57 protein-coding genes (2 of these 57 only partly in view) are annotated in these 56,621 nt (G+C 60.0%); 40 read left to right on the plus strand and 17 right to left on the minus strand.

Annotated elements, in window-relative coordinates:
- The 7 genes from lepB to WM42_RS11595 all read left to right on the plus strand — a co-directional run.
- Positions 1-750, plus strand: partial view of a signal peptidase I gene (gene lepB / locus WM42_RS11565; protein ID WP_062038452.1) — the 3' portion only. The gene continues 30 nt to the left of window position 1, outside the view; only the last 750 of its 780 coding nucleotides appear in the window; the start codon falls outside the window, past its left edge; its stop codon occupies positions 748-750.
- Positions 737-1,378, plus strand: a complete 642-nt coding sequence (locus WM42_RS11570) for a ribonuclease HII (protein WP_062038456.1) — start codon at positions 737-739, stop codon at positions 1,376-1,378. The genes lepB and WM42_RS11570 overlap by 14 nt, the downstream gene beginning before the upstream one ends.
- A gap of 66 nt (positions 1,379-1,444) precedes the next feature.
- Positions 1,445-1,750, plus strand: a complete 306-nt coding sequence (locus WM42_RS11575; protein WP_061923219.1) for a DUF2469 domain-containing protein — start codon at positions 1,445-1,447, stop codon at positions 1,748-1,750.
- 266 nt (positions 1,751-2,016) lie between these two features.
- Positions 2,017-2,385 carry a YraN family protein gene (locus WM42_RS11580; protein ID WP_062038459.1) on the plus strand — a complete coding sequence of 123 codons (369 nt, stop codon included), beginning with the start codon at positions 2,017-2,019 and terminating at the stop codon, positions 2,383-2,385.
- Positions 2,372-3,892 (plus strand): YifB family Mg chelatase-like AAA ATPase, encoded by a 1,521-nt coding sequence (locus tag WM42_RS11585; RefSeq protein WP_062038462.1) that lies wholly within the window; start codon positions 2,372-2,374, stop codon positions 3,890-3,892. Before WM42_RS11580 ends, WM42_RS11585 begins: the two co-directional genes overlap by 14 nt.
- Positions 3,889-5,067 carry a DNA-processing protein DprA gene (dprA, locus tag WM42_RS11590; RefSeq protein ID WP_062038465.1) on the plus strand — a complete coding sequence of 393 codons (1,179 nt, stop codon included), beginning with the start codon at positions 3,889-3,891 and terminating at the stop codon, positions 5,065-5,067. Before WM42_RS11585 ends, dprA begins: the two co-directional genes overlap by 4 nt.
- A gap of 83 nt (positions 5,068-5,150) precedes the next feature.
- The gene (locus tag WM42_RS11595; protein WP_062038468.1) at positions 5,151-6,050 is read left to right on the plus strand and encodes a tyrosine recombinase XerC; all 900 of its coding nucleotides are present in this window, start codon (positions 5,151-5,153) and stop codon (positions 6,048-6,050) included.
- On the opposite strand, the gene WM42_RS11600 is transcribed toward WM42_RS11595, so the two are convergent.
- On the minus strand, positions 6,028-6,585 hold the full coding sequence (locus tag WM42_RS11600; RefSeq protein ID WP_082787697.1) for a M23 family metallopeptidase: 558 nt from the start codon (positions 6,583-6,585) through the stop codon (positions 6,028-6,030). The two genes, WM42_RS11595 and WM42_RS11600, sit on opposite strands and share 23 nt — an antisense overlap.
- A 393-nt stretch (positions 6,586-6,978) precedes the next feature.
- Between WM42_RS11600 and rpsB the strand changes: the two genes are divergently transcribed.
- The 5 genes from rpsB (at position 6,979) to WM42_RS11625 (ending at position 11,296) form a co-directional block, all read left to right on the plus strand.
- Complete coding sequence (gene rpsB, locus WM42_RS11605; protein ID WP_062038471.1) at positions 6,979-7,785, plus strand: 30S ribosomal protein S2; 807 nt, start codon at positions 6,979-6,981, stop codon at positions 7,783-7,785.
- A 153-nt stretch (positions 7,786-7,938) separates the two neighbouring features.
- Positions 7,939-8,751 (plus strand): translation elongation factor Ts, encoded by an 813-nt coding sequence (tsf, locus tag WM42_RS11610; RefSeq protein ID WP_062038474.1) that lies wholly within the window; start codon positions 7,939-7,941, stop codon positions 8,749-8,751.
- 177 nt (positions 8,752-8,928) lie between these two features.
- Positions 8,929-9,675 (plus strand): UMP kinase, encoded by a 747-nt coding sequence (gene pyrH, locus WM42_RS11615; RefSeq protein WP_061923198.1) that lies wholly within the window; start codon positions 8,929-8,931, stop codon positions 9,673-9,675.
- A 98-nt stretch (positions 9,676-9,773) separates the two neighbouring features.
- On the plus strand, positions 9,774-10,331 hold the full coding sequence (gene frr, locus WM42_RS11620) for a ribosome recycling factor (protein ID WP_062038477.1): 558 nt from the start codon (positions 9,774-9,776) through the stop codon (positions 10,329-10,331).
- A gap of 83 nt (positions 10,332-10,414) precedes the next feature.
- Positions 10,415-11,296, plus strand: coding sequence for a phosphatidate cytidylyltransferase (locus WM42_RS11625; protein ID WP_201057380.1), 882 nt, complete (start codon positions 10,415-10,417; stop codon positions 11,294-11,296).
- Positions 11,297-11,416: 120 nt separating this feature from the next.
- Here WM42_RS11625 and WM42_RS11630 read toward each other — a convergent pair whose 3' ends face one another.
- A complete protein-coding gene (locus WM42_RS11630) occupies positions 11,417-11,797 on the minus strand; it encodes a LapA family protein (RefSeq protein WP_062038480.1) in 381 nt (126 codons plus the stop codon).
- Between the two features lie 94 nt (positions 11,798-11,891).
- On the opposite strand from WM42_RS11630, the gene rlmN reads away from it, so the two are divergent.
- The gene (gene rlmN / locus WM42_RS11635; RefSeq protein ID WP_062039463.1) at positions 11,892-12,998 is read left to right on the plus strand and encodes a dual-specificity RNA methyltransferase RlmN; all 1,107 of its coding nucleotides are present in this window, start codon (positions 11,892-11,894) and stop codon (positions 12,996-12,998) included.
- A gap of 134 nt (positions 12,999-13,132) precedes the next feature.
- On the opposite strand, the gene WM42_RS11640 is transcribed toward rlmN, so the two are convergent.
- Complete coding sequence (locus WM42_RS11640) at positions 13,133-13,582, minus strand: DUF2631 domain-containing protein (protein WP_062038483.1); 450 nt, start codon at positions 13,580-13,582, stop codon at positions 13,133-13,135.
- 158 nt (positions 13,583-13,740) lie between these two features.
- On the opposite strand from WM42_RS11640, the gene dxr reads away from it, so the two are divergent.
- The 5 genes from dxr to map all read left to right on the plus strand — a co-directional run bounded on the left by dxr (position 13,741) and on the right by map (position 20,314).
- On the plus strand, positions 13,741-14,907 hold the full coding sequence (dxr, locus tag WM42_RS11645; protein ID WP_062038486.1) for a 1-deoxy-D-xylulose-5-phosphate reductoisomerase: 1,167 nt from the start codon (positions 13,741-13,743) through the stop codon (positions 14,905-14,907).
- 15 nt (positions 14,908-14,922) lie between these two features.
- Positions 14,923-16,131, plus strand: coding sequence for a M50 family metallopeptidase (locus WM42_RS11650; protein ID WP_062038490.1), 1,209 nt, complete (start codon positions 14,923-14,925; stop codon positions 16,129-16,131).
- Positions 16,132-16,242: 111 nt separating this feature from the next.
- Positions 16,243-17,406 carry a flavodoxin-dependent (E)-4-hydroxy-3-methylbut-2-enyl-diphosphate synthase gene (gene ispG, locus WM42_RS11655; protein ID WP_062038493.1) on the plus strand — a complete coding sequence of 388 codons (1,164 nt, stop codon included), beginning with the start codon at positions 16,243-16,245 and terminating at the stop codon, positions 17,404-17,406.
- A 102-nt stretch (positions 17,407-17,508) separates the two neighbouring features.
- The gene (locus tag WM42_RS11660) at positions 17,509-19,365 is read left to right on the plus strand and encodes a penicillin-binding transpeptidase domain-containing protein (protein ID WP_062038496.1); all 1,857 of its coding nucleotides are present in this window, start codon (positions 17,509-17,511) and stop codon (positions 19,363-19,365) included.
- Positions 19,366-19,444: 79 nt separating this feature from the next.
- Positions 19,445-20,314, plus strand: a complete 870-nt coding sequence (gene map, locus WM42_RS11665) for a type I methionyl aminopeptidase (RefSeq protein WP_062038499.1) — start codon at positions 19,445-19,447, stop codon at positions 20,312-20,314.
- Between the two features lie 172 nt (positions 20,315-20,486).
- Here map and WM42_RS11670 read toward each other — a convergent pair whose 3' ends face one another.
- The 4 genes from WM42_RS11670 to WM42_RS11685 all read right to left on the minus strand — a co-directional run bounded on the left by WM42_RS11670 (position 20,487) and on the right by WM42_RS11685 (position 24,125).
- Entirely contained in the window at positions 20,487-20,915 is a 429-nt protein-coding gene (locus WM42_RS11670; RefSeq protein WP_062038502.1) for a hypothetical protein, read from the minus strand.
- A 33-nt stretch (positions 20,916-20,948) separates the two neighbouring features.
- Positions 20,949-21,302: a hypothetical protein gene (locus tag WM42_RS11675; RefSeq protein ID WP_062038504.1), complete on the minus strand. Its 354-nt coding sequence runs from the start codon at positions 21,300-21,302 to the stop codon at positions 20,949-20,951.
- Positions 21,303-21,621: 319 nt separating this feature from the next.
- On the minus strand, positions 21,622-23,034 hold the full coding sequence (gene mtr, locus WM42_RS11680; RefSeq protein ID WP_062038507.1) for a mycothione reductase: 1,413 nt from the start codon (positions 23,032-23,034) through the stop codon (positions 21,622-21,624).
- Between the two features lie 56 nt (positions 23,035-23,090).
- Positions 23,091-24,125: an alpha/beta hydrolase gene (locus WM42_RS11685; protein ID WP_062038510.1), complete on the minus strand. Its 1,035-nt coding sequence runs from the start codon at positions 24,123-24,125 to the stop codon at positions 23,091-23,093.
- A gap of 315 nt (positions 24,126-24,440) precedes the next feature.
- Between WM42_RS11685 and mqo the strand changes: the two genes are divergently transcribed.
- Positions 24,441-25,943 carry a malate dehydrogenase (quinone) gene (gene mqo / locus WM42_RS11690; RefSeq protein ID WP_062038513.1) on the plus strand — a complete coding sequence of 501 codons (1,503 nt, stop codon included), beginning with the start codon at positions 24,441-24,443 and terminating at the stop codon, positions 25,941-25,943.
- Positions 25,944-25,952: 9 nt separating this feature from the next.
- On the opposite strand, the gene WM42_RS11695 is transcribed toward mqo, so the two are convergent.
- Positions 25,953-27,287 (minus strand): protein adenylyltransferase SelO family protein, encoded by a 1,335-nt coding sequence (locus WM42_RS11695; protein ID WP_062038516.1) that lies wholly within the window; start codon positions 27,285-27,287, stop codon positions 25,953-25,955.
- A gap of 2 nt (positions 27,288-27,289) precedes the next feature.
- Positions 27,290-28,105 (minus strand): PhzF family phenazine biosynthesis protein, encoded by an 816-nt coding sequence (locus WM42_RS11700; protein ID WP_062039466.1) that lies wholly within the window; start codon positions 28,103-28,105, stop codon positions 27,290-27,292.
- 56 nt (positions 28,106-28,161) lie between these two features.
- Between WM42_RS11700 and WM42_RS11705 the strand changes: the two genes are divergently transcribed.
- Positions 28,162-29,469: a DUF4921 family protein gene (locus WM42_RS11705; RefSeq protein WP_201057388.1), complete on the plus strand. Its 1,308-nt coding sequence runs from the start codon at positions 28,162-28,164 to the stop codon at positions 29,467-29,469.
- Between the two features lie 17 nt (positions 29,470-29,486).
- On the opposite strand, the gene yaaA is transcribed toward WM42_RS11705, so the two are convergent.
- Entirely contained in the window at positions 29,487-30,227 is a 741-nt protein-coding gene (gene yaaA, locus WM42_RS11710) for a peroxide stress protein YaaA (protein ID WP_062038519.1), read from the minus strand.
- A 31-nt stretch (positions 30,228-30,258) separates the two neighbouring features.
- Between yaaA and WM42_RS11715 the strand changes: the two genes are divergently transcribed.
- Positions 30,259-32,028, plus strand: a complete 1,770-nt coding sequence (locus WM42_RS11715; protein ID WP_062038523.1) for a proline--tRNA ligase — start codon at positions 30,259-30,261, stop codon at positions 32,026-32,028.
- 495 nt (positions 32,029-32,523) lie between these two features.
- Here the strand turns inward: WM42_RS11715 and WM42_RS11720 are convergent, their stop codons facing one another.
- Complete coding sequence (locus tag WM42_RS11720) at positions 32,524-32,859, minus strand: transglycosylase family protein (RefSeq protein ID WP_061923146.1); 336 nt, start codon at positions 32,857-32,859, stop codon at positions 32,524-32,526.
- A gap of 208 nt (positions 32,860-33,067) precedes the next feature.
- Between WM42_RS11720 and WM42_RS11725 the strand changes: the two genes are divergently transcribed.
- On the plus strand, positions 33,068-33,445 hold the full coding sequence (locus WM42_RS11725) for a DoxX family protein (RefSeq protein ID WP_061923143.1): 378 nt from the start codon (positions 33,068-33,070) through the stop codon (positions 33,443-33,445).
- Here the strand turns inward: WM42_RS11725 and WM42_RS13885 are convergent.
- Positions 33,414-33,536 (minus strand): hypothetical protein, encoded by a 123-nt coding sequence (locus WM42_RS13885; RefSeq protein WP_235591265.1) that lies wholly within the window; start codon positions 33,534-33,536, stop codon positions 33,414-33,416. The genes WM42_RS11725 and WM42_RS13885 overlap by 32 nt on opposite strands.
- A 353-nt stretch (positions 33,537-33,889) precedes the next feature.
- Positions 33,890-34,777: a hypothetical protein gene (locus tag WM42_RS11730; protein WP_082787698.1), complete on the minus strand. Its 888-nt coding sequence runs from the start codon at positions 34,775-34,777 to the stop codon at positions 33,890-33,892.
- Between the two features lie 37 nt (positions 34,778-34,814).
- Between WM42_RS11730 and rimP the strand changes: the two genes are divergently transcribed.
- The 9 genes from rimP (at position 34,815) to WM42_RS11770 (ending at position 44,429) form a co-directional block, all read left to right on the plus strand.
- Positions 34,815-35,381 (plus strand): ribosome maturation factor RimP, encoded by a 567-nt coding sequence (rimP, locus tag WM42_RS11735; protein WP_062038526.1) that lies wholly within the window; start codon positions 34,815-34,817, stop codon positions 35,379-35,381.
- Complete coding sequence (nusA, locus tag WM42_RS11740; RefSeq protein ID WP_062038529.1) at positions 35,378-36,394, plus strand: transcription termination factor NusA; 1,017 nt, start codon at positions 35,378-35,380, stop codon at positions 36,392-36,394. Before rimP ends, nusA begins: the two co-directional genes overlap by 4 nt.
- Positions 36,395-36,523: 129 nt before the next feature.
- Positions 36,524-36,835: a YlxR family protein gene (locus WM42_RS13115; RefSeq protein WP_082778614.1), complete on the plus strand. Its 312-nt coding sequence runs from the start codon at positions 36,524-36,526 to the stop codon at positions 36,833-36,835.
- A gap of 164 nt (positions 36,836-36,999) precedes the next feature.
- Complete coding sequence (gene infB, locus WM42_RS11745; protein WP_062038532.1) at positions 37,000-39,768, plus strand: translation initiation factor IF-2; 2,769 nt, start codon at positions 37,000-37,002, stop codon at positions 39,766-39,768.
- A gap of 346 nt (positions 39,769-40,114) precedes the next feature.
- Complete coding sequence (rbfA, locus tag WM42_RS11750; RefSeq protein WP_061923135.1) at positions 40,115-40,558, plus strand: 30S ribosome-binding factor RbfA; 444 nt, start codon at positions 40,115-40,117, stop codon at positions 40,556-40,558.
- A 1-nt stretch (position 40,559) separates the two neighbouring features.
- On the plus strand, positions 40,560-41,552 hold the full coding sequence (locus WM42_RS11755) for a DHH family phosphoesterase (RefSeq protein WP_062038536.1): 993 nt from the start codon (positions 40,560-40,562) through the stop codon (positions 41,550-41,552).
- A 77-nt stretch (positions 41,553-41,629) separates the two neighbouring features.
- Positions 41,630-42,904, plus strand: a complete 1,275-nt coding sequence (locus tag WM42_RS11760; RefSeq protein ID WP_062038540.1) for an MATE family efflux transporter — start codon at positions 41,630-41,632, stop codon at positions 42,902-42,904.
- Between the two features lie 29 nt (positions 42,905-42,933).
- Positions 42,934-43,761 (plus strand): metallophosphoesterase family protein, encoded by an 828-nt coding sequence (locus WM42_RS11765; RefSeq protein ID WP_062038545.1) that lies wholly within the window; start codon positions 42,934-42,936, stop codon positions 43,759-43,761.
- On the plus strand, positions 43,761-44,429 hold the full coding sequence (locus WM42_RS11770; RefSeq protein WP_062038550.1) for a 4'-phosphopantetheinyl transferase family protein: 669 nt from the start codon (positions 43,761-43,763) through the stop codon (positions 44,427-44,429). Before WM42_RS11765 ends, WM42_RS11770 begins: the two co-directional genes overlap by 1 nt.
- A gap of 44 nt (positions 44,430-44,473) precedes the next feature.
- On the opposite strand, the gene truB is transcribed toward WM42_RS11770, so the two are convergent.
- Complete coding sequence (gene truB / locus WM42_RS11775) at positions 44,474-45,367, minus strand: tRNA pseudouridine(55) synthase TruB (protein WP_062038554.1); 894 nt, start codon at positions 45,365-45,367, stop codon at positions 44,474-44,476.
- Positions 45,368-45,404: 37 nt separating this feature from the next.
- On the opposite strand from truB, the gene WM42_RS11780 reads away from it, so the two are divergent.
- The 4 genes from WM42_RS11780 (at position 45,405) to WM42_RS11795 (ending at position 48,223) form a co-directional block, all read left to right on the plus strand.
- The gene (locus WM42_RS11780) at positions 45,405-46,430 is read left to right on the plus strand and encodes a bifunctional riboflavin kinase/FAD synthetase (protein WP_062038557.1); all 1,026 of its coding nucleotides are present in this window, start codon (positions 45,405-45,407) and stop codon (positions 46,428-46,430) included.
- Positions 46,431-47,357 (plus strand): nucleoside hydrolase, encoded by a 927-nt coding sequence (locus WM42_RS11785; protein WP_062038561.1) that lies wholly within the window; start codon positions 46,431-46,433, stop codon positions 47,355-47,357.
- 173 nt (positions 47,358-47,530) lie between these two features.
- Entirely contained in the window at positions 47,531-47,800 is a 270-nt protein-coding gene (gene rpsO / locus WM42_RS11790) for a 30S ribosomal protein S15 (RefSeq protein WP_005528980.1), read from the plus strand.
- Positions 47,801-47,908: 108 nt separating this feature from the next.
- Complete coding sequence (locus WM42_RS11795; RefSeq protein WP_062038564.1) at positions 47,909-48,223, plus strand: DUF4288 domain-containing protein; 315 nt, start codon at positions 47,909-47,911, stop codon at positions 48,221-48,223.
- Between the two features lie 13 nt (positions 48,224-48,236).
- Here WM42_RS11795 and WM42_RS11800 read toward each other — a convergent pair whose 3' ends face one another.
- Positions 48,237-48,749, minus strand: coding sequence for a CPBP family intramembrane glutamic endopeptidase (locus tag WM42_RS11800; RefSeq protein ID WP_062038567.1), 513 nt, complete (start codon positions 48,747-48,749; stop codon positions 48,237-48,239).
- 149 nt (positions 48,750-48,898) lie between these two features.
- Here WM42_RS11800 and WM42_RS11805 point away from each other — a divergent pair, with 149 nt between their 5' ends.
- Entirely contained in the window at positions 48,899-51,139 is a 2,241-nt protein-coding gene (locus WM42_RS11805; protein ID WP_062038570.1) for a polyribonucleotide nucleotidyltransferase, read from the plus strand.
- A 134-nt stretch (positions 51,140-51,273) separates the two neighbouring features.
- Here the strand turns inward: WM42_RS11805 and WM42_RS11810 are convergent, their stop codons facing one another.
- Both WM42_RS11810 and WM42_RS11815 read right to left on the minus strand, forming a co-directional pair.
- The gene (locus tag WM42_RS11810; RefSeq protein ID WP_062038573.1) at positions 51,274-51,987 is read right to left on the minus strand and encodes an AMIN-like domain-containing (lipo)protein; all 714 of its coding nucleotides are present in this window, start codon (positions 51,985-51,987) and stop codon (positions 51,274-51,276) included.
- Between the two features lie 51 nt (positions 51,988-52,038).
- Positions 52,039-52,425 carry a VOC family protein gene (locus tag WM42_RS11815; protein WP_235591356.1) on the minus strand — a complete coding sequence of 129 codons (387 nt, stop codon included), beginning with the start codon at positions 52,423-52,425 and terminating at the stop codon, positions 52,039-52,041.
- A 175-nt stretch (positions 52,426-52,600) separates the two neighbouring features.
- On the opposite strand from WM42_RS11815, the gene dapB reads away from it, so the two are divergent.
- The 4 genes from dapB to WM42_RS11835 all read left to right on the plus strand — a co-directional run.
- The gene (gene dapB, locus WM42_RS11820) at positions 52,601-53,347 is read left to right on the plus strand and encodes a 4-hydroxy-tetrahydrodipicolinate reductase (protein WP_062038576.1); all 747 of its coding nucleotides are present in this window, start codon (positions 52,601-52,603) and stop codon (positions 53,345-53,347) included.
- Between the two features lie 33 nt (positions 53,348-53,380).
- Positions 53,381-54,130 carry an FAD-dependent thymidylate synthase gene (thyX, locus tag WM42_RS11825; protein WP_062038579.1) on the plus strand — a complete coding sequence of 250 codons (750 nt, stop codon included), beginning with the start codon at positions 53,381-53,383 and terminating at the stop codon, positions 54,128-54,130.
- Between the two features lie 90 nt (positions 54,131-54,220).
- Positions 54,221-55,129 carry a 4-hydroxy-tetrahydrodipicolinate synthase gene (gene dapA / locus WM42_RS11830; protein ID WP_062038582.1) on the plus strand — a complete coding sequence of 303 codons (909 nt, stop codon included), beginning with the start codon at positions 54,221-54,223 and terminating at the stop codon, positions 55,127-55,129.
- Positions 55,130-55,131: 2 nt separating this feature from the next.
- On the plus strand, positions 55,132-56,621 hold the 5' portion of the coding sequence (locus WM42_RS11835) for a ribonuclease J (RefSeq protein ID WP_082787699.1). It continues 616 nt past the right edge of the window; only the first 1,490 of its 2,106 coding nucleotides appear in the window; its start codon is at positions 55,132-55,134; the stop codon falls past the right edge of the window.

Genomic DNA, 56,621 nt, shown 5'->3' on the forward strand with positions numbered 1-56,621 from the left:
CGGACAAACCTAGAAAACCGCGCCGTTGACCACGCCCCGGAAGAAGAGCGCGTGCGCGTGCGCGATCTTCTGCCTACGGTCATCGTGGTGTTTCTGGTCTTGGCTTTCGTGCAGACGTTCATCGGGCGGATGTATCTGATTCCGTCGGCTTCGATGGAGCCGACGTTGCATGGCTGTGCGGGCTGTAAGAATGACCGTATCTTGGTCCAAAAACTCAGCTATTACTTCTCTGATCCGCAGCCCGGTGATGTCGTGGTCTTCGCGGGCGCCGATTCCTGGAATTCCTCTTTCGAAGTAAAACGCTCCGATAACGTGCTCGTTCGCGGCGTCGAAAATGCCGGTGCAGCCATCGGCTTGCTGCCTAATGGTGAAAACATTTTGGTCAAGCGCGTTATCGCTACCGAAGGCCAGACCGTTTCCTGCGAGGCAGGCGACCCAGCAGTGATGGTGGATGGCCAGCCCATCGACCAGTCTTATGTCAAGACCCCGCCAGAGATGCCGGTAGATACCGCAGCTGGTTCGGAGGCCTGCGGCGGCAGCTATTTTGGCCCCGTCACGGTCCCGGAGGGAAATATTTGGGTGATGGGTGATAATCGCACGAACTCGCTTGACTCCCGCGCGCACTTGGGCGATAACCTGCAGGGCACGATTCCGGTGGACAATGTTCGCGGCAAGGTAGAGGCAGTGGTTCTGCCGATTCCACGCGCACAGCTTATCGACGATCCCAAAATCCAACATGCGGCAGCTTAAACAACAGCGCACCTACGAAGTGGCCTTGAGTAAGGCTGGCCTGGGCCCGGTAGCCGGCGTCGATGAGGCCGGCCGCGGGGCGTGCTGCGGGCCGATTACTATCGCCGCATGCATTCTGCCGGAGAAGATCATTCCGGAGTTGGATAAGCTCACCGACTCTAAAAAGCTCACGCCCAAGACGCGGGAGAAGCTCTATCCCATCATCAAAGACAAGGCTCTGGCCTGGTCTGTGGTGCATATTGGGGCGGATGACATTGATTCTCGCGGCATCCAGCACGCTAACGTCTCTGGAATGCGCAGGGCGGTAGCGCGCCTGGAGGTGCGCCCGCACTACGTGCTTACCGACGCCCTGAAGATCCCCGGCATGCCCGCACCCCAGCTGCCCATGGTGGGCGGCGACGCCGCGGCGCGCTGCATTGCGGCTGCCAGCGTGCTGGCGAAGGTCACGCGCGACCACGTTATGGATGAGCTCGATAGGCAGTATCCGGGCTATGGTCTGGGCTCGCACAAGGGCTATGGAACGGCTATTCATCAGGAAGCGATCGCCCAATTGGGTGCCTGTCCGGAACACCGGATGAGCTATCGCAACGTGGCACAAGCCCACGCGAAATTTCTCGCGCGCGCCTGAAACTGTTCAGGTGATTTCCGGGTTAAGCTAAGGCCCATTGACCCCACAACTTTGGAGGATTAGCAAGTGAGCGCCGAGGAACTCGACAACTACGAGGCGGAAGTAGAACTCTCCCTCTACCGCGAATATCGAGATGTTGTAAGCCAGTTCTCCTACGTAGTGGAAACCGAGCGCCGCTTCTACCTGGCGAACGCCGTGGAGCTCATCCCGCACACCTCGGGCCCGGATGTCTACTACGAGGTACGCATGTCTGATGCCTGGGTATGGGACATGTACCGCTCCGCTCGCTTCGTGCGCTACGTCCGCGTGATTACCTACAAAGACGTCAACATTGAGGAGCTGGATAAGCCAGACTTCCTCCTGCCGGAATAGTTATTTCCTTAAAAATGTCAGCTCCTGAGTAAGGCTGTGCTGGCTTAGCAAACGACACCATCTTTGCGCGCCCTGTCGCGGTAACTTGCCTAAGTCGCGGTGAGTTATCCACAGTTGGCGCGTTTTTGCGTTTTGGGGCTAGCTATATTCTTTGCTCCTGCGCTGGACTGGGTCTTACAAAGGAAAGTTGATGCGGCTTTTGCGGCGTTTCAGCGGGTGTCACAGCCCAGGGTGCGGCGAAAGCTCGGAATTTGGGGGAGTAAAGCGTGCTTTTAAGGTCCAATAAGAACCAGGTTTTAGGAAAACGCGGGGAGGCATTTGCCGCGAAGTTTTATCGTGAGCGCGGCGGACAGGTGCTGGCCGCCAACGTGCATTATGCGGTGGGCGAGATTGACCTCATCGTGCAGGAGGGAGCCACGATTGTTTTCGTAGAAGTTAAGACGAGGGCCTCTGATGCTTTTGGGGTAGCCGAAGCCGTTACCCCGCGAAAGCTGGCGCGCATGCGGAAAGCTGCGGCGCAGTGGCTGCAGGATAAGCCCTTGTCCGTAGTGCGCTTCGACGTCGTGGCGCTGGTGGCACGCGGCCAGGGATTTGAGCTCACGCACTACGAAGGGGTGGAGCATGGCGCTCGGTAGATGCCATACGACGGCCCTCGAAGGCGTTACCGCTCACGTGGTCACGGTGGAAGCCAACGTGGGAACGGGGCTGCCGGGAGTGCAGGTGGTGGGCATGGCGGATACGGCGATCTCGGAATCGCGAGACCGCATCCGTACTGCGGTAGTTAACTCGCGGCTGCCGTGGGCGAAGACGCGCGTGGTGGTCTCAATGGCGCCGGCGGCGTTGCCGAAGTCAGGTGCACACTTTGACCTGCCCATGGCATTGGCGATCTTGTCTGCACAGATGCCGCACAATGAACTCCTCGACAATGCGTTGGTGCTTGGTGAGCTGGGCTTGGATGGCAGCGTGCGCCCAGTATCTGGCATCATTCCAGCACTTCTAACGGCGCGTTCCCAGGGCTTCGACACCTTGGTGATCCCGCCGGGCAATGCGGCTGAGGCGACGCTGGTGCCGGATATGAACGTGCTGGTGGCGCACACGCTTGTCGATGCCTTCGCATGGGCATGCGGCAGCCGGGAATTGCCTTCGGCGCAGGGGATGGAAGTACCAGTTCCCGCAGGCGAGGAGGTTCCAGACTTTCGCGACATCGCGGGCCAGAGGGAAGCGAAGTGGGCCGCAGAGGTTTCGGCCGCTGGCGGGCATCACCTGTTGATGGTGGGCCCGCCGGGATCAGGAAAGTCGATGATTGCGGCACGTTTGCCTTCCATCTTGCCCAAGCTGAGCACCGATCAATCCGTCGAGGCCACAGCCATCCACTCTTTGGCGGGCACTCCCGGCGCGGTGGTCTCCCGTGCGCCGTTTATTGCGCCGCATTCCTCGGTCACGCGGGCAGCTCTGCTCGGCGGCGGTGCGGGGAACCCGCGGCCAGGCGCGGTGAGCTTGGCGCATCATGGGGTGCTGTTTCTCGATGAGGCCAGCGAAGTATCCGCGCGCGTATTGGACGGGCTGCGCGCTCCTTTGGAGGACGGGCACGTGACCATCTCGCGTGCGCGGCGCGAAGTTACCTTCCCGGCGCGCTTTCAGCTGGTGTTGGCCGCCAATCCGTGCCGTTGTGCCGCTGAGGAGCCAAGCAAGTGCCGGTGTAGGGCGTCTGAACGACGGAACTATCTCACAAATTTGTCGGGGCCGTTGCGTGACCGCTTGGATATGGTGGTGGATATATCGGGCCGGGCGGCGAGCTTGCATGCGGTGGATGAGGAGCCTTCGGCGGCAATCGCGGAAAGGGTCGCGCAAGCACGGGATAGAGCGAAGCAGCGCTGGCGCGGTGATGGACTTGCCGTTCACAATAACGGTGCGGTGCCGGCTTCCTATTTGCGGCGGAATCGTCCTGCTACGGAGACTGCAATGGCGATGCTTGCGGCCTATCTTGCAGATGGCGAGCTAAGCCAGCGCGGCGTTGACCGTGTACTACGCCTAGCGTGGACGCTGGCAGACCTTGATGGCAGCGCCCAGCCTGATATCGACCATGTGGGCAAGGCACTAGACCTGCGTGGGGCGGGCGTGTTGGAAAGGCTGGCGGCATGAGTAGCTTAAATTTGTCTACTTCGCTGCATGCTTGGGTCTATCTCAACCGAGTGGTGGAAGGTCCATCTCGTACCCTGCACGGTTTGTTGTCCCAGTACCCCGTGGATGAGGTGGCGCATGGTGTCTATCACGCGGCGGACTGGATTGGTGCGTTGCGCGATGAGACGGCAAGTAGGAGGGACTGGCTGCGGCAGGACGAAGACTTGGCAGCGGCGCAGCGCGTGGGCGCACGGCTGATTACTCCTGAGGATGCTGAATGGCCTCGGGAAGAATTCGCACAGGCCTTCGGTTTCTATCAGGCAGGCGGCGCCGATGCCCCGGCGACCTTTGATAGCCAGGCCGTTCCACCGCATGCACTGTGGGTGAAAGGCAAGTCCGTGCGCGAATGCGTGGCTCAGTCGGTAGCTCTCGTGGGAACACGCGCGATTAGTCGCTACGGCTGGGAGGTCTCCAAGTTGCTGGCTGGGGGCTTGGCCAGCCATCAATGGACCACGGTTTCGGGCGGGGCGCTGGGCGTGGATACGACTATCCATGAAGCAACGTTGGAAGCAGGTGGCCAAACAGTTGCGGTTGCGCCATGCGGCATTGATGTTAACTATCCTGCGCGCAATGCGTCCTTGTTCGCGCGGATCGTGGAAAACGGATGCGTCATCTCTGAGTTCGCGCCGGGGACTACCCCGCAGCGTCATCGTTTCCTCACCCGCAACCGCTTGGTCGCGGCGCTTTCGGCCGGCACTGTGGTGGTAGAAGCCGCGTTTCGTTCAGGGGCACTCAACACTTTGAACTGGGCGGAGGCGCTTGGCCGGGTGACCATGGCGGTGCCAGGGCCAGTCACCACAGCAGGCTCGCTGGGATGCCATCAACGCATCCAGGACCAGCGGGCACAGCTGGTGACATCGGTGGATGAGATTCGCGGGTTGGTGGGCAACGTCGGAAGCGTGGATGCGGTAGGGCAGTACGAGCTCGACTTTGCTCCGAGCAAGGTGCAGCAGCTATCTCGCAACGAGCTCAAGGTCTTTGATGCCGCGCCACAAAATAGCGAGGAAGGTGCAACCGCAGAAGACATCGCGCAACAAGCAGGCATGCGCGTGGCCTTGTGTGTCCACCTCTTGGTGGCTTTGCAGAAACAGGGGCTGGTCATGCGCGAGGGCAAGCACTGGCGGCGCAGTGAATGAGATACGAAGACAGAAATGACAAAAGGCGCTGCGCTAGACACGGGAATGTTGAGCCTTCTGCAACTGGAGTAGACTCCTGGGACATGACACGGAGCGCGGAGGAGCTATCTGGGCAGCTGGTGGAGGCAATCGAGGATTTTGCCGAGCACCAGCTGCTCATCCGTGGGCGTTCGCAAGCCACGGTGAAGGGATACCGCTCTGACCTTCGAGACTTAGCTCGTAGCGTTCCAGACTTTGCGAGTTTTGACCTGAACGCACTGCGCGCCTGGCTCGGTGAGGCTGTCACTGCCGGCAAGTCCCGAGCTACCTTGGCACGCCGCACCGCGGCGGCTCGTGCGTTTTCGACGTGGGCGGTGCGCGAAGGCCATCTTGGCTCGGATGTTGCAGCGCGCTTGGTGACTCCGAAGGTGGGAAAACATCTGCCTAAGGTTCTGGGGGAGAACGAAGCAGGGGAGCTCGTGGGCAATGCCGTCTCGGCTGACGAGGTTCATTTCCTGCGCGATAGTGCGATGCTGGAGCTGCTCTATGCCACCGGCATGCGCGTGGCAGAGCTTGCCGGCCTCGATATCGGTGACCTCGATCTGCGTCGGCAGACCGCGCGGGTTACCGGCAAAGGAAACAAACAGCGCGTGGTGCCTTTTGGAGAGGCAGCCGCTGATGCCTTGCGCACTTGGCTGGATAAGGGCCGCTCGCAATTGGCGGGGGAGACGGAAGCCGTCTTCGTGGGCACCCGCGGTGGGCGTATTGACCAACGCCAGGTGCGCCGCGTGGTGGAAAAAGCTGCACAGGTAACCGGCGCCAATGGGCTAAGCCCGCACAGCTTGCGGCACACTGCGGCGACCCACCTTCTAGAAGGCGGCGCAGACCTGCGCGTGGTGCAGGAGCTTTTAGGGCATTCCTCTTTGCAGACCACGCAGGTTTATACCCATGTTTCTGCCCAGCGGCTCAAGGACGTTTACTCTAAGGCCCATCCACGGGCTTAAGCCGGATCACCGGGGCGTCGAGAAGCGAAAGCGGATCGATATATGTCTTTTCCGGGCCGTCGATAAGCGCGCCCCAGTGCAGACCAGACTTGCCGTCCACCGGTGGCGCTAACCTGCCAATGACTTGGCCCTCGCGGACCTTATCGCCCTTGGACACATGCCCGAATACAGGCTGATAGGTCGTGCGCACGCCATCGGCATGTGCGATGGAAACTACGGGTTTGCCCGCCACCTTGCCAACAAAGTAGACCTCGCCGTCGCCAGCAGCGCGAACGTCAGAGCCAATCGAAAGCGCCAGATCCACACCGCGGTGACCAGCGCTCCACTTCTGTGCCGGTGGATCAAAACCTTCCAAAACCCGCGTTGCCATGGCAGCGCCCGTCGTGGGATCGACATATGCCCACGCGGTCGGCGTGTTGGGCGCGCCGGGAACACAGGGAAGAATGACCAGTTGAAAGGCACCGAGGCACAGAGCGAGCCAGCAGACAGTTGGCTTCGTGTGTATCCAAGAAAAATTCTTTGCGTTGAGTGTCATAGAACAAGTCTTTGCAATGGGGCAGTGGTGGCGAAAGAGTTGATTACTGCGCTGTGGACAAACTGAGGTAAGTGAGGTGCATGTGAACGATGTGGCGCCGTTTGGGGCCGCGTCAGCGAAAAATTGTGGAAAAGCGTCACTCGTTTTGGACTAGTGCGCAGGATGTGGCTAGAATTTGCCCCAGCAGTGTGTCTGGCATGTTTAAAAACATTTCGATGCGCTGACTACGCGCGGCGAAGTCGTTGCTTCCTGGGTTAAGGAAGAAACAGCCCTGTGTTGACGCGGTCCCCACATGAAGTGGGGTGTTGACCAGAGCCTTCGTTGCTAGGGTGCGGAATAAAACACCGCACATTTTCTTGCAAAACCGAAATAACAACAGAAAGCGAGCGAATCATGGCAGTTGTAACCATGCGCGAGCTCCTCGACGCTGGTGTGCACTTCGGCCACCAGACCCGTCGTTGGAACCCAAAGATGAAGCGTTTCATCTTCACCGACCGTAACGGCATCTACATCATCGATCTTCAGCAGACCCTGACCTACATCGATGAGGCTTTTGAGTTCGTCAAGGAGACCGTTGCCCACGGTGGCACCATCCTCTTCGTCGGCACCAAGAAGCAGGCTCAGGAAGCAGTTGCTGAGGAAGCAACCCGCGTTGGTATGCCTTACGTCAACCACCGTTGGCTGGGCGGCATGCTCACCAACTTCCAGACCGTTTCCAAGCGTCTGAAGCGCATGAAGGAGCTTCAGGCAATGGACGCAGCTGAGGACGGCTACAAGGGCCGCACCAAGAAGGAAGTCCTCATGCTGACGCGCGAGCGCGTCAAGCTGGAGCGCGTTCTCGGTGGCATCTCCGATATGACCAAGGCACCTTCCGCACTGTGGATTGTTGACACCAACAAGGAGCACATCGCAGTTAAGGAAGCTCACAAGCTGAACATCCCAGTTGTTGCCATCCTGGACACCAACTGCGATCCGGATGACGTTGACTTCCCGATCCCGGGCAACGACGACGCAATCCGCGCTACCAAACTGCTGTCCGGCATCATCGCCACCGCAGTTGAAGAGGGCAAGAAGGCCCGCGAGGAGCGCCAGCTGGCTGCAGCTAAGGAAGCTGCCGGCGACTCCGCTGAGAAGGAAGCTCGCGACGCAGCAGAGGCTGCTGCTGCTTCCGACCCAGCATCCGCTGAGTCCGCAAAGTAAAAGACTTTAGGCTAAGCCCCCGCTACCGTTGGATTACGGCCGCGGGGGTTTATTCTTCTGTAAAAACTCACCCCCAAGGACGGCGTAAAACGTTAGCGTCGAGTACGCTGTCACATCGAATACTGTTTGAAACCAAGGAGGATCGCCCGAACTATGGCGAACTACACTGCTGCAGACGTTAAGGCACTGCGCGAGGCTACCGGCTCCGGCATGCTTGATTGCAAGAAGGCACTCGACGAGTCCAACGGTGACTACGACAAGGCCGTAGAGTTCCTGCGCATCAAGGGCGCAAAGAACGTTTCCAAGCGCGCTGAGCGCGAGGCTACCGAGGGCCTCGTTGCTGTTTCCGGCAACACCATGGTCGAAATCAACTGCGAGACCGACTTCGTTGCAAAGAACGAGGCATTCAAGGCTTTCGCTACCAAGATCGCTGAGGCTGCTGGCGAGGCTAAGGTCAACTCCGGCGAGGAGCTGAACAACCTCGAGATCGACGGCAAGAAGGTTTCTGAAATCGTCGACGAAGAGTCCGCAAAGACCGGCGAGAAGCTGCAGGCACGCCGCGCAGTCACCCTTGAGGGCGACAACGTCGCTGTCTACCTGCACCAGCGTTCCGCTGACCTGCCGCCGGCAGTTGGCGTTCTCGTTTCCTACGAGGGCAACGCTGAGGGCGCACACGCTGTTGCTCTGCAGATCGCAGCTATGAACGCTGAGTACCTGACCCGCGAGGACGTTCCGGCTGAGGTCGTTGAGAAGGAGCGCGAGATCGCTGAGGCTACCACCCGCGAGGAGGGCAAGCCGGAGGCTGCTCTGCCGAAGATCGTGGAAGGCCGCCTGAACGGCTTCTTCAAGTCCGTCGTTCTGCTTGAGCAGGCTGCACTGTCTGACTCTAAGAAGACCGTCAAGCAGGTTGCTGAGGAAGCTGGCACCACCATCAAGGGCTTCGTCCGTTACGAGGTCGGCGCCTAAGGCTTCGATTTAAAGCTGCTTGCTTTTTAGCTGCAGACTTTCTAGTGGTCCTGTCGCAATTGCGGCAGGACCACTTCGCGTTTTCTGTGCGGGTGGCATCCACCCCATTGAATATGAGCAATAGAGCTTGTGTGGGTAAGATGGAACGGACTTAAAAACGCCCGCATTAAGGAGACGATGAAGGCCGTGGCTAACCCTGACACCAAGCGAACCGGATACAAGCGCGTAATGCTTAAGCTGGGCGGTGAAATGTTCGGAGGTGGCAAGGTCGGCATCGACCCAGACGTTGTAGAAAACGTCGCCCAGCAGATCGCCGAGATTGCAAAGCAGGGCACCGAGGTCGCCGTAGTCATTGGCGGCGGCAACTTTTTCCGCGGCGCCGAGCTTTCCCAGCGCGGCATGGACCGCGCCCGTTCTGATTACATGGGCATGCTGGGCACCGTCATGAACTCCCTAGCACTGCAGGACTTCCTGAAGCAGCAGGGCGTCGATTGCCGCGTGCAGACCTCCATTAACATGGCTCAGATCGCAGAGCCTTACCTGCCGCTGCGCGCAGACCGCCACCTGGAAAAGGGTCGCGTGGTTATCTTCGGCGCTGGCATGGGCATGCCGTACTTCTCCACTGACACCACCGCCGCACAGCGCGCGCTGGAAATTGGGGCAGAGGTGCTCTTCCTCGCCAAGGCTGTTGACGGCGTCTATTCCGACGACCCACGCACCAACCCTGATGCGGAGCTCTACTCCGAAATCACCCCGCGTGAGGTCATCGAGAAGGGCCTAAAGGTTGCAGACGCCACCGCGTTCAGCCTCTGCATGGACAATGACATGCCAATCCTGGTGTTTAACCTGCTGACTGAGGGAAACATCAAGCGCGCCGTCAACGGCGAGCAGATCGGCACCCTGGTTCAGTCCAAGGAAGACTAAGAAAGTACTTTAGGCCACGTCCTTCGCCCCAGAAGGCGTGCGATCCTGCTAGATTCAATCCCAGTTACCTTAAATTCGAAAAGGGGAGTTTTAACCCAATGATCGACGAGATCCAGCTCGAAGCAGAAGAGCACATGACCGCTTCGGTGGAGCACACCCGCGAGCAGCTGGTCACCATCCGTACCGGCCGCGCAAACCCGGCTATGTTCAACGGCCTGGTTGCTGAGTACTACGGTGCGCCGACCCCGATCACCCAGATGGCTACCATCTCCGTTCCGGAACCACGCATGATGCTCATCAAGCCTTATGAGCAGTCCATGATCCACGAGATCGAAAACGCCATCCGCAACTCCGACTTGGGCGTTAACCCAACCAACGACGGCCACGTTCTGCGCGTAACCATCCCGCAGCTGACTGAGGAGCGCCGCCGCGACCTCGTCAAGCAGGCAAAGGGCAAGGGCGAGGACGGAAAGATTGCTATCCGCAACATCCGCCGCAAGGCCATGGACCAGTTGAAGAAGCTGCAGAAGGACGGCGACGCCGGCGAGGACGAAGTCGTTGCAGCCGAAAAGGAAATGGAAAAGACCACTGCGGGTTATATCGACCAGGTGGACAAGCTCGTTGCCAACAAGGAAAACGAGTTGATGGAGGTCTAAGTACCTCGAACCTGGCCGCCGGGCTCTATCAGCTCGGCGGCGCTTTTTTGTGAGTATTCCATCTTCCTGTGGAAGGAGCGCGCGTGACTAGCGAGTCGAATCGTCGTCTGCCCAAGCCGAAGAACGGCGCGGGCCGTGACCTGCCTGCGGCGGTCGGGGTAGGCGTGGGCCTTGGCGCACTCGTTGTCTTTGCCGTCTGGGCCGGTGCCTTTGCTTGGTACATGGTCGTGGCAGTAGCCGTCGCTATCGCAATGTGGGAAGTACTCACGCGCCTACGCGAGCATTCCTTTTTTATGCCTCGCACCCTGCTCATCGTCTTGGGCCAAGCGATGCTCTGGGTCTCCTGGCCGCTGGGAGCCCCCGGCCTCGTGGCGGTCTACGTCGTCGCCGTCTTGGCGCTCATGTTTGGCCGCCTCTTCCACAACGGCCGGCATCGCCCGCCGATTAACTATCTGCGCGATATGGCCGTGGGACTTTTCGTCCTGACCTGGATTCCTTTGTTTGCCACGTTTGCGGCGATGCTGTCTCGCGTGGAGACTCCGTTCGCCTCTGGCGCGGCGTCGATTGTGGCCTTCATGCTCTGCGTCGTGGCCTCTGACACCGGCGGCTACATAGCTGGCGTGATGTTCGGCTCCCACCCCATGGCCCCTGCGGTAAGCCCCAAGAAGTCGTGGGAAGGTTTTATCGGCTCGGTCATCTTTGGCGTTGTCACCGGCGCCCTTAGCGTGAAGCTGCTGCTGCACCACGATGCATGGGTAGGCGGCCTGATGGGCTTGGGGCTGGTGTTCTGCGCTACCTTGGGGGACCTCGTGGAATCCCAATTTAAGCGCGAGCTGGGCATCAAGGACATGTCCCAGATTCTTCCCGGCCACGGCGGCCTGATGGACCGCCTCGATGGCATGCTTCCTTCCGCCATGGTGACTTGGGTGGCCGTGAACTTCTTGGCTAATTTCCACGGTTTCTAAATTTTTAGCCGAACGCAAAACCTAAAAGACTCCTCCCTCTCTTCCGGCCACGCGCCTAGCGTGAGGCAAGAAGATGCGGGAGGAGATTTTTAATGTTTTAGTTTTTGGCGCGCTGCGAATTTAGCGGTTGCGTGCCTTGGCCTGCTTGCGCACCTGGCGGCGCAGCTCGAACATGCGCCACATGCCAACCAGTGCCATGATCAGCGCGCCGGCGATGGCGAAGATGAGGTAGGCGATGCCGGCCGGGAATTCGCCCGACCAGTTCAGGAAGTTCATCGGCACCTTCTGCTGGTTCTGCAGGATAAAGACGATGAGGACGATGAGCAGCAGGAATCCCACGATCAGAGCGGCCCAGGTGGAAGCTGCGAAAGAACCTTTGACCTTCGTGTCCTCTTGCTGGGAGTAAGCGGACTCAACTTCGGTGTGCGTGCCAGCGGCGTTATCAACGTTGGTCTCTGGCGTGTAGGCGGTCTCGTCTGCGGGGAATTCGTTTTGTGTCATATGTCTATTTAATCCTGTGAGCTGTCGATTGCGCCACTTCGCCCCGGTTTCAATTGGGTAAAAATGCCGAAAACGTGGAAAAATGGGCGGAACCATGGCTGAAGCATTGAAACTAAATTTTTCCGCCCCTCGGCGCGGTTTGCCGCCGAAGCACTTCGCGGATCTGTCCCACGACGAGCGCATTGACGTCCTCGCGGAAATTGGCCTGCCTAAGTTCCGTGCGAACCAGCTTGCAAAGCACTACTACGTACACCGCACCGCCGATGTCTCCGAGATGACAGACATCCCGGCTGGCAAGCGTGAGGAAGTCCAGGAGCGTCTCTTCCCAACGCTGATGACTCCCATCCGTCAGACCTCCACGGATGACGGGGAGACCACCAAGTCCCTGTGGCGCCTGCACGATGGCACCATGCTCGAGTCTGTGCTCATGCGCTACCCGGGCCGCGCCACCTTGTGTATTTCTTCCCAGGCCGGCTGCGGCATGGCGTGCCCGTTCTGCGCTACCGGTCAGGGCGGCCTCGACCGCAACCTGTCCACCGCAGAGATCGTGGAGCAGTTCCGCCACGCCGCCAAGCTCATGGAGGAAGAAGGCGGCCGCCTGTCCAACGTGGTGTTCATGGGTATGGGCGAGCCGCTGGCCAACTACAAGCGCGTGGTCCACGCCGTGCGCCAGATCACCGGCCAGGACTTGGCGGGCTTTGGCCTTTCCCAGCGCAACGTGACGGTTTCCACCGTGGGACTTGCGCCAGCTATCCGCAAGCTTGCCGACGAAGACCTCTCCTGCACCCTGGCAGTCTCCCTGCACACTCCAGACGATGAGCTGCGTGATTCCCTGGTTCCGGTCAACAACCGCTGGCCGGTCGAGGAGGTCCTTGACGCCGCGCGTTACTACGCTGACAAATCCGGCCGTCGCATCTCCATCGAGTATGCGCTCATCCGTGACAAGAATGATCAGGACTTCCGCGCCGACATGCTGGGGCAGAAGCTGCACCGCGCGCTCGGCTCCAAGGTGCACGTCAACGTCATCCCGCTGAACCCAACCCCGGGCTCCGAGTGGGACGCCGCACCGAAGGCCCGCCAGGACGAGTTCGTCCGCCGTGTCATCGCTCAAGGCGTGCCGTGCACCGTCCGCGATACCAAGGGCGATGAAATCGCCGCGGCCTGCGGCCAGCTCGCTGCCGACGAACGCGAGTCCGCCTAAGACGCAGCCAAGTCGCCCGAGCCATTTACGCCGCCCCAAGCTCGCCTTGGGCGGCGCTTCAGCTAAAGAGCGCATAAAAATCTCCCCGTCACCCAACAGCAACGTGGGTGGCGGGGAGTATTTCGCGTGTGCGCTTAGTGCATTGCCTTGTGAGCTGGACGAGCGGTTCCGCGCTCGACGCGCAGGTGGGAAACGCGAGCCGGGTCGATGTTCAGGGCGCGCAGCTCTGCGTCGTTAAGCTCAGCGTAGGAGCCGGAAACCGTCTTCTGGTCATATACCCAGTCCGGCTCAACGTGGCCAACCGGCTGGTTGCGAGCGGTGACGGTGCGCACCTGGGAGAGGTTCGGGCGCAGGGCGAAGATGATAAGGCCCAGAGCAAGAACGACGGCAAGAGCGATGAGCCAGACGGTCTCAACGTGGCCCTTGTGGTTACCGAAGTTGTAGGCCAGCAGGAAGAGTACAGAAATCCAGCCAGCGATCTGAACGCCAGAGCGGCTGATGCGGGACCAACCAAAACCTGCGGACGGGACGTCCTCAGTGGAAACGCCGTCGAAAACCTGCGGTGCCGGCTTGTGGGAAGACACTTGCTCTCCTTTGCGTGTACATGGCGCACTCTGCGCGCGCACATGAAATGCCATTTATTCTGTGTAGTAGTTTAAATCATCCTCGCCGCGTTAGCGAAGAAACACCCCCGGCAATTTCGCTCACCCTATTTTGGCCGCGGCTCGCTAGGGTTGGAGAGGTGAGTACACAGCGCATTCTTATTCTCGGGTCCACGGGCTCCATCGGCACCCAGGCACTGGAAGTTATCGCCGATAACCCGGATAAATTCCAAGTAGTCGGCATCGCCGCGGGCGGTTCCAACCCGCAATTAGTGATAGAGCAGGCCCGTGCTCTCAATCTTTCGTTTGACCACGTGGCGGTGGCGAGTGAGCAGGCTGCACGCGAAGTCTCAGCAGCCTTGGGAGGCCCGGTGCGCACGGGCGCGGATGCCGCTGAGCAGTTGGTGCGCGAAGTCGAAGCAGACAAGGTGCTCAACGCCTTGGTGGGCTCGATGGGCCTGCGCTCTACCATCGCCACGCTGGAGCAGGGGGCGTTTCTTGCCCTGGCCAATAAAGAATCTCTGGTGGCCGGCGGCCATATTGTCACCCGCATGGCAAAACCGGGCCAGATCATCCCGGTCGATTCCGAGCATTCCGCCATGGCGCAGTGCCTGCGCTCCAGCGCGGAAGGGGAGCTGGAAAAGCTCGTGTTGACGGCTTCGGGTGGCCCTTTCCGTGGCCGCACACGTGAGGAGATGTGGGACGTGACCCCGCAGCAAGCGGCGCAGCACCCCACGTGGTCCATGGGGCAGATGAATACGCTTAATTCCGCGACCTTAATTAATAAGGGCTTGGAGCTTATCGAGGCCACCTTGCTCTTCGACATTGCCCCCGAGCGCATCGACGTTACGGTGCACCCGCAGTCCATCATTCATTCCATGGCTACATTCAAGGATGGCTGCACCATTGCCCAGGCATCGCCGCCTTCGATGAAGCTGCCGATTTCCCTAGCGCTGGATTGGCCGCATCGCGTGCCCGGTGCGCAGCCGGCGCTCGATTTTTCCAAGGCGCACGATTGGCACTTTGAGCCGCTTGACGACGCCGCGTTCCCCGCCGTTTCCCTTGCCCGCGCCGCGGCGGAGGCGGGTGGCACGCATCCGGCGGTCTACAACGCCGCGAACGAGGAGGCCGCGGCAGCCTTCTTGGCAGGCCGCATCCACTTCCCAGAGATCGTGGACGTCGTTTACAAGGTCCTGGGGGAGGCCTCCCAGTTCGCTGGTGTACCCTCATCCGTCGATGATGTAATCGCCGTTGAGGGCGAGGCCCGCCGGCGCGCAAACGCGTTGGTGGACACTTTGGCTAACTAGAAAGCTTTCACCACTATGGCAAATATCCTGGGCATCGTCTTATTCGCCCTGGGAATCGGTATCACCGTTGCTTTGCACGAGGCTGGACACATGTTCAGCGCTCGTGCTTTTGGCATGCGCGTGCGCCGCTTCTACATCGGCTTTGGCCCCAAGATCGCGGGCTTTACTCGCGGGCACACCGAGTACGGCCTGGCGGCCTTCCCGGTGGGCGGTTTCTGCGACATCGCGGGCATGACGGAACAAGATGACTTCCTCACGGAGGAGGAAGAGCCGCATGCGATGTACAAGAAGCCGGCATGGCAGCGCGTCATCGTGATGGCCGGCGGCATCATGGTCAACCTCTTTTTGGGTTTTGTCATCTTGCTGCTCATCGCCATGACGGCGGGCATTCCGAACCCGGATGCAGACGTGCGCCCACGAGTGGGCGAGGTGGTTTGCTCGGCAGATCAGAACCAGCAGGGCAAGTTTGCGGACTGCCAGGGCGAGGGGCCTGCGGGCAAGGCTGGCGTGAAGGTCGGCGACATCGTCGTGGCCTTGGACGGCAAGCCTTTGGAAAGCTTTGCGCAGCTGCGCGAGGAGGTCATCCCGCGCCCGGGGGAGAAGGTGCAACTCGAGGTCGAGCGTGATGGCCAGCACAAGACGCTGGAGATCACGCTGGATTCGGTCAAGCGTTTGAACAAGGAGGGTGCGCTTGTCGACGCCGGCTCCATTGGCCTGGTCAACCGGACGGTAGATACCACGGAAAAGCATGACTTTATCGGCGCCTTCCCGGCCACGGCGCGTTATGCGGGCTATGTCTTAGACGCGACCGTCGACGGCATTATTCAGTTCCCGGCCAAGGTGCCTGGGGTGGTGGCCTCCATCTTTGGTCACGAGCGCGATGTCAACGGTCCGATGTCCGTGGTTGGCGCTTCCCGCGTGGGCGGCGAGCTGGTGGAGCGTAGCCTGTGGTCGACCTTCTTCATGATGCTGGCGACGCTGAACTTTTTCCTGGCTTTGTTCAACCTCATTCCGCTGCCGCCTTTTGATGGCGGTCACATTGCGGTCATCATTTATGAAAGGATTCGCGACGCCATCCGCCGCCTGCTTGGCAAGGAGCCGAAGGGTCCGGCCGATTACACAGCCTTGATGCCTATTACTTATGCCATCGCGGCCGTGCTGATGGTGGTTGGTGCGCTCATCATCGTCGCCGATGTGGTTAATCCAATTCGCCTATTCGGCTAAGGCCTTTTACTCGCCCTGGGCGCAGGGCGGGCACGAGGCGCACCACTTAGCGGTGCTAAAGTGGTGACGTTAAATCCCCATTTAAATTCCATGCTTGGTTAAGGAGCATTCATGTCGACCCCAATCGGTCTTGGTATCCCAGACGGCCCACCTCCTACCTTGGCTCCGCGACGCAAAACGCGTCAGCTTTTCGTAGGCCCTGTTGGCGTTGGTTCCGAGCACCCGATTTCGGTGCAGTCCATGACCACCACCAAGACCCACGACGTTAACGCCACGCTGCAGCAGATTGCGCAGCTGACCGCCACCGGTTGTGACATCGTGCGCGTTGCTTGCCCTAAGCCAGTCGACGCCGAGGCGCTGCCTGCGATTGCGAAGAAGTCGCCGATCCCGGTCATCGCGGATATCCACTTCCAGCCGAAGTACATCTTCCAGGCCATCGATGCCGGCTGCGCGGCTATCCGCGTGAACCCGGGTAACATCAAGGAGTTCGACGGCCGCGTCAAGGAAGTTGCTAAGGCAGCCGGTGACGCTGGCATCCCGATTCGCATCGGCGTCAACGGCGGTTCCCTGGATAAGCGCCTGCTCGAAAAGTACGGCAAGGCCACCCCAGAGGCTCTCGTCGAGTCCGCTATCTGGGAGGCCGACCTCTTTGAGGAGTACGGCTTCGGCGACATCGCAATTTCCGTGAAGCACTCCGATCCAGTCCTGATGGTTGAGGCTTATCGCCAGCTGGCTGCGAAGACCGATTACCCGCTGCACCTCGGCGTTACCGAGGCGGGCCCGAAGTTCATGGGCACCATCAAGTCCTCCGTGGCTTTCGGCGCCCTGCTTTCTGAGGGCATTGGCGATACCATCCGCGTTTCGCTTTCCGCCGATCCGGTTGAGGAAATCAAGGTTGGTGACCAGATTCTGCAGTCGCTAAACCTGCGTCCACGCAAGCTGGAGATCGTCTCCTGCCCGTCCTGTGGCCGTGCCCAGGTGGACGTTTATAAGCTCGCCGAGGAAGTTACCGCTGGTCTCGAGGGCATGGAGTTCCCGCTGCGCGTGGCTGTTATGGGTTGTGTTGTTAACGGCCCAGGTGAGGCGCGCGATGCTGACTTGGGTGTTGCTTCCGGCAACGGCAAGGGTCAGATCTTTGTCAAGGGCGAGGTCATCAAGACTGTCCCTGAGTCCCAGATTGTGGAAACCCTCATCGAGGAAGCAATGCGCATTGCTGACGAGGAAGGCTTGGAGGCCGTCGAGGGTGCCAAGGCTGAGGTCCGCGTAACCCGCTAGAGCCCACAGAAAACTCAGCATAAAACACGATAAAAATTGTCCGCTTCACACTTCGGTGTGGGGCGGACTTTTTGTCTCTTTCGGCTGCTAGTATGCCGAAACATGAGAAAGATGGTGGCGCTGCTATGTGCGGCTTCGTTTGGGGCTAGCTCGCTGGTGGCGTGCACGCCGAAACCTGTTTCGGCGGAGCCTGTTGCGGAAAAATTCATCGCGGACATGGAAGCCCGCAACAACGATGAGCTGGCAACGCTGGTGGATAATCCGGACGCCACCACGTCTACGCTGGATGCCACCTACTCGGGCCTGCAGGCAGAAGGTCTTGATATTGAGCTTGGTGATGTAACCCAGGATGACTCGCACGCCACGGCCAAGTACAAGGTGACGTGGGATCTGCCCAAGGACCGCACCTTGAGCTACGACACCGAGATGACCTTGACCAAGAAGGACAAGGACTGGCAGGTGCGCTGGCAGCCGAGCCTGGTTCACCCGAACTTGGGCGCGCATCAGCACTTGGAGTTGCGCGCCATTGACGCCAAGCGTGCGAGCGTGGTTTCCTCCGACGGCGTGGAGCTACTATCGCCGGGCCTGCAGTACCGCGTGGTGGTGGACAAGGAAAAAGCGGGGGATATGCGTCCACTGGCCGCCAAGATTTCAAGCGCGTTGAACCAGGCGCACTCCAAGGACGATTCCGTGCCGGAGAAGGACGCGGGGGAGTTAGCTAAGGAGCTGGAGGGCTCTGAGGGCAATAGCTACTCGGTGACGATGCTCAATGAGGCCCAGGCGGAGCAGGTGCGCCCGCAGTTGGAGCACATCGAAGGCGTGCGTTTGAACGAGGAGCCTGCGATGGTGACGAGGGAGACGGGCCTGGCCCCGGATATCCTGGCGCGCGTGCGCTCGATTGTTTCGGATGAGGTCGAGGGCAATTCTGGTTGGTCTATTTCGGTGGTCAATGAGAACGGTGCCGCGCTTAGCGACGTCGAGCTGCATCAACCCGAGGAATCTCCCTCCATCCGCGTTGGCTTGGACTACAACGTGCAGCGCGCGGCCCAGGAAGCGGTGAACATGCGCGCTGACTCCGAGGCGATGCTCGTTGCCATCCGCCCCTCCAATGGTGAGATCCTTGCCGTTGCGCAGACTGAACAGGCAGATAAGAAGGGCGATATCGCGCTGCAGGGTCAGTTCCCGCCGGGTTCGGTGTTCAAGATCATCACGGCCTCGGCCGCGGTGGATAAGCAGGGCGCTACGGCGGATACCATCGTCCCGTGCCCGGGCACGATGGATCTGTTTGGCCGCACCGTCACCAACTACAACGGCTTTTCGCTGGGCAGCGTGCCGATGCGCCAGGCTTTCGCACAGTCTTGTAACACCACCTTCGCTGAGGTCTCGACCAACTTGAAGGAAGGCGAGCTGGCGAAGACAGGCAAGGAGTTCGGCCTGGGCATTGATTACGACATCCCGGGGCTGACCACTATCACGGGCTCCATTCCAGAGGGCAAGACTCCGTTGGAGCGCACCGAAGCAGGATATGGCCAGGGCGCGGACTTGGCTAGCCCGTTCGGCATGGCTTTGGTTTCTGCAACGGTGGCGGCCGGCAAGACGCCGATGCCGACTCTGCTGTCGAATCACAAAACGAAGGCGTCTGAGGACGCCCCGGCACCTGATCCGCACGTGCTGGAAAACGTCCGCGACATGATGCGCGCGGTGGTTACCGGCGGTACTGCATCGGGTATGCAGGCCGGCGGCACCATTTACGGCAAGACCGGTGAGGCTGAGATCAACGAAGGCTCCCACGCCTGGTTCACGGGCTACCGCGAAGATGACATCGCCTTCGCCACGCTCGTTGTCTTGGGCGGTGGTTCCGATACCTCGGTCAACATCACCGACAACTTCCTGCAGAAGCTCGACGCTTACCGCGCCGAGGGCAACGGCTCGGCTCCCGCGCCACAAGAAGGCGAGTAGCACGCACGCAACCCAGCGCTAGCCGCAGCACTTAACCTGGTTAGCCGCGGGGTGGGGAACAGGACTACCATGGTCAAACATGAGTAATCGCGCAAAATTGACCCCTCAGAAGCCCACCCCGATCCGTACCGTTCCGGATTCCATTGAGCGCCCGGAGTATGTCTGGAAGGAAACCGTCCAGGAAGCGATGGGTGAGCCTTTCGTTCAGACCCCTGAGACCATTGAGGCCATGCGCGAGGCATCCAAGATTGCCGCTAACGCCCTGCAGGAGGCCGGCAAGGCTGTCGCTCCTGGCGTTACGACTGATGAGCTGGACCGCATCGCGCATGAGTACATGCTGGATCATGGTGCATACCCTTCGACGCTGGGTTACATGGGCTTCCCGAAGTCCTGCTGCATCTCGCTGAACGAGATCATCTGCCACGGTATCCCGGATAGCACCGTGATTGAGGATGGCGACATCGTCAACATCGACGTCACCGCATTCAAGAATGGTGTCCACGGCGATACCAACGCTACCTTCCTCGCTGGAAACGTTTCTGAGGAGCACAAGCTCCTTGTTGAACGCACCCACGAGGCAATGATGCGCGGCATTAAGGCGGCAAAGCCAGGCCGTGAGGTTAACGTCATCGGCCGCGTTATCGAGTCTTACGCCAACCGCTTTGGCTACAACGTTGTCCGTGACTTCACCGGCCACGGCGTTGGCCCTACCTTCCACAACGGCCTCGTGGTTCTGCACTACGATTCCACCACGTACCGTGACATCCTCGAGCCAGGCATGACCCTTACCATCGAGCCGATGATCAACCTCGGTTCCCTTGATTACGAAATCTGGGACAATGACTGGACCGTGCAGAACGTTGACGGCAAGTTCACCGCACAGTTCGAGCACACCCTCGTCATCACCAACGACGGCGCCGAAATCCTCACGCTGCCAGACGAGAACTAACCGAAGCTAGAAACCTAAGCCAACACAATATAGTGGCGCCCTCCATCTTGGAAGGCGCCACTTTTTCTATCTGACCCGTCTCAATACTGGGCCCAGATACGCGAAAAGCGCTCCGTCCCCAAAAGGGGAGGAGCGCCAGCGCTTTGAAAGTCCTAGGACCTTCTACCGTAAATTAGCGGCGGAAGATTGGGTCCAGGATGTGCTGCGGCAGAATGCCGGTGTAGACAGCCTGGTTGTAAGCAGCGATCAGGCCACCGATGACGGAAGCTGCCAGTGCAGCGTAGGTGCCATCGCGCCAGAGCTTGGCCCAAAGTGCGTTGGTCTCGTCGTCTACAGAGGAACCGAGGAGCTTCTGGCCCTGTGCCGGCTTGGTGCCGTCGGTCTCACCTGCCCACTTGGAGGACAGGCTCTGCTCCTTGTTGTCGTTCTCGGAGACCTTCTTGCCGGCTTCGATGCCGTCTTTGGCGGAGGTGCTCCAGTTGGAGGAGCCGTATGGCTTGCCGCCGTCCTCGAGCTCAGCAGCGGAAGCAGCGGAAACGCCGCCAAAAGCAACGGTGGTAGCGGTTGCGAGAGCAACTGCAGCAGTGCGGAAGTTACGCATTTATTTACCTTTCAGAATTCTTGACGGAAGGGATTAGCGGGAGAATGGGCCGTGAACGATGAAGTTGTAGACAGGTCCAATGATGCCGCCAAGAAGGGCACCAACGCCACCGATGATGGTTGCGGCGTAGAGAGCCTTAGCCCATGCCGGCTGGGAGGAAAGGGTCTCGTATTCGCCGGTCTCATTAGCGTCACCGTGCTCGGACTTGGAGGAACCGAAGATAGCCTGGCCATCAGCGTTCTGGTCCTTCTCCAAGGCTGCGCCAATCTTGGAGGAAAGGCTGACGTTGGTGGTGTCCTTAGCCTCAGTTGCGGAAGCAACGGTGGTGCCACCGAATGCTACAGCGATTGCGGTTGCGCCGGCGAGGGCTGCATTGCGGATACGCATATCAAAAATCCTTAAATGTCGTACTTGCAAGGCTTTCGATGGAAAACCTAAGTGTTTTGTGGAAACTACTCCCGAAATTGCTTTCAGAGGATTTCCAGAAACACACGGTCGCCGGTTTAATTTCGGCTCGAGCCGGTGTCCTCAATCAAGGTAGCCCATATGTACTTAAATTGCACGTCACGTTTGTAATTTGATTTAGAAAGTTGTCGGGGCTGCCCCCGTAACCGGTCGGATTTACAACGATGGATTTCGGGATGGTCCCCGTGCTCAAGTGGGCAAACTCTCCTTCTGAGGTTCCCTTGTGGAGGTAATTGTGATGTTAGTCACGTAACACAGTCATTTGCCAGTTTAGTCCAAGGACTGCGTTTTCCACGAGCTCCGGCAAAGCTGGATGGATCCAGTATTGCTTCCGAGCAAATGTGCGCATGTCAACGTCATAAACCATGGCGGTGATGAGTTGCTGGATAAGAGTCGATGCTTGGGGTCCCATTAGGTGTGCGCCTAGTAGGCGGCCGGTTTCTTTGCAAGCGATTAGCTTACAAATTCCTGAATTGTCTTCCATGGCCCATCCATAGGCAACATCCCCGTAGTTCTGAACCTTAACGGTAATGTTGTATCCCTGTTCGAGGGCTGCTTCCTCCGTTAGGCCAACGCTGGCGATCTGTGGATGGGTGAAAACAGCCGCCGGGACGTGCTCATGTGGCATAGCCTGAAGCTCCTCAGAGTGAAGGAGGTTGTGCTGGACCGCGCGCATCTCTGCATTAGCAACGTGCTTGAGCATGTAGGGAGACGAGACGTCGCCAAGCGCCCAAACGCCCTCCACGGAGGTGCGGCCAAACTCGTCGACCTTGATGCGTCCGTCCTCACGGACCTCAATGCCTGCCTTGTCCAAGTCCATCAAGTCGCCGTTTGGTTTGCGGCCCGTTGCCACCAAGATTGCCTCGGCCTCAACTGTGGAACCATCCTCCAGCGTCAGCGCTACACCTTTCGCAGTTTCCTCCAATTTCTGGGCATTCGCGATGTGGACATCGAAGCGCTCACGGGCGAGCTTGTTGAAGCGCTCCACAATGTCGTGGTCCAAGTGGCGCAGGAGCTTCTCGGAACGGTTGACCACCGTGACCTTCGTGCCAAGACCATCGAAGACGTGCGCAAACTCCATGGCAATGTAGCCGCCGCCCACGATAATCAGGCTCTCCGGCTGCTTAGGCATGCGCATGATGTTTTCGTTCGTATAGAACTTCACGCCGGAATCCTTGTATACCGCAGGAATAGATGGGCGAGAGCCCGCCGCAATGACAATTTGCTCGCCAGTAATCACTTCATCGCCCACCGCAATTGCCTTGGGGCCCACGAACGTGGCGTGCTTGCCAAAGACCGTAATATTCGGCGTCTCATCGCCGCGCCGGTAAGCCTCGCCGCCCTCGGCAATCTTGTCGATGCGGTTGACGAAGACGCGCTCAATAATGGATTCCCAGTCCACATTATTTACCTGCGCATCAATTCCCAGGCGCTTTCCCTCCTTCGCTGCGTGCGCTAAGTCGGCTGCGTAGACGTACATCTTCGTCGGAATGCAACCCACGTTCAAACAAGTGCCGCCAAAGGTTCCTTCCTCGACGATGGCGATCTTCTTATCCTCGAAAGCCTCCGAAGGGATCGAGTTACCGGAACCGGTACCGATAATGATCAGATCGAAGTGTTCAGCGTCCGGGAAAGTGGAATCTTGCGAAGTCATTTTTCTCCTCATTATTTAGGAAACGTTTTAGGGTGCGTTTACTCAGTCTGTTTTAGTTAGGGCTTAAGTATGCCCGGCAACCATTCATCGACTACGTGGAAGGCCTCGTTGCGGATCGGCTCCCGAGACAAGAACACGTCATGGCGCGCGCCCTCAATCGGGTGCAACGTGTAGTGCGTGCCCAGCTCCTTGGCCCAGCGCTGCGTTTGCTTGACATCAATTACAGCGTCCACGTAGTTGATTTCCTCCGAATACGGTGCGCTGAAATTCGACTTGGTGGACGTCAGCGTCAGGATTGGCACACCGACATCGATGCGGCCGGAGTGGATGGCGTCGAATGCCTTAAACACCGCGCGGATCCATCCCATATATTTCTTGTGGCCCGCTAGGGGCTTCTTCTCAAGGTCATAGTTCCACTCGCCATAGCGGCTGGAATGGATGGAATCACCAAATGCTGTGAGATTGCCGCCGTAAAGCGGGAGAGTGGGGGCGAGCTTGCCTAAAGTGAAGATGGCTGGTTTGAGCGCCGTGTAAGCCGGCTTCGGCACACCCATCATGTCAAGCCATGGGCTATTGAGGATAAGCCCTGCAATGCGGTTGTGGCGCTGCTCGTCGCGACGGCGTAACTGGTCAAGCCACAGCGGAAGGATGCAACCCGCGGTGGAGTGGCCCAAGAACACGACCTTGTCCTGCGGGAGGGCGTCGAGTGCCGCGTTTAAGTCCATAAAGTAGTGGTGCATGTCCGTGATGTAATGCCACTTCTGGTTCGGCTTCCGGGAGCGGCCGCACTTGCGAAGATCGAGGGCGTAGAACGCGTAACCCTTCTCGTGGAAGTGCTTTGCCACGTGCGCCTGGAAGAAGTAATCAGTCATGCCGTGAACCCACACGACGGCGACCCGGTTATCTAACGCGGTGTGCTCGGCGTCTTGTCGGTCCGTGGCTTCGTCAGCGTCGTTCGCGGTGCCTGTATAGCGGATCAAGGTGGCCTCGACTTCGCCTTCGCCGTCGGGGTCGGTGCCTAGAGGCAGGGCCGCGGCTTGGAAACCCGTGCCCAAAATGTCTTGTTTCCATTGCAGAGTTGACTCAGTCATATGCACAGTCTAGGCAAAGTGGGGTGATACGGACTGTGAAAAAACGGACATTTTCCCGGTTGAAGAATCCCAATTTCTACATTAAGGGCGTATGGTGGTTTGGTAATGCGTGACGCGTCCCTTGTTATGTGCCGTTGTCAGCGACAAAGGATTAGGGCAGTTGTCTGGCCTTTGCGTGACCAAAGCCGCAGGCTTTGTCCTCCTGATAGTGGAACGTAAAAGGTGGGCGAGAACGTAAGACACTAAAGGCTCTTGTTCACCAGCGAGAGCTTTGTCCAGGAGCAATAACTTTCAATCTGAAGAGGTAATAGCAAGGTGTCCTCCGACAAGAAGACAGCACAAGTTGTAGATGAGGTAGATGTAGCCCTCGTAGGCGCCGGTATCATGAGCGCCACCCTGGGCGCTATGCTCCGCGAGCTGGAGCCAAGCTGGACCCAGATGGTCTTCGAGCGCCTCGATGGACCTGCTCTGGAGTCCTCCTCCCCATGGAACAACGCTGGTACCGGCCACTCTGCGCTGTGCGAGCTGAACTACACCCCAGAAAAGAACGGTCGCATCGACATTTCTAAGGCTCTGGGCATTAATGAGAAGTTCCAGGTTTCTCGCCAGTTCTGGTCTCACCAGCTCAACAACGGCATCCTGACCGACCCGAAGGCATTCATCAACCCGGTCCCACACGTGTCCTTCGCACAGGGCTCCATCCAGGTTGAGTACCTGAAGCGCCGCTTCGAGGCCCTCAAGGACAACCACATGTTCCCGAACATGCAGTTCTCCGACGACGACGCAGTATTCCAAGAGAAGCTGCCGCTGATGTCCGAAGGCCGCGACTTCAACTCCAAGAAGGTTGCAATTTCTTGGACCGAGGCAGGCACCGACGTAAACTTCGGTGCACTGACCAAGCAATTCTTCACCGCTGCAAAGGCGTCCGGCACCGAGATCCGTTACGGCCACGAGGTCGTTGACATCAAGCGCGACGGCTCCACCTGGAAAGTTTACGCCAAGAACCTGCACACCGGTGACTACTCCGTGGTCCGCGCGAAGTTCGTCTTCGTTGGTGCTGGCGGATACGCACTCAATCTGCTGCGCAAAGCAGGCGTCCGCGAGGTCTCCGGCTTCGCTGGCTTCCCAGTTTCCGGCCTGTGGCTGCGTTCCAAGAACCCTGAGCTGGTCAAGCAGCACCACGCGAAGGTGTACGGCAAGGCTGCCGTCGGCGCTCCTCCGATGTCTGTTCCGCACCTTGACACCCGCGTCATCGACGGCGAAGAGGGCCTGCTGTTCGGCCCGTACGGTGGCTGGTCTCCGAAGTTCCTGAAGAAGGGCTCCTACCTCGACCTCTTCAAGTCCATCCGCCCGGACAACATTCCTTCCTACCTCGGCGTTGCCGTGCAGGAGTTCGGCCTGACCAAGTACCTGGTTTCCGAGGTTCTCAAGGACTTCGACAAGCGCGTCGAGGCGCTGAAGGAATACGTTCCTTCCGCAGACCCAGCAGACTGGGAGACCGTCATCGCCGGCCAGCGCGTTCAGGTCATCAAGCCGGCCGCTGCACCGCACTTCGGCTCCCTCGAGTTCGGCACCACCCTCGTTAACAACCCAGAGGGCAACATCGCTGGCCTACTCGGCGCTTCCCCGGGCGCTTCTATCACCCCGGCCGTCATGATCGAGCTGCTTGAACGTTGCTTCGGCGAGAACATGATCCAGTGGGGCGACAAGATCCAGGAGATGATTCCTTCCTACGGCATCAAGCTGGCCAAGGATAAGAAGCTCTACGACGAGATGTGGGACTACACCCAGAAGACCCTCAAGCTCGACGAGAAGTAAAAACTTCGCCTAAGTTCCGCAGTACGTCCGGTAACCCTCAGGGTTGCCGGGCGTTTCGTATTTGGCGTTGGGCGCAAACGGGCGAGTAATGGCGTCCAAGAATTCTTGGAAGGCGTCAATGTCGAGCAGCGCTTCCTCCACGTTGTGCGGGCGTGGGATGACTCGCGGAACGGTGCTGTTCTTCGGGCCGCCGGGCGGATTCGTTGGCTGCGTACCGTGCAGCTTCTCCCACAGCTCTAGGTTGGCCAGCGTGAAGTCCGGCTGCTTTTCTACCAGCTCGGTGAAGTACTCACTGCGGAGATTAGCGTTCTTGCTAGCGCTGACTGCAGCATCAGTGCTGATGCCAAAGCGCTTGACGAAGTCGCGCTCAAGTTGAGAAGCGAAGCGCTCGTGGTAGCTGTTGATGGTTTCTTGGGCGAAGTTGATGGCCTCGTTGGGGGAGGCGTCGAAAAGCTGCAACATGCTCTCCGCCAGACGCGCGAAGTTCCAGCCCAGGATGTCGGGCTGGTGGCCAAAGCGGTAACGGCCGCGGGTGTCGATGGAGCTAAAACAAGTATCAGGATCGTAGGTCTCCATGAAGGCGCACGGGCCATAGTCGATGGTTTCACCAGACAGGGTGGTGTTGTCCGTGTTCATCACACCATGGATGAAACCTACATGCTGCCAGGCCGCGACCGTAGCAATCTGGGCGTCGAGGGCGCGGGTAAACAGCTCCTTGTAACTCGCGCCAGGGTAATGCCGGGCGATCGTGAAATCCGCCAGCTGCTGTAGCTGGCCTGTTTGCGCCGCGTAGTGGAAAGAACCGATGCGGATGTGGCTGGCAGCTACTCGCACCAAGATGCCGGCTTCCTCCTCCACCTGGCGTTGGATGCGCCGGCCAGTAGAAAGGACCGCTAGCGAGCGCGTCGTCGGAATGCCCAGCGCGTGCATCGCCTCTGAGAACAGGTACTCGCGCAACATAGAACGGACTGTTCCGCGCCCGTCAGCCCCAGGACGCGAGTAGGGGGTAAGGCCGGTTCCCTTCGCATGGAGATCGCGCAGGCCTTCCGGAGTCTCGATTTCACCCAGTAGTAAGGCGCGACCGTCGCCCATGCGCGGGTTGAATTGGCCGAATTGGTAACCGGCATAGGCCATCGCGTGTGCCGGGCTATCCTCGCTGCGCCCGCAAAGGAAATCGATTCCAGCGGGGCTGCGCAGCCACTCTGGGTCGAGGCCCAGCTCTGAAGCTAGATCCTCGTTCAAGATGAGCAGGCTGGGCGCAGGTTGCTGCTCGCCGTGGCTTTCCCGCGCCATGCCGGAAAGGCGCTTAGCAAAGGTGTGGTGCAGTTCGAAGGGAAGTGACATGCCTAAACCTCCAAGCTTCCGCGAACTCGTACGTGGACGTTTCCACCGACCCAGACACTAGCGCCGTCGTCAGTAATATGCACCAAGCCGTTCCTGCCAAGCTGGCTGCCCTGCCGTGCGGTGTAACTATCCGGTACCAGGCCGCGCTCGCGCATGAATTGGGCTGCTGCGCCATTGAGAGAGCCCGTGACTGGGTCTTCGAAGCCTGGGGTAAATGCCCGTATCTCGTAGAGCGGTTGACCTGCTTGTTGCAGGGACTCAAGTCCCACGACACCGACCTTGATGCCGCGCGCGTTGTTGGGCTGCAGTGCGCGGACCGCGGCGGCGTCGCGAAGCTGCACCAGGCGCCAGCCGGGGCCGTTGTCTGCCCATGCGGCATCACAGATATCAGCCTCATCGATGCCGAGTGCTGCGGCGGACTCGCTCAGTTCGGCCGCGCTCAATGGCCCAGATTTGTAAAGCGCGGGGGTGGCAAAGGAAAAGACTTCCCTTTCTTCCTTGATATCTACTAGCCCAACGCCGCATTCCTGAACGAGGTCTCCTGTATGTCCGGTGAGCTCGCAGAATACCCGTGCTGTGCCCAACGTGGGGTGACCTGCGAAAGCGAATTCTTCGTGCGGCGTGAAGATACGCACCCGGTAGTCAGCGTCTGCGGTAGTAGGGTGCAACAGGAACGTCGTCTCCGAGAAGTTGATCCAGTTAGCAATGCGCTGCATCTGCTCGGTCGAAAGCTCATCCGCCCCGGCGATGACAGCTAGGGGATTGCCGCTAAAGGCCGTGGTGGCGAAGACATCGACTTCGAAGTAATCAAGGTGCATGGCCACCAGCTTACGAGCCCGCGCAAGCCGCCATGCCGCGGTCTATCCTATGGAACATGAGCGAAGCACTTTTTAGCCGCATCGAGCCAATTCAAGTGATGGCGGATGGCACCGTCAAACAGGTCAATCCCTTCTCCGGAACCGAGGTATGGACCGTTCCAGGCCGCGGGAATCGTCCGTTTGCGCATGCCGCCTCTAGCTCCCAACCGCTGGCTACCGATGCCGCGCGAAACACCTGTGCTTTTTGTTCTTCGCGCAAGCTGGAAACCCCGCCTGAGAAGTCACGCATCTTAGCCTCTGGCGAGATTGTGCGTGGGGCTGCGCCAGATTCGTTGGATACAACCAAGCCGGCTTTTAGGCGCGTACCGAACCTCTTTGAGATCGTCTCCTTCGACTACTGGAAGGCCAACTACGAGTATGAGATGGACGCGGAGACTAAAGAGAGGATGGAGCGCTACATTGCGAATCCTGTAGGCCGCGAGCACGTTCTAAACATCGTACGGACGAAGCTCAGGGCGGCCGGTCGAGATGCGGACCTAGGGGAGCAGGAACTGCTTACACACGCCGGCTGCTTTTTCGGTGGCGGTCACGATGTCATCATTGGCGCCCGCCACTTTGTCGAAGGCGCTACTGACGATTCGCAGTTGGCCTCATCTGGCACGCTCAGCCCCGACGAACACTTCCTCTTTACTTCCTTCACCGTAGATTCCATGCGTGACCTTTATGAGCGCAACCGTTACGCCGACTATGTGGTGGCCTTCCAGAACTGGCTGGCGCCAGCCGGGGCTTCCTTTGACCATCTACACAAGCAGCTGGTGGCCATTGATGACCTCAGCATGTCGGCCGCGCATGAAAACGACATCCTGCGTGCGCACCCCAACATGTACAACGACTGGGCCGTAGGCTATGCGGCGCAGCACAACCTGGTGATTGCAGAAAACGAATATGCGGTGCTATTCGCCGGCTTTGGACACCGCTATCCCACGCTGGAGATCTTCTCCAAGTCCGAACGCTGCGAGCCGTGGGAGCAAACGCCTGGGGAAATCCGCGGAATGTCAGACCTTATCCACGCAGCCCATGTGGCAGTTGGCCCCGATGTGGCCTGCAATGAGGAATGGCACCACAAGGCACCATCAGTCGACCTCGCGCAGCCGTGGCGAGTGATGATCAAACTGCGCGTGTCCACGCTGGCCGGCTTTGAGGGCGGGACCAAGATTTATATCAACACCATCTCGCCGTGGGGATTGCGCGACCGCATCGTTGATTCGCTGTACCGCCTGCGCGAGCGAGGCAAGCTTGCCTCCGGGATTGCGATTGCCACCGAATGCAGCCTAGAGCGCAATAGCCTGCGCTATAACAGCTAATTTGCCGGTGTTCGGTCCTAGGAGTCAAGCACGAGCACCAATTCTGGGGCGCGCTCGCTGCCGCGGATTTCCGTCTCCCACTCGGGGAAGCTTGCGGCGGCTGCGGAAAACTCCTCGAAGGTGGTTGGAAGCACCGGCTGTCTGAGCACGTGGCGGGCGAGTAGGCCCTTGTAGTGCTTGTTGAAGTGAGAGATGACCTTGCGCGAGCCATCAGGCTGAACCGATTCCACGCGAACCGTGGCCGCCGTCTTGAGCTTGCCCAGCTGCTGGTAGGTGCCAGAGCGCATATCGACCACCAGCTCATGGGCCGCGACTTCCTCCAAGGCCTCAGTGATCGCCTTACCCCACCAAGACTTCATAGTGTTTCCACTCAGCTTCGTTCCGCCGGAGAGACGATAATGCGGAATCAGATCATCGGCGCGGACGATGCCGAACAAGGCGGAGCCGATGGCTAGGTGGGAACGAGCGGCGTCGGAAAGCGTGGCGGCATCCAGCGCGTCATAAAGCACACCCGTATACCGTTCGATGGCCGGCAGGGTAGGAGAGCTATAAATTACCTGGTTGGCCTCGGCCTCCCCGCGGAGCTTTTCCGAGAGCTTTAGCTGAATCATCGCCTCATCCACCTCGAGAGAGGCAAGCGCCTGCGCGATCTCCTGGCGCGCCGGGTTCAGCGAGGGGAAGGACAATGCTCCAAAGTCGAGCGGGGCACCGGTGCCGCCGGGGGCTTTCGTCTCAGAAGGAGGGAGGAGAATGAGCATAGCTAAATACTAGCGGGGTAGAGTGCTAGGCATGATTACTCGCCTTTCGAATCTCTTCCTTCGCACCTTGCGCGAAGATCCGGCAGATGCCGAAGTAACCAGCCACAAGCTCCTCGTTCGTGCAGGCTACGTCCGCCGCGCCGCGCCGGGCGTTTACACCTGGCTGCCACTCGGCCTGCGCACCCTGTCCAAGATTGAAGACATCGTGCGCGAGGAGATGAACGCAATCGGCGGCCAGGAGATGCTCTTCCCGGCCCTTTTGCCGCGTGAGCCTTATGAGCAGACCCAGCGCTGGACCGAGTACGGCGATAACCTCTTCCGCCTGAAGGACCGCAAGGGCGCAGACATGCTGCTCGGCCCGACACACGAGGAGATGTTCGCCTCGGCAGTAAAAGACATGTACTCCTCTTATAAGGACTTCCCGGTTACCCTGTACCAAATCCAGACCAAGTACCGCGATGAGGAGCGTCCGCGTGCGGGCATTCTCCGCGGCCGCGAGTTTGTGATGAAGGATTCCTACTCCTTCGACATGAGCGACGAGGGCCTGGACGAGTCCTACCAGCGCCACCGCAAGGCTTACCAGAACATCTTCAACCGTCTGAAGATTGATTACGCCATCTGCAAGGCAACCTCTGGTGCCATGGGAGGTTCCGCGTCCGAGGAATTTCTGGCTGTCTCTCCGGCAGGTGAGGACACCTTCGTACGCGCCACGGAGGGCGAGTACGCGGCTAACGTTGAGGCCGTGGTTACCCCTGTGCCGGAAGAAAAGGCAATTGAAGGCCAGGCAGAGGCGAAGGTTTACCAGACGCCTGATGCTGCGACCATTGACTCTTTGGTGCAGTGGGCTAACTCTGAAGGCATCGAGGTTGAAGGCCGTGCGGTGGAAGCCGCTGACACCCTGAAGTGCATGGTTATCAAGGTGGCACAGCCTGCGGCAAGCGAGGAAGAAAAGGAATGGCAGCTAGCTGCTGTTCTGATTCCGGGCGATCGCGAGCTGGACGAAAAGCGCCTTGAGGCCTCCCTTGAGCCTGCCGAGTTTGAGCTGGCCGGTGACGAGGACTTCAAGAAGAACCCCTTCCTGGTTCGCGGCTACGTGGGCCCGCGTGCGCTCAACGCAAACGACGTGAAGGTTTATGCGGATCCGCGCGTGGTAAAGGGCTCCTCCTGGATTACTGGTGCTGATGAGGCTAACCACCACGTGGTGGGCTGTATTGCTGGCCGCGACTTCGAGGTTGACGAGTTCATCGAGGCCGCCGAGGTCAAGGAAGGCGATCCGGCACCGAACGGCATGGGCACCCTGACCCTGGAGCGCGGCATCGAGCTGGGCCACATCTTCCAGCTGGGCCGCAAGTACACCGAGGCATTCGATGTTCAGATCCTGGATGAGAACGGCAAGCGTGCGGTTCCGACCATGGGCTCCTACGGCATCGGTATCTCCCGCATGATGGCTGTCTTGGCCGAGCAGATGGCTGACGAGAAGGGCCTGCGTTGGCCGGTTGAAGTTGCTCCTTTCCAGGTGCACGTGGCTGTGGCGAACAAGGACGCCGCTGCGCTTGAGGCAGGGCAGAAGCTGGTCGAGGACCTTGATGCTGCTGGAATCGAGGTTCTCTTTGATGACCGTCCGAAGGTATCTCCGGGCGTGAAGTTCAAGGACGCTGAGCTGCTGGGTATGCCGTTCATCGCCATCCTTGGCCGCTCGTTTGCCGATGGCATCATCGAGCTGCGCATCCGTGGTGGCGAAACGCTTGAGGTGCCAGCTGAGCAGATCGTGGACAAGCTCTTGGAGCTCGTGCGCGGTTGAGGCGTGCCGTTAAGGGGGCGCTGTTGGCGCGTGGTGTTAAGAGCGCGCTGTTAATGGTGCGCTGTTAAGGCGCAGGTACCGCTGTATGTAAATAAGGCTTCCAATCTTGTGATTTGGGGGCCTTATTTGCATATATAAGTACCTGGCAGTTGGGGTCACTCCGGCCGTGCGGGTTCGCGGGACGTTTCCGCGTGGGGTGGTGCGCTTTGTGGGGTGCGGTGCGCGGGGTTGAGGTGAGCCGTTAGAGGGCGAGTACCGCTCTGCGTAAATAGGGCAGCTGTTTGCCGTGTTTTAGGCGGCCTATTTGCACACAGAAGTACGTTGATGGGGGATGCAAAGCGGTCCGTTGATGGGGGATGCAAAGCGGTCCGTTGATGGGGGATGCAAAGCGGTCCGTTGATGGGGGATGCAAAGCGGTGGGTTGCTGTGGATACGCGAAGGCCCTGCCCCTTTCGGTTCGAGGGGCAGGGCCTTATGGCACGTATGAGTGTGGCTTTAGTAGCCGCCTACCGGGCCACCACAGTTTGGCCAAGCACCGGCGCCCTGGGTAGTCAGGACCTGCTCGGCAACAGCAATCTGCTGCTCTTTTGTTGCCTGGTCAGCGGTTGGGGCGTACTGCTGGCCGCCGAAGCTGCTCCAGGTCTGTGCATTGAACTGCAGGCCACCGTAGTAGCCGTTGCCCGTGTTGATCTGCCAGTTACCACCGGACTCGCATGCTGCAACCTGTTCCCATGCGGAGGCCGGGGCAGCGTTTGCGGCAGGTTGCGCCAGTGCGGCAACGCCCATTGCAGCGGCAGCGGACAGGGTTGCAAACTTCTTCTTTGAACGCATTGAGAAAGTTCTCCTTCTCTTTGTGTCATTAAAGGAACACCCACGCGGTATCTCCGGTGTGTCCATGGCCAACCAACGTAAAAGCGGTGGGAGGGCCCTCGCAATGAAATGCGTCGTAAAGTTTGCTGCTCATTGTCTGGCCGCTACTCAGTAAGCCTTAAGCGGCTGTGGGCTCGGTGGAGAAAACTCGGCGATGTAGAGTCAGGGCATGGCTATTGATTGGAAGCGTGCCCGTGCCCTTACGTTTGGCTCTGTGATGCTAAGCATGGGCACGCTGCACTTTGTGAAGAAGGAAGAATTTGAATCCATCGTGCCGCCGCGTCTGCCAGGCGGTGCGCGGTTCTATAACTATGCCTCAGGTATCTGGGAGCTGGCCACCGGTGCAGCAGTAATTAATGAGCGCACACGTTCCGTCGGCGGCTGGTCCGCAGTAGCACTGTTGCTTGCGGTATGGCCCGCCAATATGTATCACGCCCGCAAGGATTGGAATCAATCCTCCACGGGCGTAGGTAAGAAGCTCTATCACGTGCTGCGTCAGCCAGCACAGTTGCTGATTATTCGCGAGGCGTTGCAGTTTGTGCGCTAGCGCTGTTCGTAGCAGCTCGCTTTAGGTGTGTGGGCCACCAGAACTTCTCGCCGAGGATCTGGACCAAGGCCGGTACCAAGACGGTGCGCACGATGAGTGTATCGAGTAGAACACTCCGAGCGACCCGGCGGGTATCGGCCCGGGCATCCTCGCGGCCGCGGATTCTTCGTCAGCTAGCTGGGAGTCGGGGCCGCCTACCAGTACAGAGCCCTCGCTGCGGGTGCCGGCGTGCTCACCGAAGTGCTCGCGCAGCTGGGTGACCTTGTCGGCGATTTCGGTAGAGGTCCCGGCCGTTACCTGGACTGGCACGATGGCTGAGTTGCCGTCTTTGCTAGGGATGAGCGGGCCATCTAAGGTGGCGTATTTTCTGGTGAGACACCATGGCCATTGTAAAGCCCAGCCTTAAGGCGGGGCCCGAAGATTTGTTTAGGGATTCACGCTTTTCTATAAACCGCGGGATTGGGCAGCAACGGCGATGAGCCAGTTGCGCCAGGCCACGCGTTCCTCGCCCTCGGCAGTGGGGGCGGCGGCTTGTGACGCGGCAGAAGACCACTCGAGGGAGTCATTCCACCCCAGGTGGTCGACGAAAGCTTGGGCGGAAGCAGCGTCGCTAGGCAGCGGCATTTCCTCAGGCGTTGGCTCGTAAGCGGGGGCCGGTTGGGGGACTTCGCCAAGCGGGGCGAGTGCCTTTTGCAGCGCTGCGATGCGTTTTTCGTGCATCTCGAGGCGGTCATCGATGTTTTCTTCCATCGACGGCGCGGCGTAGGAGCGGGCGAAGTCCAGGCCGTAGACCTGCTCGTATTCCCATTCCAGAAGCTCTCGGGCGCGGGCGGCTTCGCTGGGATCAAGCTCCGGGGACTCCGGCAGCTGGGAAGGCTCCCACGCGTCCAAGATGATGGCCTGGTTGGTCACCAGCGCGCGGGACTCCGCGCTGACCTCGCTCAGGGCGTCGCGGGTATGCACCGCGGCTTGGTCCATGACTTCGATGACATCAATATTTTCTGCGGCCGGCTCTTGGTCGGCGGCCTGCGGGTCGCGCTGGACCTCGCAGGAGCGCGGGGCAGCGCCTTTCTCGTTGCGGCCGCAAAGCCGCTCGACCTCGGCATAAAGGGCATCGGCCTGCTCGGAGCGCAACTGCGAAGCGTGGGGATCGACCGCAGCGAGCTGCTGCGCGTCCGCGTCGGCGCTGCGGCCTAAGCCCACGAGTGCCTCATCGGGACGGGGGCCAAAGTAGTCGACGATGGAGTCGACGGCTTGGCATCCGCTCAGCGCGGGCGCGAGTGCGCCAAGGACGGTAAGCGTTGCGATGGGGGCTAGGGCACGGCGGTTCACGCAAAAGACCTTACACGTAACAGTTAGGCTAGAGCGCATGGCTTTTCCAGATGCAGAACAATTAACTGAACTACTCCAACCATTGCTGGAGCCCCGCGGGCTCGACGTGGAGGACGTAAAGACTACCAAGGCGGGAAAGAAATCCCAGGTCATCATCCGCATCGATGGTGATACGCGCCCGAGCTCCGATGTCCTGGAAGAAGTCTCCAATCAGATCTCCCAATTCTTTGATGCCAAGGAAGAATCAGGCGAGTTGAACTTTGGCGCAGGCTACACCCTGGAGGTCTCTACCCCGGGCGTCGATCTGCCATTTACCGCCCCGCGCCACTGGCGCCGCAACCGTGGCCGCGTCGTCGCATTTGAAACCGCTCCGGGCAAGACCGAAGTGGCTCGTATCGGTGCGCTTTCCGCGGATGAGGCTGCGGTAGCGCTTATCACTACGGTGAAGAAGGACGTCCAATTCCGCATCGAGCGATTGGAAAATATCCACCGCGCGGTGGTAGAAATTGAATTTGCTAAACCTTCTGCGGACGAGCAGGAGGCAGCGCAGCAGACGTTTGAATACGCCGAGCAGAACTCGGCAACCCGAGAGGATGAAAAGTGAATATTGATCTAGAGGCACTCCGTACGATCCAGAACGAGCGCGGCGTCCACGTCAAGGACCTGCTCGAAGCGATCGCGAGTGCCTTGTTGTATTCGTACCTGGATTATCGCAAGCAGTCGGCAGAAACCAAGGCGGAGGGCACCAAGTCCCGCGTAGACATCGACGCCGACACCGGTGCAGTTTCCGTCATCGTCACGGAGACCGACCTGGAAACTGGCGAGACTTTGAGCGAATACGACGATACGCCAGAAAACTTTGGTCGCTTCGGTGCGCAGGCAGTGCGCGAGGCCATCATCCGCAAGCTGCGCGAGGCAGAAGCCGAGCAAACCTATGAGTCCTATTCGGAACTGACTGGGCGCGTCGTATCCGGCGTCGTCCAGCGCGATGTGCGCGCCAACGAGCGCGGCGTCGTTGTGGTCCAGCTCGGTACTGAACTGGATTCCCAGGACGCTATCTTGCTGCCCGCTGAGCAGCTGCCGGGTGAGAAACTCGAGCACGGTGACCGTATCAAGGCATATGTTGTGGGAGTTACCCGCAACGGCGCGCAGGTGCAGATCACCCTTTCGCGCACCCACCCGGAGCTGGTGCGCGGCCTGTTCGAGCTGGAAATCCCTGAGGTGGGCGACGGCGCCGTCGAGCTCGTGGCCATCGCGCGTGAGGCCGGACACCGCTCCAAGGTGGCAGTGGTGGGCCACGCAAAGGGCCTTAACGCCAAGGGCGCCTGCATTGGTCCACGTGGCCAGCGCGTCAACAACATCATGCGTGAGCTCGGCGGCGAGAAGATCGACATCATCGACTACAGCGAGGACCCAAGCGTCTACGTGGGCAACTCCCTGGCGCCGTCCAAGGTTGTCCGCGTTGAGGTCATCGACCACGAAGCACAGGTTGCGCGCGTGACCGTTCCGGATTACCAGTTGTCTTTGGCAATTGGTAAGGAAGGCCAGAACGCCCGCCTGGCGGCGCGTCTTACCGGGTGGAAGATCGACATCCACTCCGATGCAAAATCCAACTAGTAGTCGGGCTGCACAGGGATAAAGGTACTAATTAAGGTTCTGCCAGGTTTTCGCGTAAGCTAGATAACGGCCCACATGCAGAAAAGCTGTGGCGTTTTTCAGGTAAGCGCGAAAACGTAAGGGAGTTGGATGTCACTGAGACAACCACAGTCAGACCCTCACGTACGTATTCGTACCTGTATTGCTACGCGCCGCCGCTTTCCCGATACGCAGCTATTGCGTGTTGTCGTTGACCGCGATGACCCAAGCGGCCGACGTGTCGTGGCGGATCCGCGGCGCCGCCTTCCCGGAAGGGGAGCCTGGATTAGCCCGGAACTTTCTGCATTAGAGCTGGCGGAGCGCACCCGAGCATTTCGGCGCGCGCTTCGGTTATCCACTGACGTGGATACAGGTCACGTACGTGAGTACCTGGAGAAGTTGGCGAAAGCCGGCGAATCATAGGTGCATTCGTGAAGGCACCGCGCCTTCACGAGCCAGAGTTAAAGGAAGACCGAACACTGATGAGCGCACAACGATGAAGCATCAGCGATGAAAGTCCATAGCCATTAACTAGGGGTCAGGCCACTTCCAGGCCTTGGCTCCTAGTAACGATCACAAGGAGACAAGTGCCCGGAAAGCTACGTGTTCACGAGCTCGCAAAGCAGCTCGGAGTAACCAGCAAGGAACTACTCGCTACGCTCAAGGAGCAGGGCGAATTCGTCAAGACTGCTTCTTCTACCATTGAACCTCCAGTGGTAAAGAAGATGCGCGCCCATTACGAGGCGCAGTCCGGCGGCGAGAAGCTGGCCGGTGAGAAGTCGGCAGAGAAAAAGCCTGCCGCAAACAAGGCTGCCAAGGACGCTAAGTCAGCTAAGGCTGCAGGCGCTGCCAAGGCAGAAAAGCCTGCAGCTAACGCGCCAAAGCCAGGCGCACCGAAGCCAGGCGCCCCGAAGCCGGGAGCTGCCAAGCCAGGTGCTGCTAAGCCGGGCCCGAAGGGTGGCCAGAAGCCACAGGCAAACGGCGCGGACAAGTCCGCTTCTAAGTCTGCCCCGAAGCCGGGCGCAGAACGTCCAAACCCAGGCAACGCTATGCCTCGCCCCATGCCGAAGCCGGGCGGCACCCGCCGCGTGGCCAACAACCCGTTCTCCACGGGTGGTGGCGAGGGCGGCCGTCCAGGACCACGTCCGGGCGGCTCCAAGGGCCAGCGTCCTGGCGGTAAGCCAGGCGATAACCGCGGCGGCAAGGGCGGCGGACGCTCGGGCCAGGGCGAGGGCAACCAGCGTCAGGGGCAGGGCGGCGGTCGTCGTCCATCGCCGGCCATGATGCCTTCGCATCCAAACCCGGCAGCCATGCCGTCTAAGTCCTCCAACGGTGGCGGCGGTGGCCGCGGCCGCGGTGGGCGTGGCCAGGGTGGACCAGGCGGTCCAGGTGGCCCAGGCGGCTTCCGCGGTGGCGGACGCGGCGGACGTCGCGGCGGTACCGCAGGTGCATTCGGCCGTCCAGGTGGCGCACCGCGTCGCGGCAAGAAGTCGAAGCGTCAGAAGCGCCATGAGTTTGAAGAGCAGCAGAAGCATGAGGTAGGCGGCGTACGCCTGCCTGACGGCAAGGGCAAGACCATTCGTCTGCGCCGCGGTGCTTCCTTGGCTGACTTCGCAGAGAAGATTGGCGCAGATCCGGCAGCACTGGTGCAGGCACTGTTCAACTTGGGCGAGATGGTTACCGCAACCGCCTCCGTTTCCGAGGAAACCCTGCAGCTGCTCGGCGCTGAGATTCACTACGACGTCCAGGTCGTCTCCCCAGAGGACGAGGACCGTGAGCTGCTCGAGTCCTTCGACCTGAAGTTCGGTGAGGACGAAGGCGGCGAAGAGGCGCTGGAGAACCGTCCTCCAGTTGTTACCGTCATGGGTCACGTCGACCATGGTAAGACCCGCCTTTTGGACTCCATCCGTAAGACCAACGAGCGCGAGGGCGAGGCCGGCGGCATCACCCAGGGCATCGGTGCATACCAGACCACCGTTGAACTGGAAGATGGCGAGCGCACCATCACCTTCCTAGATACCCCGGGTCACGAGGCGTTTACCGCTATGCGTGCACGCGGTGCGAAGTCCACTGACTTGGCAATCCTGGTTGTCGCAGCAGATGACGGCGTCATGCCGCAGACCGTTGAGGCAATCAACCACGCCAAGGCTGCGGACATCCCAGTCGTGGTTGCAGTCAACAAGATCGATAAGCCAGAGGCTTCCCCGGACAAGATCCGTGGCCAGCTCACCGAGTACGGCCTGGTGCCGGAGGAATACGGCGGCGACACCATGTTCGTCGATATCTCTGCAAAGCAGGATCTGCACATCGACAGCCTGCTTGAGGCAGTCATCCTGACTGCTGATGCAGCGCTTGAACTGACTGCGAACCCAGAGATGGACGCACAGGGCGTTGCCATCGAGTCTCACCTCGACCGTGGCCGCGGCCCGGTTGCCACCGTCATCGTCCAGCGCGGTACCCTCCGCGTTGGTGACTCCATCGTCGTTGGCGATGCGCACGGCCGTGTCCGCCGCATGCTTGACGAGTTCGGTAACGACGTCGAAGAGGCTGGTCCGTCCCGACCGGTTCAGGTCCAGGGCCTCAACGGTGTTCCGGGTGCCGGCGACAACCTGCTCGTGGTGGAAGATGACCGCGTGGCACGCCAGATTGCTGCACAGCGTGATGCTCGTAAGCGTTCCGCTCTGCAGGCAAAGGCTCGCAAGCGCGTCTCTCTCGAGGATCTGGATGCAGTTCTCAAGGAGACCTCGACCCTCAACCTCATCCTCAAGGGCGACAACGCCGGTTCGGTGGAAGCCCTGGAAGATGCGTTGTTGGACATCGAGATCGACGACGAGGTACAGCTCAACATCATCGACCGTGGCGTTGGTGCTGTAACCCAGACCAACGTCTCCCTGGCAGCGGCTTCCGACGCAATCATCATCGCCTTCAACGTTCGCGCTGAGGGTAAGGCAACTGAGGAAGCTAACGCCGAGGGCGTGGATATCCGCTACTACACGATTATCTACCGCGCCATCGAAGAGGTCGAGGCTGCTCTCAAGGGTATGCTTAAGCCAATCTACGAGGAGCGCGACACCGGTGCTGCGGAAATCCGCGCGCTGTTCAAGTCCTCCGCTGTCGGCACCATCGCGGGCTGCATGGTCACCGAGGGCAAGGTCAAGCGCAACGGCAAGGTCCGCCTCGTTCGCGATGGCAACGTCATCACTTCCGACGCCAAGATCGAGTCCTTGCGCCACGAAAAGGACGACGCAAACGAGATCAACGCCGGCTACGAGTGCGGTATGGTCCTGTCCTACCCAGACATCCAGGTGGGCGACCAGATCCAGGCCTACGAAGAGGTCGAGGTTCCGCGTACCTAGTCCGCAAGCAGTGTAAATAAAATCGCCAGGTGTTTCCCCGCTGGGGAAGCCCTGGCGATTTTATTTGTAGCTTCTGCTGAACCTTAGTGTTTCAACTATCCAGACCGGTTTAAGACAAGTTGGGTTTGCTAATGCGTGCCTTGTTTAGCAGAGAAGCTTGCGTGAGTTCAGCCCTTTCGAGGCAGCTTGCTGCTTTGTTCGGAGCATCGGCATGAAACTCATTTAAATGATGGGGCATGACGCTTCCTCTTTCTGCTTCAGGACATGTATGCGGAGTAATGTAAGATGAACACGATTTTATAGATCTTGGTAGAGATCGCTAGTTCGACGGAGAAGGAGTTGCACCATGGTTGACCACGCGCGTGCTGCACGAATGGCCAAGCGTATTCAGGAAATCGTGGCGAGTGCTATCGAACGCGAGATCAAGGATCGTCGCCTCGAGATGGTGACCATCACCGATACTCGCGTCACGGGCGATCTCCACGATGCCACTGTTTACTACACCGTGCGCGGCAAGGACATCGACTCCGAGCCAGACTTCGACAAGGCAGCAGAGGCACTCAACCGCGCGAAGGGCCAGCTGCGCAAGATTGTGGGCGATCAGCTCTCCGTGCGCTTTACCCCGACGCTCGCCTTCGAGGTCGATACCGTTCCGGAGGCTTCCGCCCACATGGAGGATTTGCTGGAGCGCGCCCGCGCCCGCGATGCGGAGCTTGCCAAGCTGAAGGCCAACGCGAAGCCGGCTGGAGACGCAAACCCATACAAGGATTCCGATCGGGAAGAGGCCTAGGGTGCGCCGCGCTGATTATCAAGGCGCCGCCGACGCCTTGATAGAAGCGAGCAGCATCTGCATCATTACGCACCTGCGCCCCGATGCGGATGCTATCGGCTCTGCCGCCGCGTTGAACCTGGCGTTGCGCCAGCGGGGCAAGCAGACCCGCACCGTCATCGGCCAGGAACGCCCGTTTTCGAACAATCTCTTCACCATCCCTGCCTCCGACGAGATTGAGCTCGTCAACACCCTGCCAAAAGGCTATGATCTTTATGTCACGGTGGACTGCGGTTCCATCGACCGCACCGGCGCTCTCATGGGGGAGTTGGAGAAGATGGCAGGCACCGGCCGGGTTCTGTGCATCGACCACCACGCATCGAACCGCGGTTTCGGTTCCATCAACCTGATTGATCCGGAGTGCGAGTCCACCACTGTGGTGCTTCTCGACGTCCTCGATATGCTCTCCGTGCAGATCGATCGTGGGATTGCGCATTGCCTTTATGCCGGTCTGGTTACCGACACCGGCAGCTTCCGCTGGGGTCGGCCAGTCATGCACGACATCGCTGCCCGCCTGATGTTCTATGGGCTCGATACCAAACAGATCGCAGTGGATCTGATGGACTCCAATACTGCCGACGACGTGCAGATGGTCGGCCGCGTGCTGTCTGGTCTGCGCATCATCGAGGCCGGCGAGCACCGCCTCGGCACGCTTATTGTGCCCGTTGAGGAAGTACAGTCGCACTCCGATTCTGCCGTGGAATCCATGGTGGACTTCGTGCGCGCGCTCAAAGGCACTGACATGGGCGTGGTGTTCAAAGAGCAACGCGCGGGAGTCTGGGCGGTGTCGCTGCGTTCTTCCACCGTTAACTGCGCGCAGGTGGCGCTCATGTTCGACGGCGGCGGGCACATCCCGGCGGCCGGCTATACGGCCCTGGGCAAACCAGAAGAAATCATTGCTCATCTCGTCGACGCACTTGCCAATTACGACGAAGAAAATGCTGTAGGGGAGTAACCATCACGCGGCGCGAACAGGACAATGCTTCGGCAGAAGCAGAAGATACTTCGAAGCCAGGTAAGGCAGTCACCCGCGTGAGCGCTGGTGAGGTATTTCGCCTCGCGTTTCCGGCGCTCGGCGTGCTCGCTGCCATGCCGCTCTACCTGTTGTTGGATACGGCAGTGGTGGGCCGCCTCGGCGCGCATCAGCTGGCCGCACTCGGCGCTGCGGCGACCATCCACACGGTTGTCACCACCCAGCTGACCTTCCTTTCCTATGGCACCACGGCGCGTGCCTCCCGGCTCTTCGGCGCGGGCAAGAAGGACGAGGCCGTAGCCGAAGGCGTACAAGCTACCTACGTGGCCATCGGCGTGGGCATGACTTTGGCGGTCATCATGTGGTTGGGCGCAGGGCACTTTGCGCGCTGGCTAACCGGCAATCCAGAAACTGCCCAGGACACCGCGCTGTGGCTGCGCATCGCTGCCTTCGCTATCCCGCTCAATCTCATCGAGATGGCAGGCAACGGTTGGATGCGCGGCGTTCAAAACACCGTAAAACCGCTGCTTTTTACCCTGGCCGGCCTCATTCCTGGCGCCATCGCTGTGCCAGTGTTCGTCCACCAGTGGGGCCTTGCCGGCTCCGCCTGGGCCACCGTGCTGGGCATGGCTATCATGGCCACGCTATTTCTGCGCGAGCTCCACCGTGAGCACGTGGGGTCCTGGCGGCTGCAGTGGGGCGTCGTCAAGCGCCAGCTCGTGTTGGGCCGCGATCTCATCGTGCGCTCTGCCAGCTTCCAGGTGGCCTTCCTTTCGGCCGCCGCCGTGGCCTCCCGCTTCGGAACGGCCCAGCTTGCCGCGCATCAGATCATGATTCAGCTGTGGAACTTCCTGTCGCTTGTGCTGGATTCTCTGGCCATCGCCGCCCAGGCGCTGACCGGCGCGGCGCTCGGCGCGGGCTCAGCCAAGCATGCGCGCAGCGTCGGCACCAAGGTCACTTTCTACTCCACGGCCTTTGCACTCGGGCTCGGCGCAGTCTTAGCCCTGGGCATCGGCATCATTCCTGCGCTTTTCACCACCGATGCAGTGGTGCTCGAGGTCATCCGGCTGCCGTGGCTCATCATGATTGCCATGGTGGTTCTGGGAGGCGTGGTTTTTGCACTCGACGGCGTCCTGCTCGGCGCCAGCGATGCCGCCTTCCTGCGCACGCTGACCGTCGTTTCGGTGCTTTGTGGATTCCTGCCCGGCGTGTGGGCGGCCTACGCCTTGGGCGCGGGCCTGCCCGGCGTGTGGTGCGGCCTTGCGCTGTTTGTTTTCATCCGTTTCCTCGGGGTGGTCTATCGCTTCCGCTCGATGCGCTGGGCCGTGGTCTAACCTGAAAGGGAAGAAGAAAGGAGCACGCCATGGCCACCTTATGGGCGGTGTCAGATCTCCACGCGGCAGTGCGCGCCAATTCCAGCCGCATCGATGAGCTCTACCCGCAAGATCCTGCCGATTGGCTCATCGTGGCCGGTGACGTGGCCGAGCGCACCGAACTCGTACTGCGCATCCTCACCAAGCTTTCGCGGCGCTATGCCAAGGTGATCTGGGTGCCGGGAAACCACGAGCTCTTCTCGCGTTCCCAAGATAGGTGCCAGGGCCGCGCCAAGTATGACGAGCTGGTGGAGGGCTGCCGCGAAATCGGCGTGGTGACTCCGGAAGACCCATATCCCGTCTTCGGCGGCGTGACCATCGTGCCGCTGTTTACCCTTTATGATTACAGCTTCCGCCCACCCGGCACCACCGTCGAGGGTGCCCTAGAGCGTGCCCGTGAACGCCAGATTGTCATGACCGATGACTTCGCCATCGCTCCCTTCGTCGACGTTCGCGCCTGGTGCTGGGATCGCCTTGCCTATTCCATCAAGCGCCTTTCCCGGGTAAGTGGGCCTACGGTGTTGGTCAATCACTGGCCGCTGGTTCAAGAACCCACTCTGCGCATGGCGTGGCCGGAAATCGCCCTGTGGTGCGGCACTCGCCATACCCACTCGTGGGCGCGGCGCTATAACGCGCAGGCGGTCATCTACGGTCACCTGCATCTGCCCGGCCGCACCAACGTCGATGGGGTAGACCACATCGAGGTCTCACTGGGCTATCCCCGCGAGTGGGAGGCGCACGGACATCTCCAGCAGTGGCCCTATCCGGTCCTACACAGTGATGAGCCTGCGTCCTCGGCGCTTGAGGAGGTGCGCTAATGCTGGAACCACACCTGTTCCCAGATACCGCCCGCTACTGCTACGTGCGCACCGACGCTGCGCTTACGGATTTGGTGAATTACACGCAGCTGGATCCGGAGGAGCAATCCTTGGTCTCCCAGGCAGTTGACGTGCGCAAGGCGGAATTCGGAGACGCCCGCTGGTGCGCGCATCGCGCTTTGCAGGAGCTGGGCTGTGCAAGTCAGGAGCCCATCATGCGCGGCGAGCGGGGCATGCCGCTGTGGCCACACGGCTATACCGGTTCCATGACGCATACAGAGGGGCTGCGCGCGGCGGTAGCGGCTCCGATTAAACATGTGCGCTCCATGGGCCTCGATGCCGAACCCGCCGAGCCATTGCCCGATCACGTGCTGACCATGATTGCGCGCGCAGGGGAGATGGCGCAGTTAACGCAGCTTGCCGACGCCGGAATCGCCTGCCCCGATCGCCTCTTGTTCTGCGCCAAGGAAGCCACATACAAGGCGTGGTTTCCCATGACACATCGCTGGCTGGACTTCGACCAGGCAGAGATCGACCTGCGCCTCGATGGCACCTTGATCTCCTATATCTTGGCCCGGCCGACCCCCGTGCCGCTGATTAGTGGCCGCTGGATTATCCGCGATGGCTTCGTCATCGTCTCCACGGTCGTTCCCGCGGTGGGCTTTTAGTGGTGGGCTTTTAATAGCCCACCTTTAATAGCCCACCTTTACGCTTAAAGCGTCGACGGGCGGGCCACGAAGATCGTGGCCAGGCGCTTTCCTTTTTCCTTGATGAGCGCAATCGAGCGACCATCAGGATCTACCGCCGCATAGGTGCCCTTTAGCCGGCGCGGCTCGAGCCATTTGCCCATGGCGAGCGCCTTTGCCTCGTCTTCGGTGACCTGAAGGACAGGGTAGGAGCGGGCGAGCGCCTCGTCGAGGCTAAGCGATAGGGCCGGAGCGTCAGCGAGCTCGTCGAGGGTGCGGGCGTCGTCAAGCTTAAATGGCCCCACCTCCGTGCGGCGCAGGGCGGTGAGGTGACCGCCCACGCCGAGCGCCTCACCTAAGTCGCGGGCGAGGGAGCGAATATAGGTGCCAGACGAGCAATCAACGGTGACGTCGAGGTCCAGGTACTCACCTTCGATGCGGTGGGCGAGGATGTCGAAGCGGCCGACCGTAACCGGGCGGGCGGGGATTTCTACCTCTTCGCCCTCGCGCACGCGCTCGTGGGCGCGCTTTCCGTCGATCTTGATTGCAGAGACCGCAGCGGGGCGCTGCATGATGTCACCGGTGAGAGCTGTGACCTCTTTATTGACCTGCTCCATATCGAGTTCGCTTGCAGGCTCGCCCCAGGTGCGCTCGCCCTCGGCGTCGTCAGTATGCGTCGCCATGCCAAGGCGAATGGTGGCGTCGTAGGACTTGGTTGACGCGACCATGTGCGCGAGGAACTTGGTGCCGCGTTCCAAACCGACCACCAAAACGCCGGTGGCCATCGGGTCGAGGGTGCCTGCGTGGCCCACCTTGCGGGTGTGAAATATGCGGCGGAGGCGGCCCACCACATCGTGTGAGGTCATGCCTTGCGGTTTGTCCACTACCACCAGGCCAGAATTTGCGAGCGCATCAGTCATGCCCTGCAGTCTATTCCACGCCTCGCCGTGCATTAGCATGGTGGCCGTGGATATTTGGTACGGAATCGACAGCATCCCCGGTGACTTTGGCCCGACTGCGGTGACCATCGGCGTCTTTGACGGCGTACACCGCGGCCATCAGCAGCTGATCAATAATGCGGTGAGCTATGCGCGCGCGGAGGAATTGCGCACGGTGATGGTGACTTTTGATCCGCACCCCGTCGCGGTCTTCCTCCCGGAGCGCGCGCCGCTGTCCGTGGTGACGTTTGAGCGTCGCCTGCAGCTGGCGGAAGAGATGGGCATCGATGCGGTGCTCGTCATCGACTTCACCAAGGAGCTCGTGGGCACGACTCCGCAGAACTACGTTGAAGACTTGATTGTGGGAAAGCTGCATGCGCGTCACGTGGTCGTGGGGGAGAACTTCACGTTCGGTGCGGGCGCGAGCGGCACGGCGGACGCGATGGTGGAGTTCGGCAAAACCCATGGCTTTAGCGTCGACGTGGTGCCGCTGCTTGACGACGCCGGGGTGCGAATCTGCTCCACAAACATCCGCGCTAACCTGGCGGCGGGCGAGATTGCCAAGGCTAACTGGGCGCTTGGCCGCCACTTTTCAGTGACTGGCCCGGTGGTGCGCGGTGCCGGGCGCGGCGGCAAGGAGCTCGGTTTTCCCACCGCCAATCAGTACTTCCCGGACAGCGTGGCTATTCCGGCCGATGGCGTCTATGCGGGTTGGTTCATCCTGGAGCCGGCTGAGGCGCCCGTCGAGGGCAACATGGACCACGGCATGGCTTATGCGGCAGCGATCTCCGTGGGCACGAACCCGACCTTCGGCGACGAAGAACGTTCCATCGAGTCCTTCGTGCTGGATCGCGACGCCGATCTCTATGGGCACGTAGCCACGGTAAAGTTCGTGGATCATCTGCGCGACATGGTGAAGTTCAACTCGGTAGAAGAGTTGCTGGGGGCGATGGCTGCAGATGTGGCCAAGGCGCGTGAGGTCCTCGCCGAGGATGCTAAGGCATGCGGTTGGGAGAAGGACGAGTACTTTCTGCAGGAGGGCTAAATGAAGGTCATTTTGGATCTCGATACCGGGATCGACGATGCCTTAGCGCTGGCCTATGCGCTGGCGCATCCTGACCTTGAGCTCATCGGCGTGACGGTGACTTATGGCAACGTGCCTGTGGAGCTGGGCGTGCGCAATACCTTGGTTTTGCTGGAGCTGCTCGGCGCGGGCGGCGTCCCGGTCTTTGCCGGTGCGCAGTCGGCGGGATTCCAGGTCAAGCCAATTTCCGCATTCATCCATGGCCGCAATGGCATTGGCGACGTCCTGCTTCCGCCGCCGCGCGGGCGCGCGCAAAAAGAATCCGCGGTGGAGTTCTTGTGCCGTGCCGCGCGGAAGCACGGTCAGGAACTGGTGATTATCCCGACTGGGCCGTCCACCACGATTGCGGCGGCGCTGAAAGCTGAGCCGGCACTCGCGGATACTCGCATCGTCATGATGGGCGGCGCCCTGACCGTGCCGGGCAACGTCACCACCTGGTCTGAGGCCAATGTGGCGCAGGACCCCGCTGCCACGGACTTCCTCTTCCGCACTGCACGCGATGTCACGATGGTGGGCTTGGATGTCACGCTGCAAACGCTTCTGACCACTGCGGAGACCCGGCAGTGGCGTGGGCTCGGTACACGGGCCGGACGCGTTTATGCGGACATGCTCGACTATTACATCCGCGCCTACGCCGCCATCGAACCGGACCTTGGCGGTTGTGGCCTGCATGATCCGCTCGCGGTGGCCGTGGCGGCAGACCCTCGCCTGGTCACCTGCTTCGATACCAACCTGGTCTGTGAAACCACTGGCACGACCCCTGGCCGCACCATCGGCGACGTTGCCAGGATGAAAGAACCACACAAGGCTGCCCACGTGGCAGTAGAGGTGGATGCCCCGCGCTTCGTGGCCGAGCTGATGGACAAGCTCGATTCGCTTCTGCAATAGCATTAACGTGCAGAAAGTGGCGTATCTTCCTGCGAATTGTTCCAAGAAGTCGCAGTTTGGGTTTGGGGCAGAAAAGCTGTTAGAGTTATCCCTTGGCTTTGTGACTGCGGTCCGCAGCAGTTAAAGGCGCTAAGAATTTCATGCGGACTGAAATACAATAGGAGAAATCCAACATGGCTTTGAGCACTGAGAAGAAGGCAGAGATCCTCAAGGAGTACGGCCTGCACGAGACCGATACCGGCTCCCCAGAGGCACAGATCGCTCTGCTGACCTCCCGTATCAACACCCTGACCGAGCACCTGAAGTTCCACAAGCACGATCACCACTCCCGTCGTGGTCTGCTGCTGATGGTCGGTCGTCGCCGCGGCCTGCTGAAGTACCTCGCAGCTAACGACATCGATCGTTACCGTGACCTCATCTCCCGCCTGGGCCTGCGCCGCTAAGCCTTTCGGTTGCTTTCAAACCCCGTCTTCGGACGGGGTTTGTTGCGTTTTGAGGCCGTCTCGATCACGCATCAGGTATCGCGGCCCCAGAGACGGTAGCTTGGCACCATGGAACCTTATATCGGCATTGTCGTTTTTGAACTTGAATCGGTAGAGCCCAGTGAGCCGTCGTATTTCCGGGAAGATTTTGTCCTCGTCCGTGCCACAGACGACGATGAGGCGCGCGCGAAGGTCGAGGCGCTGGCGCGTAGCCAAGAATCGGCAGAGCATCCCACAATCGTGATGCGCCACATCGTGGATGTCGCGCCCACACTCGACGGCACGGTCGAGGGAGACGTGGACCTCTATGCGCGCCACTTTGCGTCGCTTGAGGACTATGCGCGCTTCGAAATGATGCTGGGAGGGCGCGACCCGTTCGCCTAGTCCTGTGCGTGGGCTACACGAGGAGCACTGCCGTGAGGACGTTGATGGTAGCGTGCACGGTGGCGCCGGGCCATAGAGAAGCGCTTTTCTCGCGCAGCCAACCCATGGCGAAGCCGGTGGCAATCTGCAAAACAAAGAGCGGGATGAGGCTGATATCCAGCATGGCCAGCGGTAGGTGGATGAGGCCGAAGAGGAGGCCCTGCACTGTAATTCCCGCGCCGACATTCCAGCGCTGGGTGATAATTCCTTGTAGGAAACCGCGGAAGAAGATCTCTTCGCCCACCGCGCGCAGCGCCATCGCGAGGAATCCCATTGCCGTTGTTGCAGTCGTGGTCTGCGCGACAACCTCCGGCGGCGCAGGCAACAACGCGAGGTAGCTCAGCACCAGCAATACGAGCAGCATCACCGCTGCCCACGCCCACCCGCGCGCCCATGGACGTCCCAGTCCGCAGACGGCGACTGCCGGCTGGCGGCGGAGGAGAAGGTAGATGAGTGTGGGAAGCGACCACAGCAACAACATGACCATGGTTTAAGTCTAAGTCTGTACCGCGATTCGGGGAGCGTGATGTTCGACATAATCCCAGGAAAGCTGCTAAAATCGCTACTCGTTGTAGAAACCTAACCATTTTTAACCGGCGGCACCGATGATCGCCGGACTACAAGGAGTAGAAAACTTTGAGCGCTAGAAACGCTGTTGAGTTCAACATTGATGAAGAATTCGGTATCACCGAAGCAATCGCCACCCTTGACAATGGCGATTTTGGCACCCGCACCATCCGGTTTGAGACTGGCCAGCTGGCTCGTCAGGCGGGCGGCTCTGTCACCACTTACCTGGACGAGGACACCATGCTTCTGTCCACCACCACCGCCTCCAACCAGCCGCGTGAGGGCTTCGACTTCTTCCCGCTGACCGTGGACGTCGAGGAGCGCATGTACGCAGCCGGCAAGATTCCGGGCTCCTTCTTCCGCCGCGAAGGCCGTCCCTCCACCGAAGCCATCCTGGCCTGCCGCCTGATCGACCGTCCACTGCGCCCGACCTTTGTCAAGGGCCTGCGCAACGAGGTGCAGGTCGTTGTCACGGTGCTTTCCATGGCACCGGAGGAGTACTACGACGTCATCGCCATCAACGGTGCATCTGCTTCCACCCAGCTTTCCGGCCTGCCGGTATCCGGCGCCGTCGGCGGCGTGCGCATGGCGCTTATCGCTGATGACAAGCATCCAGAAGGCCAGTGGGTTGCGTTCCCGAACCACGAGCAGCACGAGCGTGCGCTGTTCGAGATGGTCGTCGCCGGCCGCATTGTGAAGAAGGGCCGCAAGGAAGACGTTGCCATCATGATGGTTGAGGCAGGCGCTGGTATCAACGTTGCAGAGCGCATCAAGGAAGGCGCACCGGCACCGCAGGAATCCACCGTTGCAGCAGGCCTTGAAGCAGCAAAACCATTCATCAAGACCCTGTGCGAGGCGCAGGCAGGTCTGGCTGAGCGCACAGCGAAGGAAACCCAGGAGTTCCCACTCTTCCCGCCGTACACCGATGACGTATTTGCCGCCGTGGAAAAGGCAGCCTCCAAGAAGCTGGAGAAGCTGATGACCATCCCTGGCAAGCAGGACCGTGACGACGCTACCAACGAGTACATGGAGCAGGTCGAGGCGGATCTCCTCGAGAAGTTTGAGGATGAGGATGCCTCCAAGCAGATCCGCGCTGCGTATAACGCTGTCATGAAGGCCATCGTGCGCAAGAAGATCCTCACCGAGGGCTTCCGTATCGACGGCCGTGGCGTCACCGACATCCGTGACTTGGGCGTTGAGGTTGACCTCATCCCACGCGCACACGGTTCCTCCCTTTTCGAGCGCGGTGAGACCCAGATCCTGGGCGTTACCACCCTGGACATGCTCAAGATGGAGCAGCAGATCGATTCCCTGACCCCGGTCACGGGCAAGCGCTACATGCACCACTACAACTTCCCGCCGTACTCCACCGGTGAGACCGGCCGCGTTGGCTCCCCAAAGCGCCGCGAGATCGGCCACGGTGCTCTTGCCGAGCGCGCCCTGCTGCCGGTCATCCCTTCCCGCGAGGACTTCCCGTACGCCATCCGTCAGGTCTCTGAGGCGCTAGGCTCCAACGGTTCTACTTCCATGGGCTCCGTTTGTGCTTCCACGCTGTCCCTGTACAACGCTGGTGTGCCGCTGAAGGCTCCGGTTGCAGGTATCGCAATGGGCCTGGTTTCCGGTGAGGTAGACGGCAAGGAGAAGTTCGTCGCTCTGACTGACATTTTGGGCGCCGAGGACGCATTCGGCGACATGGACTTCAAGGTCGCAGGTACCTCCGAGTTCATCACCGCGCTGCAGCTGGACACCAAGCTCGATGGCATCCCATCCAAGGTCCTGGCTAAGGCACTGGAGCAGGCACGTGACGCCCGCGCCACCATCTTGGAGACCATGGCTGAGGTCATCGAAGGCCCAGACGAGATGTCTGGTCTGGCTCCGAAGATCACTTCCGTGAAGATTCCGGTCAACAAGATCGGCGAGCTCATCGGCCCGAAGGGCAAGACCATCAACTCGATTACCGAGGAGACCGGCGCTGAGGTTTCCATCGAGGAAGACGGCACCGTCTACATCTCTGCCGCAACTGGTGAGGCTGCCGACGCCGCGATCGAGAAGGTTAACTCCATCGCTAACCCGCAGCTGCCAAAGGTCGGCGAGCGCTTCCTCGGCACCGTCGTTAAGACCGTCGCCTTTGGTGCATTCGTCTCCCTGGCCCCGGGCCGCGATGGCCTCATCCACATCTCGAAGCTCGGCGGCGACGAGCGCATCGAGAAGGTCGAGGACGTTGTCAACGTCGGCGATAAGATTCAGGTCGAAATCGCAGACATCGACAACCGCGGCAAGATCTCCTTGGTTCCGGTCGAGGAAAACTAGTCGCACCCTCCCGACAAGCCGTGTGATGCGGCTGTTACACAACGGCGCCCTCGCTTGGCGGTCGCAACTTTTGCCGGCTGCTAGCGAGGGCGCTTTTCCTTGTCTCTAGCGTCATCGGTGGCTAGGGACAAGCCTTAAGAGTTGGTGAGGAAGTCAATGACAATGCGAGGTGGACCGTCCAAGTACGTGATGGAATAGGGCACTTTCTTATCGAGTCCAATAACGAAGTGAGACTGCGCCTCGAATGCGCTGACAAATTCCACGCTGCGCACGACACCCGCGCCAGGAGTTTGGGCATTGGGCTTGAGCATTGCGTCTTGGAGCTCTTGGGTATCGGGCCACGGTGTGCGTTCGAGGCCTATTTCGAGAGCAATAGTGCCGGAGTAGGGCACGGGGAACCCCGACCCTGGTGCGCTTGTGGACTCGGTGTAGTGTGCCCACCACCGCGGAATGCCGGCACCCGCGGACTCTATGACAACGCGGTCGTAGCCTTGATGGCTACCAGCACGCATAGTGGTTGGGATTAGTTCGCCCTCGGAGGTTCCGTCGAAGTCGATGTCTGCCGTATCTGGAGTGCCTAAGAAGCCCTTTGGAAGCCCACCTGATTTCTGTTCGGTGCTCGTCGGCCGCGGGCTTGTGGTCTCCTCTATCGTTTGACTGCTTGTCGGCGGCGTGGTCTCAGAAGGCGCCACGGTAGATACCGGCGCGCTGTGGCTGTCGTCGTTGGAGGCACCGCCGGCGCAGGCGGAAAGCGTCAGCGTGGCCGTGGTTAAGGTGGCGGCCACAACGTGCAGGCGGCGGCGATGAGCAAGCGAATCGGCAGGCACAGAGAGCTTGAGAGGAATCATGCTGACCAGTCTAAGAAAACGGGCTCACGCTTTTGCACAATATTTAATGATTTAATGCTTGAGTTGCACCAATTGGATGAGGTTGCCCACGGTGTCGTCGAAGACGGCGATGATGGAAGGGCCGACGTCGGTTGGCTCCATGGTGAACCCGACGCCCTTGGCCTTGAGTTCTTCATACTCGGCCTGCACGTCCTCGCTCATGAATTGGGTGAGCGGAATGCCATCCTTTTTAAGAGCCTCGGTAAAAGGAGCTGCTGCTGGATGGCCCTTGGGCTCTAGCAGGAGTTCGATGCCGCTGCCGTCGGCTGGACCGGAGGCGTTGGTGACAGTGAGCCAACGGAAGTCGCCGTGCGTGACATCGTCTTTAACCTTGAATCCCAAGGTGTTGACGTAGAAATCGTGGGCGCGAGCGACGTCGTCGACAAGCACGGAAGCAATCTAGATACGCATGGCACAAAGTCTACGTTGCCAACTGGCGCGTTAGACTGGTCGGCATTGGGGCAGGCAATAAGGCCTGCGCTAGATGTAGCGTGCTTATACGTATTTAAATTTAGATTGAACGTTGAACAATTTAGATTGAACGTTGAACATTGAACAGGGCAAAGGAGCATTTATGGCTATCAAAGTTGGCGTCTTGGGCGCGAAGGGCCGCGTGGGCCAGGCGATTGTAGAAGGCGTTAATGCGGCAGATGACCTCGAGCTGGTCGCTGAGGTTGACCGCGATACCGACCTGCAGGTGCTGGTGGATAACCACGCCGAGGTTATCGTTGACTTCACCCAGCCATCTTCGGTGATGGCAAACCTCGAGTTCTGCATTGGCAACGGCATTCACTGTGTCGTGGGCACCACCGGTTTCGACGCAGACCGCCTGGCACAGGTCGAGGAGTGGACCAAGCAAGATGGCGCCGGCAACGTCCTGATTGCACCAAACTTTGCTATCTCCGCCGTGCTGACCATGGTTTTCGCAGCACAGGCTGCGAAGTACTTCGAGACCGCCGAGGTTGTGGAGTACCACCACCCAACCAAGCTGGATGCGCCTTCTGGCACCGCCATCCACACCGCGCAGGGCATTGCGGCCGCCCGCAAGGAAGCAGGTCTAGGTCAGATGCCGGACGCTACCGAGCAGGCTCTCGAAGGCGCACGCGGCGCCGACGTCGACGGTGTCCCAGTCCATGCCGTGCGTACCCGCGGCATGGTTGCCCACGAGGAGGTCATCTTCGGCGCCCAGGGGCAGTCCTTGACTATCCGCCAGGATTCCTATGATCGTTCTTCCTTCACCCCGGGCGTGCTGGTTGGCGTTCGCCAGATTGCAGAGCGTCCAGGGCTGACCGTGGGTCTTGAGAAGTACTTGGGCCTATAAGTCGGACTATCGAGGAGACATAAGGCACTAGATATGGCACGCATTAGCGAACTGGACGTCCAGCTCATCGCGGCAACGCAGTTCCACCCGCCGCAGGGCATCGAGTGGGAGAGGGAACAGGCAGCCTCCGATGGCGAGGCTCTCGTCGAATTTGCCGGCCGGGCTTGCTACGAGTCCTTCAATAAGCCGAATCCGCGCACCGCGGCCAACTCGGCCTACCTGCGCCACATCCTGGAGGTGGGCCACGACGCTCTGCTGGAGCACGCCACGGCCACATTGTATATCCGCGGCCTGTCGCGCTCTGCCAGTCATGAGCTGGTGCGCCACCGCCACTTTTCCTTTTCCCAGCTCTCGCAGCGCTATGTCCACCCGGAGGAAACTCAGGTGGTGCTGCCCAAGCTCATTGCTGAAGACGAGCAGCTGACGCGGCTTACAATGCAGGCCGTTGATGAAACCCGCTTTGTCTATAACGAGCTGCTCAGCGCGCTGGAGAGCAAATTAGAAGATGAGCCCAACGCACTGCTGCGCAAAAAACAGGCGCGGCAGGCGGCACGTGCGGTGTTGCCCAATCTCACGGAAAGCCGCATCGTGGTTACCGGCAACTACCGCGCTTGGCGTCACTTCATCGGCGCGCGTGCCACAGAGCAGGCGGATACCGAGATGCGCGAGTTAGCTATTGCCTGCCTGAAGCTGTTGCGGGAGCAGTCGCCGGTGGTATTCGATGACTTCCACATCACCCAGCTTGCCGACGGCACCGAAATGGCATCGAGCCCATACGCCTAGTTAAAGTCCGTGGCGGTGGCCATAGCTTGTTCCGCCACGCGACCACCCCGATGAACAAAATTTCGCGGGAAGCGGGTAATCTTGACGGCTATGAGCACAGGTATGACAGCAAAGACAGGCGTAGAAACCTTCGGACGCGTCGGAGTAGCTATGGTCACCCCGTTTGACGGGGATGGCAAACTCGATGTCGCTGCGGGACGCCGGCTGGCGGCTCACCTCGTTGACAACGGTATCGACTCTTTGATTCTGGGCGGTACCACCGGTGAATCGCCGACGACAACGCTGGATGAAAAGCTAACGCTGCTCAAGGCCGTCAAGGAAGAAGTAGGGGACCGCGCAAAGATCTGCGCCGGCGCAGGCACCAACAACACCGCCACCTCGATTGAGATGGCAAAGGCTTCCGCAGAAGCGGGAGCAGACAGCCTGCTCGTCGTGACCCCTTACTACTCCAAGCCTTCGCAGGAAGGCGTGTATGCGCACTTCGCAGCGATTGCTCAGGCAACTGATACCCCAATTTGTCTCTATGACATTCCTGGCCGCTCGGGCATTCCGATTGCGACGGATACCATCCGTCGCCTCGCGGAATTGCCGACCATTCAGGCCATCAAGGACGCCAAAGGCAACCTTGGTGCAGCCACCCCACTTATTCAGGAGACCGGCCTCGCCTGGTACTCCGGCGATGACCCGCTAAACCTGCCGTGGCTTTCCTTGGGCGCATCTGGCGTCATCTCCGTGGTTGGCCATGCAGCACCGCGCGGTCTCGCAGATCTTCTGGATGCCTTCGAAGAAGGCGATCTTGCACGCGCAAGGAAGATCAATGCACAAACTTTGACCCCGCTCATCCAAGCTCAAGCACGCTTGGGAGGAGCAACACTCGCAAAGGCTGCCCTGCGCCTGCAGGGCATCGAAGTCGGCGATCCTCGTCTGCCTGTTGTCGCAGCAAGCGAGCAGGAGATTGAGGAACTTCGCCGTGATATGGAAAAGGCTGGAGTCCTTTAAGAATGACTGAACCCCGTAACCGTTCCCGCAAGGTTACCCGCAAGGCGGGCCCACCAGCGGAAACCGAGTCCGCCTCCAACGAGGCGGCTTCGCCGGTTTTTCAGGCACCGAGCAACTCGGAGCCAAAACAGGAATCCGGTGACAAGAAGTCCAATAACAACGGCAATTCCGAGAACTCGAACGGCGGCAACCGGCGCTCGCGTTCCCGTGGCTCCCGCGGTGGTCGCGGTCGCGGCCGCGGCGGCAACAACGCCGAGAACAACGGAATTAACAACAACGGCAATAACGGCAATAACAATGGTGGCCGTGGCAACCGCAACAACAACCGCGGCCGCCGCAACGTTCCGAAGTCCATGCAGGGCGCGGATCTGACCAAGCGCCTGCCGCAGCCGCCGAAGCAGCCGAAGGATGCCCTGCGCATCTACGCTCTGGGCGGTATTTCTGAGATCGGTCGTAACATGACCGTCTTTGAGTACCAGGACGAGCTGCTCATCATTGACTGTGGCGTGCTCTTCCCTTCCTCCGGTGAGCCGGGCGTGGACCTTATCTTGCCGGACTTTGGCCCGATCGAAAAGAAGATCGACAAGGTCAAGGCGCTCGTGGTTACCCACGCTCACGAGGACCACATTGGTGCTATCCCGTGGCTTCTCAAGCTGCGCCCGGATATCCCAATCGTGGCATCGCGCTTTACCATTGCCCTGATTGCGGCGAAGTGTAAGGAGCACCGCCAGAAGCCGAAGTTCGTTGAGGTCAACGAGAAGTCCGATGTGAACTACGGTCCGTTCCGTCTGCGCTTCTGGGCAGTTAACCACTCCGTTCCGGATGCACTGGGCATCATGCTGGGCACCCCGGCTGGCAACATCATCCACACCGGTGACATCAAGCTGGACCAGACCCCGCTGGATAACCGCCCGACCGACCTTCCGGCGCTGTCTCGCTACGGCGACGAGGGCGTCGACCTCATGCTCTGCGATTCCACCAACGCGAACATCCCAGGCGTTTCCGCATCTGAGGGCGATATCCCGGCTACCTTCCGCCGCTTGGTCTCCAATGCCAAGCAGCGCGTCATCATTGCGTCCTTCGCCTCGAACGTCTACCGCGTGCAGGCGGCTATCGACGCCGCCGTTTACGCTGGCCGTAAGGTCGCGTTCAACGGCCGTTCCATGATGCGCAACATGGAAATCGCCGAGAAGATGGGCTTCCTTAAGGTTCCGCGCGGCACCATCGTCCCGATCGATGAGGCTGCCAAGATGGCACCACACAAGGTCCTTCTGATTACCACCGGTACCCAGGGCGAGCCGATGGCGGCACTGTCGCGCATGGCGCGTCGCGAGCACCGTCAGATCACCGTTCGCGATGGCGATCTGATCATCTTCTCTTCCTCCCTGATTCCGGGTAACGAAGAGGCCGTCTACGGTGTGATGAACATGCTCTCCCAGATTGGTGCCGAGGTTGTCACCAACAAGGAGGCTAAGGTTCACGCTTCCGGCCA

The sequence above is a fragment of the Corynebacterium simulans genome (assembly GCF_001586215.1).
Lineage (GTDB): Bacteria > Actinomycetota > Actinomycetes > Mycobacteriales > Mycobacteriaceae > Corynebacterium > Corynebacterium simulans.

Excerpts from the sequence above, each read along its gene's own strand:
- WM42_RS11570 (WP_062038456.1), top strand. The coding sequence starts at position 737 with ATGCGGCAGCTTAAACAACAGCGCACCTACGAAGTGGCCTTGAGTAAG.
- WM42_RS11585 (WP_062038462.1), top strand. The coding sequence starts at position 2,372 with ATGGCGCTCGGTAGATGCCATACGACGGCCCTCGAAGGCGTTACCGCT.
- dprA (WP_062038465.1), top strand. The coding sequence starts at position 3,889 with ATGAGTAGCTTAAATTTGTCTACTTCGCTGCATGCTTGGGTCTATCTC.
- WM42_RS11595 (WP_062038468.1), top strand. The coding sequence starts at position 5,151 with ATGACACGGAGCGCGGAGGAGCTATCTGGGCAGCTGGTGGAGGCAATC.
- WM42_RS11600 (WP_082787697.1), bottom strand. The coding sequence starts at position 6,585 with ATGACACTCAACGCAAAGAATTTTTCTTGGATACACACGAAGCCAACT.
- rpsB (WP_062038471.1), top strand. The coding sequence starts at position 6,979 with ATGGCAGTTGTAACCATGCGCGAGCTCCTCGACGCTGGTGTGCACTTC.
- tsf (WP_062038474.1), top strand. The coding sequence starts at position 7,939 with ATGGCGAACTACACTGCTGCAGACGTTAAGGCACTGCGCGAGGCTACC.
- pyrH (WP_061923198.1), top strand. The coding sequence starts at position 8,929 with ATGAAGGCCGTGGCTAACCCTGACACCAAGCGAACCGGATACAAGCGC.
- frr (WP_062038477.1), top strand. The coding sequence starts at position 9,774 with ATGATCGACGAGATCCAGCTCGAAGCAGAAGAGCACATGACCGCTTCG.
- WM42_RS11630 (WP_062038480.1), bottom strand. The coding sequence starts at position 11,797 with ATGACACAAAACGAATTCCCCGCAGACGAGACCGCCTACACGCCAGAG.
- rlmN (WP_062039463.1), top strand. The coding sequence starts at position 11,892 with ATGGCTGAAGCATTGAAACTAAATTTTTCCGCCCCTCGGCGCGGTTTG.
- WM42_RS11650 (WP_062038490.1), top strand. The coding sequence starts at position 14,923 with ATGGCAAATATCCTGGGCATCGTCTTATTCGCCCTGGGAATCGGTATC.
- ispG (WP_062038493.1), top strand. The coding sequence starts at position 16,243 with ATGTCGACCCCAATCGGTCTTGGTATCCCAGACGGCCCACCTCCTACC.
- WM42_RS11660 (WP_062038496.1), top strand. The coding sequence starts at position 17,509 with ATGAGAAAGATGGTGGCGCTGCTATGTGCGGCTTCGTTTGGGGCTAGC.
- map (WP_062038499.1), top strand. The coding sequence starts at position 19,445 with ATGAGTAATCGCGCAAAATTGACCCCTCAGAAGCCCACCCCGATCCGT.
- WM42_RS11670 (WP_062038502.1), bottom strand. The coding sequence starts at position 20,915 with ATGCGTAACTTCCGCACTGCTGCAGTTGCTCTCGCAACCGCTACCACC.
- WM42_RS11675 (WP_062038504.1), bottom strand. The coding sequence starts at position 21,302 with ATGCGTATCCGCAATGCAGCCCTCGCCGGCGCAACCGCAATCGCTGTA.
- mtr (WP_062038507.1), bottom strand. The coding sequence starts at position 23,034 with ATGACTTCGCAAGATTCCACTTTCCCGGACGCTGAACACTTCGATCTG.
- WM42_RS11685 (WP_062038510.1), bottom strand. The coding sequence starts at position 24,125 with ATGACTGAGTCAACTCTGCAATGGAAACAAGACATTTTGGGCACGGGT.
- WM42_RS11695 (WP_062038516.1), bottom strand. The coding sequence starts at position 27,287 with ATGTCACTTCCCTTCGAACTGCACCACACCTTTGCTAAGCGCCTTTCC.
- WM42_RS11700 (WP_062039466.1), bottom strand. The coding sequence starts at position 28,105 with ATGCACCTTGATTACTTCGAAGTCGATGTCTTCGCCACCACGGCCTTT.
- WM42_RS11705 (WP_201057388.1), top strand. The coding sequence starts at position 28,162 with ATGAGCGAAGCACTTTTTAGCCGCATCGAGCCAATTCAAGTGATGGCG.
- yaaA (WP_062038519.1), bottom strand. The coding sequence starts at position 30,227 with ATGCTCATTCTCCTCCCTCCTTCTGAGACGAAAGCCCCCGGCGGCACC.
- WM42_RS11715 (WP_062038523.1), top strand. The coding sequence starts at position 30,259 with ATGATTACTCGCCTTTCGAATCTCTTCCTTCGCACCTTGCGCGAAGAT.
- WM42_RS11720 (WP_061923146.1), bottom strand. The coding sequence starts at position 32,859 with ATGCGTTCAAAGAAGAAGTTTGCAACCCTGTCCGCTGCCGCTGCAATG.
- WM42_RS11725 (WP_061923143.1), top strand. The coding sequence starts at position 33,068 with ATGGCTATTGATTGGAAGCGTGCCCGTGCCCTTACGTTTGGCTCTGTG.
- rimP (WP_062038526.1), top strand. The coding sequence starts at position 34,815 with ATGGCTTTTCCAGATGCAGAACAATTAACTGAACTACTCCAACCATTG.
- WM42_RS13115 (WP_082778614.1), top strand. The coding sequence starts at position 36,524 with ATGTCACTGAGACAACCACAGTCAGACCCTCACGTACGTATTCGTACC.
- rbfA (WP_061923135.1), top strand. The coding sequence starts at position 40,115 with ATGGTTGACCACGCGCGTGCTGCACGAATGGCCAAGCGTATTCAGGAA.
- WM42_RS11765 (WP_062038545.1), top strand. The coding sequence starts at position 42,934 with ATGGCCACCTTATGGGCGGTGTCAGATCTCCACGCGGCAGTGCGCGCC.
- WM42_RS11770 (WP_062038550.1), top strand. The coding sequence starts at position 43,761 with ATGCTGGAACCACACCTGTTCCCAGATACCGCCCGCTACTGCTACGTG.
- truB (WP_062038554.1), bottom strand. The coding sequence starts at position 45,367 with ATGACTGATGCGCTCGCAAATTCTGGCCTGGTGGTAGTGGACAAACCG.
- WM42_RS11780 (WP_062038557.1), top strand. The coding sequence starts at position 45,405 with ATGGTGGCCGTGGATATTTGGTACGGAATCGACAGCATCCCCGGTGAC.
- WM42_RS11785 (WP_062038561.1), top strand. The coding sequence starts at position 46,431 with ATGAAGGTCATTTTGGATCTCGATACCGGGATCGACGATGCCTTAGCG.
- rpsO (WP_005528980.1), top strand. The coding sequence starts at position 47,531 with ATGGCTTTGAGCACTGAGAAGAAGGCAGAGATCCTCAAGGAGTACGGC.
- WM42_RS11795 (WP_062038564.1), top strand. The coding sequence starts at position 47,909 with ATGGAACCTTATATCGGCATTGTCGTTTTTGAACTTGAATCGGTAGAG.
- WM42_RS11800 (WP_062038567.1), bottom strand. The coding sequence starts at position 48,749 with ATGGTCATGTTGTTGCTGTGGTCGCTTCCCACACTCATCTACCTTCTC.
- WM42_RS11810 (WP_062038573.1), bottom strand. The coding sequence starts at position 51,987 with ATGATTCCTCTCAAGCTCTCTGTGCCTGCCGATTCGCTTGCTCATCGC.
- dapB (WP_062038576.1), top strand. The coding sequence starts at position 52,601 with ATGGCTATCAAAGTTGGCGTCTTGGGCGCGAAGGGCCGCGTGGGCCAG.
- thyX (WP_062038579.1), top strand. The coding sequence starts at position 53,381 with ATGGCACGCATTAGCGAACTGGACGTCCAGCTCATCGCGGCAACGCAG.
- dapA (WP_062038582.1), top strand. The coding sequence starts at position 54,221 with ATGAGCACAGGTATGACAGCAAAGACAGGCGTAGAAACCTTCGGACGC.